Raw genomic sequence first — 56850 nt, 5'->3', positions numbered from 1 at the left:
CGGCGGGACCAGGTCTTGATGACGTTCTTGGTGCCCTTTTCGTTTTCCCTGGCTACCTTCACAAAGAGGTGCTGGTCAACGAAAGGACCTTTTTTCAGGCTGCGTGGCATGTGTCCAGGCTCCTATCGCTTGTTCTTGCCAGTACGACGGCGACGCACAATAAGCTTGTCGCTCTCTTTGTTGGGGCGGCGCGTGCGGCCTTCCCGCTTACCGTTCGGGTTGACGGGGTTACGTCCACCGGACGTCTTACCCTCACCACCACCGTGCGGGTGGTCAACCGGGTTCATGGCGACACCACGGACGGTCGGGCGGACGCCCTTCCAGCGCATGCGGCCGGCCTTGCCCCAGTTGATGTTCGACTGCTCGGCGTTGCCCACCTCGCCGACGGTTGCGCGGCAGCGCACGTCAACGTTGCGGATTTCGCCGGAAGGCAGACGCAGCTGGGCGAAGCGGCCTTCCTTGGCAACAAGCTGGATGGATGCACCGGCGGAGCGGCCCATCTTGGCGCCGCCACCCGGACGCAGTTCAACTGCGTGGATAACGGTACCCACGGGGATGTTGCGCAGGGGCAGGTTGTTGCCAGGCTTGATGTCAGCGTTGGCACCTGCCTCTACGAAGTCACCCTGGGACAGCTTGTTCGGGGCGATGATGTAACGCTTGGTGCCATCAACGTAGTGCAGGAGGGCGATGCGAGCCGTGCGGTTCGGATCGTACTCGATTTCGGCAACGCGGGCGTCAACGCCGTCCTTGTCGTGGCGACGGAAGTCGATCAGACGGTACTGGCGCTTGTGTCCGCCACCCTTGTGACGGGTGGTGATCTTACCGGTGTTGTTACGGCCGCCCTTTTTGGGCAGCGGACGTACCAACGACTTTTCCGGCGTCGACCGCGTGATTTCGGTGAAGTCCGCTACGCTCGAGCCACGACGGCCCGGGGTAGTCGGCTTGTATTTACGGATTCCCATAATTTATTTCCTCGTTAAAGTGGTCTCCGCTACGAGAGCGGACCGCCGAAGATGTCGATGGTGCCTTCTTTGAGGGTGACAATCGCACGCTTGGTGTTCTTGCGGGTACCCCATCCGAATTTGGTGCGCTTGCGCTTACCGGCACGGTTGATGGTGTTGATCGATTCGACCTTGACGGAGAAGATCTTCTCCACGGCCAGCTTGATCTCGGTCTTGTTCGACCGGGGGTCCACCAGGAAGGTGTACTTGCCCTCGTCGATCAGGCCGTAGCTCTTTTCCGACACGACGGGTGCAAGCACGACGTCGCGGGGATCCTTGATGGTGGCTGCGCTCACTTGGCATCCTCCTCGTTCTTAGCTGCCTTGGCGGCAACGAATGCTTCGTAGGCAGCCTTGGTGAAGACAACGTCATCAGACACGAGAACGTCGTAGGTGTTCAGCTGGTCTGCGTACAGAACGTGAACACCGGCGAGGTTACGCACGGACAGTGCAGCAACATCGTTGGCGCGCTCGATGACGACCAGCAGGTTCTTGCGGTCGGAAACACCGCGGAGCGTTGCCAGTGCGTTCTTGGCCGAAGGCTTGTCGCCTGCAACCAGTTCAGCGACAACGTGGATGCGTCCGTTGCGGGCCCGGTCAGAGAGTGCGCCGCGCAGTGCAGCAGCAATCATCTTCTTGGGGGTGCGCTGGCTGTAGTCACGCGGGGTGGGACCGTGGACAACGCCACCGCCGGTCATGTGAGGAGCACGGATGGAACCCTGACGGGCGCGGCCGGTGCCCTTCTGCTTGAACGGCTTGCGTCCTGCACCGGAAACTTCAGCGCGGGTCTTGGTCTTGTGGGTACCCTGGCGAGCAGCAGCGAGCTGGGCAACGACAACCTGGTGCAGCAGCGGCACGTTGGTCTGGACGTCGAAGATCTCTGCAGGCAGGTCAACCTGGACAGTGTTAGCCATTGAACTAGGCTCCCTTCACGGCGGTGCGTACGAGTACGACCTGGCCGCGGGCGCCGGGGACGGCGCCCTTGATCAGGAGCAGCGACTTCTCGACGTCAACCGCGTGGACCGTGAGGTTCAGCGTGGTGTGACGAACGGCGCCCATGCGGCCGGCCATTTTCATGCCCTTGAAGACGCGGCTCGGGGTGGATGCGCCACCGATTGAACCGGGCTTACGGTGGTTCTTGTGGGCACCGTGGGAAGCTCCAACGCCGTGGAAGCCGTGACGCTTCATAACACCGGCGAAGCCCTTACCCTTGGTGGTGCCGATGACGTCGATCTTCTGGCCGGCTTCGAAGACCTCTACGGAGAGCTCCTGGCCCAGCTCGTACTCAGCAGCATCTGCGGTACGGAGTTCGACGACGTGGCGGCGAGGCGTGACGCCTGCCTTCTCAAAGTGACCAGCCAGCGGCTTGGTGACCTTGCGGGGATCGATCTGGCCGTAGCCGATCTGAACGGCGACGTAGCCATCAGCTTCTGCGTTGCGCAGCTGGGTGATGACGTTCGAGTCTGCCTGGACCACAGTGACGGGGATGAGCTTGTTGTTCTCGTCCCAGACCTGGGTCATGCCGAGCTTCGTGCCCAGCAGGCCCTTTACGTTACGGGTTGCGGTCATAGTTTCTCAGCACCTCCCTACAGCTTGATTTCGATGTTCACGTCAGCCGGCAGGTCGAGACGCATGAGCGAGTCAACAGCCTTCGGCGTGGGATCGATGATGTCGATAAGACGCTTGTGCGTGCGCATTTCAAAGTGCTCGCGGCTGTCCTTGTACTTGTGCGGAGAGCGGATGACGCAGTACACGTTCTTCTCCGTCGGCAGCGGCACGGGGCCAACTACCGTTGCGCCTGCGCGCGTGACCGTCTCAACGATCTTCCGTGCTGAAACGTCAATGACCTCGTGGTCGTATGACTTCAGCCGGATGCGGATTTTTTGTCCCGCCATGTCGCCTGACTCTCTTTCAGTCTGTGCTTCCCCTGGTTGGGGCTGCCCTGTTCACTTACTCGTTGTATGGCTGCCGAAGCAATTGAGGTCGTAACCACCATCCGCCGCACAAACTGAATCCGGATGAATCCGGGTTCCTCACCTTGCCGGCGTAACCGACCCCCGCGGTCGGGCGTGTCGCGCTCAGCACGCATACAAATCCGCAGTTCCATTGGGGTGGGTTATGTTTGGTCTTCCACTTGGACCCTGACATCCGGCATTATCCGGATCGGGACACGAAGAAGCGCTTGAACAACTCATCTAGTATGCCGGAAAACCCCGGCAGATGCGAATCGCCCCTTTTCAGGCCGCCGCAGCGGGGTCATTGCCCTCTGTTCCTTCCGAATGGATGATAAGGAGATGACGCTGGAAAGCACTGAATCGGTGACGGAACTGGCCAACCGCATGCCGCCGTCGTTCACCCTGGGCGTCGCGGCAGCGGCGTTCCAGATTGAAGGCGCCCTCAGTGAGGGGGGCCGCGGACCGTCCGGCTGGGATGCGTTCGCCGAGAAACCCGGGGCCATCGTGGATGGCCATTCTCCCGCGGTGGCGTGCGACCACTACAACAGGCTGCCCGAGGATGTGGCCCTGCTGCAGGAGCTCGGCGTGGATTCCTACCGCTTCTCGCTGTCCTGGCCGAGGATCCAGCCGGACGGCCGGGGAAGCTTCAACCAGGAGGGCCTGGACTTCTACGACCGGCTGATCGACCAGCTGCTGGCCGCCGGCATTTCCCCCATGGCCACGCTGTACCACTGGGACACTCCCCTGCCCCTGGAACACAAGGGCGGCTGGATGAACCGCGAAACCGCTGAACGCTTTGGCGACTATGCCGCGGCGGCGGCCGAACGCTTCGGAGACCGTGTGGCCCAGTGGGTCACGCTCAACGAGCCGGTCTCGGTAACCCTGAACGGCTATGCCCTGGGTGTCCACGCCCCCGGCCACGCGCTGATGTTCGACGCCCTTCCCTCCATCCACCACCAGCTCCTCGCCCACGGGCTCGGCGCCCAGGCGCTGCGGGCGGCGGGCGTCACCGGCACGGTGGGAGTCACCAACCTCCATGCGCCCATCCGGCCCGCGTCCCGGAAGATCGGTGACCGGCTCGTGGCGCATCTCTATGACCTGCTGATGAACCGGATCTACGCCGACCCTGTCCTGCTGGGCCGCTATCCCACCCTGCCCGTGTACGCCCGGCCGTGGCTGCGTTCCATCGGCCGGATCTCCGACGCGGACCTGCGCACAATCCACCAGCCACTGGATTTCTACGGCCTCAACTACTATTTCCCGGTCAAGGTGGCGATCGGCCGCGGCGTGGCTCCCATTCCGGCGGACATGCATAAGGCCGTGGCCCGGCTGCCCTTCCATGAGGTGGGCTACCCGGAGTTCGACAGCACGGGGTTCGGCTGGCCGGTGGCTCCCGAACACCTGGGCATCCTGCTCAAGGAGCTCAAGGACCGCTATGGGGACGCCCTCCCGCCGGTGTACATCACCGAAGGCGGCGCGAGCTTCCCCGAACCGGACCAGGTATCCGGCACGCTCCAGGATGACGAGCGGGTGCAGTACCTGGCCACCCACCTGCGCGCTGCCCTGGACGCCACGTCCCCGGGCGGAATCGCCTCCGGCGTGGACCTGCGCGGCTACTACGTGTGGACCCTGATGGACAACTTCGAATGGGCCGCCGGCTATTCGCAGCGGTTCGGCCTGGTGCACGTGGACTTTGAAACCCAGGAACGCACTCCCAAGCAGTCCTACTACTGGTACCAGGCCCTCAGCCGGGCGCGCAAAGCCAAGGCGGGCCAGTAGTCCGCCCGGGAATTCTGCTGAAGCGGGCTACTGGTTCTTGTTGGCCCGGTTGATGCGCTTGGCGCGCTCAATCTCGTGACGGAAATGCCTCTTGGCCCAGAACACTCCGGCCACCACCGCAACCGCGATAATCAGGAAAATAAGCCATCCCATGATGAACTCCTCTCAATGCTGCAACAGTATCAGGGGAGGTTCCGGGCCGGCCTGTCCTTGCTGCCGGCTGCTGCGGTTTCCGTGCTGCGGTTGAGCCGCCACACGGCAAACGCAATGAGTCCGACGGCGATCAGCGCCAGCAGCGCGAACGTGTACTCCCGCATTGCCCACAGGATGCAGGCAGCCACGCCGCCTGCGCCCCAGCGCACGAAGAGCCGGTCACCCAGTGCGAGGCCGGCCACCAGCATCACGGCCAACAGGACCAGGAGCCAGAGCTGCTGGCCCCCTGTGCCCCCGAAAACCACGCCGGCACCGGACAGCGTGAGCAGGATGCCCGAAGCTCCGGCGATGGTACGGCCCACGGCCTCATGTCCGGACCGATAACGCAGGGCGGCAAGTATCGCGCCCAGTACCACGTACCACTGGGCCACCCAGAACGGGTGGGGCAGGTCCCATGTGTCCAGCTCAAAGATGGCAGCCCGCTGTACCGCCGCCACGACAGCGAGGACACCCAGTTCCGCAACCATCCGGCGCAGCGTGGGTGGCGCTTCGAGGAGTGCGACGGCGGCAGTGCAGGCAAGTGCGGCAGCGCCAACCCATGCCGTCGCGTCCGACTGCAGCCCGGCCGCTGCGGTGGCGCCGAGCCCCAGGAGGGTGGCTCCGGCCAGTGCCCACCGCCGTACCGGATCCTGCACCAGCCCGCCGGCACGGACCCGCCGAACAGCATAGAGCCCAACGGCCGCCACACCTGGCCCGGTCAGCCACGGAAGATAGCGGCCCCACTCCCCCTCGTAGGCCCCGGCCACTACGGCGGCGAGCATCAAGGCGCTCACCAACACACCCAGTGCTGCGGGCGGATAGAGGGCCGGGGTCCGCTCGACGTGTGAGGCGGTGAAAAGCACTGCCGCAAGGGCAAGGACGGCCGCCCCGGCAACCCAGTCGGCCGCCCTCGGCGCAACAACCAATGCGGCGAGGGTGAAGGACAGGGCGGCAACCAGCCATAGCCAGCGCTCAATGCCGGGGAGCTCGATATTCCGACGCCTCCACAGCGCACCGATTGCTGCCGCCGAAAGTCCCGGCAGCAGCAGGGCGATGGCCGTTCCCGTGTAGGTGAACAGGGCCACCTCGCCGAAGGATACGAACGGGCTCAGCGTGAACACGGCAAACAGGAGCGCCCAGACGCCGAAGTACAGCGCCCCGCGGGCTGCGAACAGGCGCCGGGCCACGGCAGCCGATGCCAGCAGCAGAGCGAGTTCAAGGAGCACCACCCAGCGGCCGCCGTCGTCATTGCCGTTCCGGCTGTACTGCAAGGCATAAATGAGCGGAAGAACTGCTTGGCTGCCCAGCGTGATCCACACAGCCGCCTGCTGGAAGGGGACGGTCTGCAGGCGGAAGCGCATCACCCAGCGCACGGCATGCTGCGCCACAAGGACCCCGGCGAAGGTCACTGACACCGCTGCGGGGGACGCCGTAACGTCGTAGCTGAAGACCACGGCCAGGGCGGCTGTGAGCACCCTTGCTGCCACGAAGTACCAGCCCTTACGCACCGGCTGAGGGGCGGCGGCCACCATCACAGCGGCAAAAAGAGCGAAGATGGCCAGCAGCAACTCCACGAGCGTCAGGTTGCCCGCGGACAGGAACATCAGGACAACGAACGACGCCGGAGCGAACCAGGGTGCGCCCGCTTCCCGCCGCAACACATAGCCCGCACCTGCCGCGAAAACGGCGGCAACGGCCGGGACCATGAGGTTCTGCCAGCTTCCTTCACCCAGCGGGGCGAGGAAGGCGCATGCTGCCACCTGCAAAAGGATGACACAGCCGGCGTCGATGACCGCGCCCCGCGGCGCCCGGTGCAGCAGGTAGGCTGCCAGGACCAGTGCCACCTGGAGCCCTAGCACCAACCCCAGGACGGCAGCCGGTTGAACGTCCTCACCGCCCAGGACAGGAGCACCTGCAGTCCGGGTGAGCTGCTCAAAGGCTGTGATGGCCAGGAGTGTTCCCGTTGCGCGGCCCATCCACCAGTAGCTCCAGCGGTGCAGGCGCGCAGGAAGGCGCAGCCCGGTTCCGGTGAGGTAAGCCAGAAACAGCAACAAGGCCGTGTTTCCGGCGCCCAGCGACACCCACTGGAATGCGAATCCCACCATCACTGCCACGGTCACCGGCGGCACCCCTTCACCCACGCTGGCGCGCCAGCCACCGTCCTCCGCAGGGCGCGGGACCAGCAGCAGGCCAACGGCACAGGCTGCCGCCACCTGCAGCAGGATGGAACCCCAGGTCAGCCAGCTGACCGGTCCACCCTCAACAGACGCCAGAACAGCAACCGCTGCCACGCCCAGGCCGGAGCAGCCAATGAGTGTGGCCTGCGGCGCCAGCACCGAACGTCCGGCGCGCTGAAGTGCCGCAGAGAGGACTTGCTGCCCGGCCGCCGCGGCTACGAGGCTGAACCACACGGCCTGGTCCTGCGCCCGCCCCTCCGTAAACGCTGCCACCACCGAGGGCACCGCCAGTGTAACCGCCACCCTGGCATTGAACATCATCAAACGCCGCAGCCCGCTGCCCGTGCGGAGTCCCCGGACCAGCCAAATTACCGACGCCAGGACCAGCATCACGGCGAAAGCCCACTCCCCCAAGGTCGGGAGTACCACCCCTGCAAGCACCAAAGCCGTGAACGGGAGAAACTGCGCACCCGCTCCCAACCTGGCACCCACCACGAAGCTGGTCAGCAGCAGAAGGTACAGAGGGAGCCATAGCGGGAGCGGCCCATCGCTTCCCGTCTCGGCGGCCAACGCGGCCTCAAGAACAACGCTTCCAGCGAAGGCTGCCGTCACCACAAACTGGGCCCAAAACGTCGCCAGGGCGTCAAAGTGCCAGGGGCAGCGCTTCAGCAAGGCGCCGCCGTCGGACGTCTTTGTCCGCCTGCCCAGGCGGAAGGCCTGGCCGGGCACACGAGGGAACCACGCGTCCAGCCGTTCCCCGCTGTAGGCAACGGCAATGGACTGGAGCGCGAGCAATCCAGCTGCGGTAAACAGGGCGTCTGCCCCGTGCCCGGTCAGCTCCCAGGCGGCAATGGCGCCGGCCACCGTGAGGGTAGCCCTCGCAGCATAGAAATGGCGCACCCGGTACTGTGCAGCCGGCACAGCCGCGACAACACCGAAGTACGCACCGCACAGCGCCATGACCAGTGCGTACTCCACCCGCGTCAGGAGCAGCGGGAAGAAGGTCACCACCACGGCCACCGTTGGAACCACAACCGGATGCAGGGTGGCCAGCGGCCTCGCGAACAAGGGCGGAAGCCAGCCCGGCTTCACCAGGGACAGCACCGTAAGGATCACGGCCACGCCAATGAGCGCAACGAAGTACCAGACCAGGGCCGCCCCCAGCACTGCAATTCCCGACCATGCCGTGGAGATGACGAAGGTCAGGGAGAGGTACGCCAGGACCCGGCTCTCGAGCCGACGGGCGGCCACGATGTAGGCAACGGTTCCGATGACGGACGTGGTCAGCCAGGCAGCAGGCCCGTTGTGCCAGGCGAAGTTGTACAGCGCCAGGCCGATCACGGGAACCAGCGCGAGTCCGGTGCCGGTGAAGGCCACGGCAGCAGGCTTCAGCCGGGGCACCTTGCTTTGGAGGACGAACCCGGAGGCATAGAACAAGGAGGCAACAGCGAAGACCCCTGCGAAGCGGAGCGTCGGCGGGAGGCCGGTCCCTACAAACAACGCGGCAGCCGCCACGAGAAGCAGGCTGGCCACGTACAGGGTGACGTTGATGTTTTGCCGGTCGCGGCGCTCACGGCGTGCCTGCCGTTCCGCCGGAGTTTCGGACGGGCGGGCCGGTTTCTGAGGGGCCGGCTGTTGAATGAGTGGCCGGGGTTTCGGCAGCGGCTGCCCCTGGACAACCCGGGGCGACACGGACCCGGGCATAGTTGGCGGAACGGTTTGCGGCACGGCAGCCGCCTGCGGGACAGCCGCTCTTTGCGGCTGGTCCTGGGCGACTTTTGCCATAGCATCCAGCCAGCCCTGCAGGTGGCCGGCCCGGTACCCGGCTTCGTATGATTCGTCCCTCATGCCAGGGCCCTTTCAGGAAGCAGCAGCGTGCAGCTGCTATTAATCCAATGAGTGGATTAATACTAGCAAAAGAAAACCCCGCTGCACACAGCAGCGGGGTTTTCCGGGGACTACGCGGGATTACATCCCGGACATCCGTTGATCAGCAAGGACTACTTGATGATCTTGGTAACGCGTCCTGAACCAACGGTGCGGCCGCCTTCGCGGATTGCGAAGCCGAGGCCCTCTTCCATAGCGATGGGCTGGATGAGCGCAACGGTCATCTCAGTGTTGTCGCCAGGCATAACCATTTCCGTGCCCTCGGGCAGGGTGATAACGCCGGTTACGTCCGTGGTGCGGAAGTAGAACTGCGGGCGGTAGTTGGAGTAGAACGGGTTGTGACGTCCGCCTTCGTCCTTGGACAGGATGTAGACGTTGGCCTCGAAGTCGGTGTGCGGGGTGATGGAACCCGGCTTGACGACAACCTGGCCACGCTCGACATCGTCGCGCTTCAGGCCACGGAGCAGCAGGCCACAGTTCTCGCCGGCCCAGGCTTCGTCGAGCTGCTTGTGGAACATCTCGATACCGGTAACCGTGGTCTTCTGGACCGGGCGGATGCCGACGATCTCGACCTCGGAGTTGATGGCGAGGGTTCCACGCTCGGCGCGGCCCGTAACAACGGTGCCACGGCCGGTGATGGTGAAGACGTCTTCAATCGGCATCAGGAACGGCTTGTCGCGGTCACGTACGGGGTCCGGAACGGACTCGTCGACAGCTGCCATCAGGTCCTCAACGGACTTGACCCACTCGGGGTCGCCTTCCAGGGCCTTCAGGCCGGAAACGCGAACAACCGGAGCCTCATCGCCATCGAAGCCCTGCGAGCTGAGGAGCTCACGAACTTCCATTTCGACGAGGTCGAGGAGCTCTTCGTCGTCAACCATGTCGGACTTGTTCAGCGCGACCAGCAGGTAGGGAACACCAACCTGGCGGGCGAGCAGAACGTGCTCGCGGGTCTGAGCCATGGGGCCATCGGTAGCAGCAACCACGAGGATTGCGCCGTCCATCTGGGCAGCACCGGTGATCATGTTCTTGATGTAGTCAGCGTGACCGGGAGCGTCTACGTGTGCGTAGTGGCGCTTCTCGGTCTGGTACTCAACGTGGGAGATGTTGATGGTAATGCCGCGCTGACGCTCTTCGGGTGCAGAGTCGATCGACGCGAAGTCACGCTTCTCGTTGAGAGTCGGGTACTTGTCGTACAGCACCTTGGAAATGGCGGCCGTCAACGTCGTCTTACCGTGGTCAACGTGACCAATGGTGCCGATGTTAACGTGCGGCTTAGTCCGCTCGAACTTTGCCTTTGCCACAGGTTCCTCCTAGAACGTTTTCAAATGACATACCCTTCAGCCGCGCTTGTCGCGGCGGAAACTCAGGTAAGTCTACTTGGGGGGCTTTGGATTGGTGAAATTGCAGATTCAGGAACTAATACTAGTCCCTCGAGCCTGTTCGTGCAGATGGCCGGAAACCGCCTTGACCGTACCCGGCCACCTGCACCGGCTGTGCTTTCCGTTGCCGGCAAGCGCACCCGAGTTTGTTCGCTTCGAACGTCCGAAGGACTATTCGCCGCGGGTCTTCTGGATGATCTCGTCGGCAACTGCCTTCGGGACCTCGGCGTAGCTGTTGAACGTCATGGAGTACACAGCGCGGCCCTGGGTCTTGGAGCGCAGGTCACCGATGTAGCCGAACATGCCGGACAGCGGGACGTGTGCGCGGATGACCTTGACGCCCTGTGCATCTTCCATGGACTGCATCTGGCCACGGCGGGAGTTGAGGTCACCGATAACTTCACCCATGTATTCCTCAGGGGTGCGGACCTCGACATCCATCAGCGGTTCGAGCAGAACGGGGTTCGCCTTGCGTGCAGCTTCCTTGAAAGCCATACGGCCGGCGATCTTGAACGCCATTTCCGAGGAGTCAACATCGTGGTACGCGCCGTCAACCAGCGTGGCCTTGATGCCCACAACCGGGTAACCGGCCAGGACGCCGTCGTTCAGTGCATCCTGGATACCAGCGTCAACAGACGGGATGTACTCGCGGGGAACGCGGCCACCGGTGACCTTGTTCTCGAACTCGTACAGCTCGCCCTCGGCAGTGTCCAGCGGTTCGATCGCGATCTGGATCTTTGCGAACTGACCCGAACCACCGGTCTGCTTCTTGTGCGTGTAGTCGTGGCGTTCCACGGCACGCTTGATGGTTTCGCGGTAGGCAACCTGCGGCTTACCAACGTTGGCTTCGACCTTGAATTCGCGGCGCATGCGGTCCACCAGGATGTCCAGGTGGAGCTCGCCCATGCCGGCGATGATGGTCTGGCCGGTGTCTTCGTTGAGGGACACCTGGAAGGTGGGGTCCTCAGCGGAGAGCTTCTGGATAGCCGTGGAGAGCTTCTCCTGGTCACCCTTGGTGTTCGGCTCGATGGCAACCGAGATCACGGGCTCCGGGAAGCTCATGGACTCGAGGACGATCTGGTTGGCGGAGTCGCACAGGGTGTCACCCGTGGTGGTGTCCTTCAGACCGATGGCTGCGTAGATGTGGCCGGCGGTAGCGCCCTCAACGGGCATTTCCTTGTTGGCGTGCATCTGGAACAGCTTGCCGATGCGCTCCTTCTTGCCCTTGGTGGAGTTGACCACCTGGGCGCCTGCTTCCACGTGACCGGAGTACACGCGGATGAAGGTGAGCTGGCCGAAGAAGGGGTGGGCCGCAATCTTGAATGCGAGGGCCGAGAACGGCTCTTCAGCGGAAGGCTTGCGGGTCAGTTCCTTCTCTTCGTCGCGGGGGTCGTGGCCGACCATCGGCGGGACGTCGAGCGGGTTCGGCAGGTAGTCCACCACGGCGTCGAGCATGGGCTGAACGCCACGGTTCTTGAATGCAGAACCGCAGAAGATCGGGTAGAGCTCGGAGTTGATGGTCATCTTGCGGATGCCGGCCTTGAGCTCGTCGATCGAGATCTCTTCGCCCTCAAGGTACTTCTCCATGAGTTCTTCCGAGGACTCGGCAACGGTCTCAACGAGAGCTGCGCGGTACTCTTCAGCCTTTTCCTGGAGGTCAGCCGGGATCTCGCGGATCTCGTACTTGGCACCCATGGTCACGTCACCCTTGGCATCGCCAGGCCAGACGAGTGCGCGCATGTAGAGCAGGTCCACGACGCCGATGAAGTCGTTCTCGGCACCGATGGGCAGCTGCATAACCAGCGGCTTGGCACCGAGGCGGCTGATGATGGTGTCTACCGTGAAGTAGAAGTCAGCACCCAGCTTGTCCATCTTGTTGACGAAGCAGATACGCGGAACGTTGTACTTGTCAGCCTGGCGCCATACGGTCTCGGACTGCGGCTCAACGCCTTCCTTGCCATCGAAGACGGCAACGGCGCCGTCGAGGACGCGCAGGGAGCGCTCAACCTCAACGGTGAAGTCAACGTGGCCGGGGGTGTCGATGATGTTGATCTGGTTGTTTTCCCAGAAGCAGGTCACGGCGGCAGACGTGATGGTGATGCCGCGTTCCTTTTCCTGTTCCATCCAGTCAGTGGTCGAAGCGCCGTCGTGCGTTTCGCCGATCTTGTGGTTCACACCCGTGTAGAACAGGATGCGCTCGGTTGTGGTGGTCTTGCCGGCATCAATGTGGGCCATGATGCCGATGTTGCGGACCTTACTAAGGTCGGTAAGCACGTCCTGTGCCACGGGGTCTCCTTTTGGGATGGACTACACGTTCGCCGCCGGCTCGGTTGAGCCGGCGGCGTCCGGGGAGTATTACCAGCGGTAGTGTGCGAAGGCCTTGTTGGACTCGGCCATCTTGTGGGTGTCTTCGCGACGCTTCACAGCGGCACCGAGACCGTTGGAGGCATCCAGGATTTCGTTCTGGAGGCGCTCGGTCATCGTCTTCTCGCGGCGGGCCTTGGAGTAGCCAACCAGCCAGCGCAGGGCGAGTGCGGTGGAGCGGCCCGGCTTCACTTCAACCGGAACCTGGTAGGTGGCGCCACCGACGCGGCGGGAGCGGACCTCGAGGGAAGGCTTGACGTTGTCCATGGCCTTCTTGAGGGCTGCAACGGGGTCGCCGCCGGACTTTGCACGGGCACCTTCGAGGGCGCCGTAAACGATGCGCTCTGCGGTGGACTTCTTGCCGTCAACAAGAACCTTGTTGATGAGCTGGGTCACCAGCGGGGAGCCGTAAACGGGATCTAGTACGAGCGGCCGCTTGGGGGCCGGACCCTTGCGAGGCATATTACTTCTTCTCCATCTTTGCGCCGTAGCGGCTGCGTGCCTGCTTACGGTTCTTGACACCCTGGGTATCGAGGGCGCCACGGACGATCTTGTAGCGGACACCCGGGAGGTCCTTCACACGACCACCGCGAACGAGCACAATGGAGTGCTCCTGCAGGTTGTGGCCAACACCGGGGATGTAGGCGGTTACTTCAACGCCGCCGTTGAGGCGCACACGTGCCACCTTACGCAGAGCCGAGTTCGGCTTCTTCGGGGTGGTGGTGTAGACGCGGGTGCAAACACCGCGGCGCATGGGGCTGCCCTTAAGCGCGGGAGCCTTGGTCTTTGAGACCTTAGGCGTGCGGCCCTTGCGGACCAGCTGGTTAATCGTAGGCACTCTCGTGTTCTCCGTTTTATCCGGAGCGGCCGCTTCCGGCCACTCTCTTGTTGCGTTGCCCCGCCGCCCGGGCCTCGAAGAAGATCTCCAGGGCGGTGAAGGCGAAGCCTTAATAGTCGGATCGCACACCGGGACACGACTGGCGTCTTCAACAGTCCCTAGGCATGCAAAAATGTGGCATACGTTGCACAAGAACCCTGCAAACCGGAAACGTCGCTCTGGTTCAGCCTTTCAGCTGGAACCGGCGCACTCATCCACTGCCACAATAACAATTGGTAACAAGTCTAGCATGGACGGTCTCCATGCCTTAATCGGCGGCCACTCCCCCGGCTGCACGACGTTAAACAGCAACGCGGGGTCACTACGGGCCCAATCCGGGGTGCGGATTGGGCCGTAAGTGACCCCGCGTTGCTTTAGGGGCTAGCGGAAGTCGTTGCCCAGGTCGTAGTCATCCAGGGGGATGGCGTGGAACTCGGGAGCTCCGTCACCGCCCAGGGTGTCGTACGAGAAGTCGCTGAATGCGCTGGGGCCGGTGAACAGGTTGGCCTTTGCTTCTTCAGTGGGCTCCACGGTGACCTCGGTGTAGCGCGGGAGGCCCGTGCCGGCCGGGATCAGCTTACCGATGATCACGTTCTCCTTGAGGCCCAGCAGCGGGTCGCTCTTGCCTTCCATGGCCGCCTGCGTCAGGACGCGGGTGGTCTCCTGGAAGGAAGCTGCGGACAGCCAGGACTCGGTGGCCAGCGACGCCTTGGTGATACCCATGAGCTCAGGACGTCCGGAAGCCGGAGTCTTGCCCTCGGACACAACGCGGCGGTTGGCGTCCTCGAAGCGGCTGCGCTCGGCGAGTTCGCCGGGGAGCAGGTCCGATTCGCCGGACTCAATGACCGTGACGCGGCGCAGCATCTGGCGGACGATAACCTCGACGTGCTTGTCGTGGATACCGATGCCCTGGCTGCGGTACACGCCCTGGACCTCGTCCACCAGGAACTTCTGTGCCGCACGGGGACCCATGATGCGCAGAACCTGCTTGGGATCCACCGGACCGTTGATCAGCTTCTGGCCGACGGTGACATGGTCGCCGTCTTCGATCAGCAGGCGTGAACGGCGAAGGACCGGGTAGGCGATCTCTTCGGTTCCGTCATCCGGGGTGATGACCAGGCGCATCTGGCGCTCGGACTCTTCGATGGTGATGCGGCCGGCTGCTTCTGCAATCGGTGCAACACCCTTCGGAGTACGGGCTTCGAAGAGCTCCTGGATACGGGGCAGACCCTGGGTGATGTCGTCGCCACCGCTGGCGGAGACTGCACCACCGGTGTGGAACGTACGCATGGTCAGCTGGGTACCGGGCTCACCGATGGACTGTGCGGCGATGATGCCCACGGCCTCGCCGATGTCCACGGTCTTGCCGGTGGCCAGTGAACGGCCGTAGCACAGGGCGCAGGTACCGACGCTGGACTCACAGGTGAGTACGGAGCGGACCTTGACCTCGGTGATGCCGGCCTTGAAGAGCTCGTCGATGACGACGTCTCCGCAGTCGGTGCCGGCGGCTGCGAGGACGTTGCCCTCGGAGTCCACGACGTCGACAGCCAGCGTACGTGCGTAGGCGCTGTTCTCGACGTTCTCGTCCAGTACCAGCTCGCCGTTGGAATCGGCGACGGCGATGGGCGTGACCAGGCCACGCTCAGTGCCGCAGTCCTCTTCGCGGACGATGACATCCTGCGAGACGTCCACCAGACGACGGGTCAGGTAACCCGAGTTGGCGGTACGCAGCGCGGTGTCAGCCAGACCCTTACGGGCACCGTGCGTCGCGATGAAGTATTCCAGCACCGACAGGCCCTCACGGTAGGAGGACTTGATGGGACGCGGGATGATTTCACCCTTCGGGTTGGCCACCAGGCCACGGATACCCGCGATCTGGCGGACCTGCATCCAGTTACCACGTGCACCGGAGGACACCATGCGGTTGATGGTGTTCATCGGGGACAGGCTGTCACGCATGACCTGGGCGATCTCGTTGGTTGCCTTGTTCCAGATCTCGATCAGTTCCTGGCGGCGCTCGTCGTCGTCGATCAGGCCCTTGTCGTACTGGCCCTGGATCTTGGCGGCGCGCTCCTCGTAACCGGCGAGGATCTGCGGCTTTGCGGCCGGCACCTCGATGTCGGAGATAGCGACGGTGACGCCTGAACGGGTGGCCCAGTAGAAACCGGCATCCTTCAGGTTGTCCAGCGTTGCCGCGGTGACGACCTTGGGGTAGCGCTCGGCGAGGTCGTTGACGATGCGGGACAGTTCGCCCTTGTCGGCAACAGCCTCAACCCAGGGGTAGTCCTCGGGCAGGGTCTCGTTGAAGAGGACCTGGCCCAGGGAGGTCTGGACGAGAGCGGGCTGACCCGGCTCCCAGCCTTCGGGAGCTTCCCAGCCGGCGTACGGAACAAAGCCTTCGAGGCGGATCTTGACCTGCGAGTTCAGGTGCAGCTCGCGGGCGTCGAACGCCATGATGGCTTCCGAAACCGAACCGAAGATGCGGCCTTCACCGGCTGAACCGACACGCTTGGTGGTCAGGTGGTAGAGGCCGATGATCATATCCTGCGAAGGCAGGGTGACCGGGCGTCCGTCGGAGGGCTTCAGGATGTTGTTCGAGGACAGCATCAGGATGCGGGCCTCAGCCTGCGCCTCGGGGCTCAGCGGCAGGTGGACTGCCATCTGGTCGCCGTCGAAGTCGGCGTTGAAGGCGCCACAAACCAGCGGGTGCAGCTGGATTGCCTTGCCTTCAACAAGCTGCGGCTCGAACGCCTGGATGCCCAGGCGGTGCAGGGTAGGTGCACGGTTGAGCAGCACCGGGTGTTCGGTGATGATCTCTTCGAGCACGTCCCAGACCTGGGGACGGTAACGCTCCACCATGCGCTTGGCCGACTTGATGTTCTGGGCGTGGTTGAGGTCAACGAGGCGCTTCATCACGAACGGCTTGAAGAGCTCCAGGGCCATCTGCTTGGGCAGGCCGCACTGGTGCAGCTTCAGCTGCGGGCCGACGACGATGACCGAACGGCCGGAGTAGTCGACGCGCTTGCCAAGGAGGTTCTGGCGGAAACGGCCCTGCTTGCCCTTGAGCATGTCGCTCAGGGACTTCAGCGGACGGTTGCCCGGTCCGGTGACCGGACGGCCGCGGCGGCCGTTGTCGAAGAGGCTGTCAACAGCTTCCTGAAGCATGCGCTTCTCGTTGTTGACGATGATCTCCGGAGCACCCAGGTCAAGCAGTCGCTTGAGGCGGTTGTTGCGGTTGATCACGCGGCGGTACAGGTCGTTGAGGTCGGAGGTCGCGAAGCGGCCACCGTCCAGCTGGACCATGGGGCGCAGTTCCGGCGGGATCACCGGGACGGCGTCGAGGACCATGCCAAGCGGGCTGTTGTTGGTGGTCAGGAACGCGTTGACCACCTTCAGGCGCTTGAGTGCACGGGTCTTGCGCTGGCCCTTGCCGTTGGCAATGACGTCGCGCAGCAGATCGGACTCTGCCTGCATGTCGAAGTTCTCAAGGCGCTTCTTGATGGCTTCGGCACCCATGGAGCCTTCGAAGTACATGCCGTAGCGGTCGCGCAGCTCGCGGTACAGGCCTTCGTCACCTTCGAGGTCGGCGACCTTCAGGTTCTTGAAGCGGTCCCAGACCTGCTCGAGGCGCTCGATGTCGGCGTCGGCGCGCTTGCGCACGTTGGCCATCTGGCGGTCGGCGGAGTCGCGTGCCTTCTTCTTGTCGGCAGCCTTGGCGCCTTCGCCCTCCAGGCGTGCAATTTCGCCTTCGAGGTCGCGGGCGATGGCAGCGATGTCGGAGTCGCGGTTGTCGATGAGCTGCTTCTTCTCGATGTCGTGCTCAACCTGCAGGTTGGGCAGTTCCTCGTGGCGGGCAGCCTCGTCGACGCTGGTGATCATGTAGGCAGCGAAGTAGATGACCTTTTCGAGGTCCTTCGGTGCCAGGTCAAGGAGGTAGCCCAGGCGGGAGGGAACACCCTTGAAGTACCAGATGTGCGTGACCGGTGCGGCCAGCTCGATGTGGCCCATGCGTTCGCGGCGGACCTTGGCGCGGGTGACTTCAACGCCACAGCGCTCACAGATGATGCCCTTGAAGCGCACGCGCTTGTACTTGCCGCAGTAGCATTCCCAGTCCCGGGACGGGCCGAAGATCTTCTCGCAGAAGAGTCCGTCCTTCTCGGGCTTGAGCGTGCGGTAGTTGATGGTTTCCGGCTTCTTAACCTCGCCGTACGACCAGCCGCGGATGTCTTCCGCGGTGGCGAGGCCGATCTGCATGAGGCCGAAGGAGGATTCGCTGGACATATGGTCCCTGTTCTCTCTTGTTCTCTAAATTCTGAAGTCTTGGGTTACGGGAAGAGGGAGGTGGGGTACGACGGCGGGTGGGCACCCGCCGTCGTACGCCCGCCTGCTAGACCTCTTCTACGGAACTGGGCTCTGCACGAGACAGATCGATGCCCAGTTCTTCCGCAGCCGTGAAGACTGCGTCATCAGAGTCACGCATTTCAATTGTGGTTCCGTCCGTGGAAAGTACTTCCACGTTCAGGCACAGCGACTGCATTTCCTTGATCAAGACCTTGAAGGACTCAGGAACGCCCGGCTCGGGGATGTTCTCGCCCTTGACGATTGCTTCGTAGACCTTCACACGACCGTGGATGTCATCGGACTTGATCGTGAGGAGTTCCTGGAGCGTGTAGGCGGCGCCGTAAGCTTCGAGCGCCCACACTTCCATTTCACCGAAGCGCTGGCCACCGAACTGTGCCTTACCACCCAGCGGCTGCTGCGTGATCATGGAGTACGGGCCGGTGGAGCGGGCGTGGATCTTGTCGTCCACCAGGTGGTGGAGCTTCAGGATGTACATGTAGCCGACCGAGATCGGATCCGGGAACGGCTCGCCGGAGCGGCCGTCGAACAGGCGGGTCTTGCCTGAGGAGTTGATCAGGCGCTCACCGTCGCGGGTCACGTTGGTGGAGTCCAGCAGGCCCGTGATTTCCTCTTCGCGGGCACCGTCGAACACCGGCGTGGCAACAGTGGTCTGGCCACTCTCGCGCGGCAGGTTCGGCAGCTGCTTGACCCACTCGGGCTCGCCTTCGATCTTCCAACCGGTCTTGGCAACCCAGCCGAGGTGCGTCTCGAGCACCTGGCCGACGTTCATACGGCCCGGGACACCCAGCGGGTTCAGGACGATATCAACGGGGGTGCCGTCGGCAAGGAAGGGCATGTCCTCAACGGGGAGGATCTTGGAGATAACACCCTTGTTGCCGTGGCGGCCGGCGAGCTTGTCGCCGTCGGTGATCTTGCGCTTGGCAGCCACGTAGACGCGGACCAGCTGGTTGACGCCCGGGGGCAGCTCGTCGTCGTTGTCGCGGTCGAAGACGCGCACGCCGATGACGGTGCCGGACTCGCCGTGGGGCACCTTCAGAGAGGTGTCGCGCACTTCGCGGGACTTCTCACCGAAGATCGCGCGCAGCAGGCGCTCTTCCGGGGTCAGTTCGGTTTCACCCTTCGGGGTGACCTTTCCGACCAGGATGTCGCCTGCTTCAACCTCGGCACCGATGTGGATGATGCCGCGCTCGTCCAGGCCGGCCAGGACTTCCTCCGACACGTTGGGGATGTCACGGGTGATTTCCTCGGCACCAAGCTTGGTGTCGCGGGCATCGATCTCGTGCTCCTCGATGTGGATGGAGGAAAGGACGTCCTCGGCAACGATGCGCTGCGAGAGGATGATGGCGTCCTCGAAGTTGTGGCCTTCCCATGACATGAATGCCACGAGCAGGTTCTTGCCGAGTGCGAGTTCACCCTGGTCCGTTGCCGGGCCGTCGGCGATGATGCCGCCGACTTCCAGGCGCTGGCCTTCGTTCACCAGGACGCGGTGGTTGTAGCAGTTGCCCTGGTTGGAGCGGGCGAACTTGTTGATGCGGTAGTTGGTCTCGGTGCCGTCGTCGTTGAGCATGATGACGAGCTCGGCGGAAACCTCGGTGACCACACCGGCCTTCTTGGCGATGACAACGTCACCGGCGTCGACGGCTGCGGCGCGCTCCATGCCGGTGCCCACGAAGGGGGCCTCGGAACGGACCAGCGGCACGGCCTGGCGCTGCATGTTGGCACCCATGAGTGCGCGGTTGGCGTCGTCGTGCTCGAGGAACGGGATCAGGGCGGTAGCCACGGACACCATCTGGCGCGGGGAAACGTCCATGAACTCGACGTCCTCGGCGGGAACGAGCACAGGCTCGCCTCCACCACCACGGGCACGGACCAGGACGGTCTCTTCGGCAAACTTCTTGTTCTCGTCCAGCGGCGCGTTGGCCTGGGCGATGAGCACCTCAGCCTCGTCGTCGGCCGTCAGGTACTGGACGTCGTCGGACACGACGCCGTTCTTGACCAGGCGGTACGGGGTCTCGATGAAACCGAACGGGTTGATGCGTCCGTAGGATGCCAGCGAACCGATCAGGCCAATGTTCGGGCCTTCAGGGGTTTCGATGGGGCACATGCGTCCGTAGTGGGACGGGTGCACGTCACGGACTTCCATGCCGGCGCGGTCACGGGACAGACCACCGGGGCCAAGGGCCGACAGGCGGCGCTTGTGGGTCAGACCCGAGAGCGGGTTGTTCTGGTCCATGAACTGCGACAGCTGGGAGGTTCCGAAGAACTCCTTGATGGCTGCAACCACGGGGCGGATGTTGATCAGGGTCTGCGGCGTAATGGCCTCGACGTCCTGGGTGGTCATACGCTCGCGGACAACGCGCTCCATGCGGGACAGGCCGGTGCGGACCTGGTTCTCGATGAGCTCGCCGACGGCGCGGATGCGGCGGTTGCCGAAGTGGTCGATGTCGTCGATTTCGACGCGCAGGTCCACTTCCTGGCCATCGCGGGTGCCCTTGATGGTCTTCTCGCCGGCGTGCAGCGCGACGAGGAACTTGATCATGGCGACGATGTCTTCAACGTGCAGGACAGAGGCTTCCTTGTCGCCAAGGGAGCGGTCGATGCCCAGCTTGCGGTTGATCTTGTAACGGCCAACCTTGGCCAGATCGTAGCGCTTGGAGTTGAAGTACAGGTTGTCCAGCAGGGACTGGGCAGCCTCGACGGTGGGCGGCTCGCCCGGGCGCAGCTTCCGGTAGATGTCCAGCAACGCGTCTTCGCGGGTCTCGGTGGCGTCCTTCTCCAGGGTGGCTCGCATGGAGTCGTACTGGCCGAACTCTTCGAGGATCTGGCCTTCGGTCCAGCCGAGGGCCTTCAGCAGAACGGTAACGGACTGCTTGCGCTTGCGGTCAAGGCGGACGCCGACCTGGTCGCGCTTGTCGATCTCGAGCTCGAACCATGCACCGCGGGACGGGATGATCTTTGCGGTGAAGATGTCCTTGTCGCTGGTCTTGTCAGCGGCGCGCTCGAAGTAGGCGCCCGGCGAACGGACCAGCTGGGAGACGACGACACGCTCGGTGCCGTTGACCACGAAGGTGCCCTTCTCGGTCATCAGCGGGAAGTCGCCCATGAACACGGTCTGCTGCTTGATTTCGCCCGTGTTGTTGTTCATGAACTCGGCCTTGACGTACAGCGGAGCGGAGTACGTAGCGTCCCGGTCCTTGCACTCGGCCATGGTGTACTTGGGGTCAGCGAACTCCGGATCGGAGAAGCTCAGGGACATGGTGCCCTGGAAGTCCTCGATCGGGGAGATCTCTTCGAAGATGTCCGACAGGCCGGACGTGGTGGCGACGCTGAGATCGTTTTCTTCGACAGCCTTTGCGACGCGTGCCTGCCAGCGCTCGTTGCCGACCAGCCAGTCAAAGCTGTCCGTCTGCAGGGCAAGCAGATTCGGAACGTCAAGAGGTTCGTGAATCTTTGCGAATGAGAGCCGGCGAGTGGCACCATCAGTGCTGTCGGCGGTGTTAGCGGTTTCGTTATTAGAGGTGCTCGAGGCGACCAAGAGGGATCCTTCCACAGACCTTCAGGCGTTTTCAGATCTCCCCCGCTGTGCACCCTGCAGAATGACTCCGCAGTGCTACCATCCGGTTCCGCTATATGACCCGGGGCCGGTGCTGACTATGCTGTGACGTTGTTGACGGCACGTTGATTGTCAGCTGCCAGGCAAAGCCCACCGCTATATGAAGGCTGAAGGTAAACAGGGAAGACGCAAATATCTACGATACGGCAAAATAACCTACGTGTCTACCCCACATCCGGCCGGATTGCAAGCACCACTTTCCTTGCCGGTTAGAGCCGCAGGGTGACTCCCGCGGCGGTGCAGGTTCCGGAGTTGGCGAAGACGGCGTCACGGACCAGGTCCTTGGACGCCTGGTCCACAGGCTCGCCGGTTTCCACTTCGCTCGAGTAGTCCAGGGCGAGGACGCCGATGGACGCGAACAGGCCCGACAGGTTCCCGGAGACGGTGTCCTCGGCATCCGCAGCGTCCCGGTAAACGTCCTCGAAGGCGTTGGCGTCGTTCCCGGCCGCCTGCAGGTCTGCGTAGAGCGATTTGAACAACTCACATGCCGCCTTGGCGCCGCTCGCTTGGGCCCCGGCTGCTGCGTCGGACGTGCCCGACGACGGCACCTGGGGGGCTGCCGAAGTGGTCGTTCCAGGGGCGGAAGATGAAGTGCTGCCGCCCGGCGCAGGCGCGGCTGTGGAGCATGCCGCCAGTCCGGCAAGACTTGCCACCGCCGCCGCGGCGAGGATCCTCTTCACGATACTGCTTCCCGTTCGCTGTTTTCGGAGCGCGTTCCGCTGCGCAGTTGCCTCCGCCGCCCACCCTACGCACGCCGCCGCCGTCGTGCATCCCGCTGCGATGGGGACCTCTCCCCCTTGCAGGAAGCCCGCGCACGGAATGCACATCGCGGTTCCGGCGTTTGAATAGATAGGTGACGAGGGTCACGATAGCCTTTAGTGGCGCACAACGGATCAGAGCGGAAGAGATAACCATGGGCAACTCCCCTGACAACAGTGACGTTGTCATCCTCGCGGCAGCACGCACTCCGCAGGGAAAAATCAACGGGCAGCTGGCAAGCTTTACGGCGGTGGACCTCGGCGCCCACGCGATGAAGGCCGCCCTGGATGCCAGCGGCGTGGACGTCGGCGACGTGGAGGCGGTGATCATGGGCCAGGTCCTGCAGGCGGGCGCGGGCCAGAACCCTGCCCGGCAAAGCTCCATTGGCGCCGGAATCGGATGGAACGTCCCGGCCGTGACCGTCAACAAGGTGTGCCTCTCGGGTCTGACTGCGGTCATCGACGCGGCCCGGATGATCCGCGGCGGTGAGGCCTCGGTGGTGGTGGCCGGCGGGCAGGAGTCGATGACCAGGGCGCCGCACCTGCTGCCCGGGTCCCGGCAGGGCTGGACGTATGGATCTATCCAGGCGCTGGACGCCGCGGCCCATGACGGTTTGACGGACGCGTTCGACGGCCAGTCGATGGGCCTCTCCACGGAAACCCGCAACCTCACCCTGGGGATTGACCGCACGTCGCAGGACTACGTTGCCGCCCAGTCGCACCAGCGCGCTGCCCTCGCGGCCAAGAATGGAACGTTCGACGACGAGATCGTCCCCATCAGCGTGAAGCAGCGCAAGGGCGACCCCCTTATCGTGGCAACGGACGAGGGCATCCGGCCCAACGCCTCCGTTGAGTCGCTGGCCGGCCTGCGGGCAGCCTTCGTCACGGACGGCACCATCACGGCGGGCAACTCCTCGCCCCTGTCCGACGGCGCCGCCGCCCTGGTGCTGGCATCCCGCGGTTACGCGGAGGCACACGGCCTGGAGTACCTGGCCGTGGTGGGCAAGCCCGGACAGGTTGCAGGTCCGGACAACTCACTGCACTCCCAGCCCTCGGCCGCCATTTTCAAGGCCCTCGACCGGGCAGGCTGGACCCCCTCGGACCTCGACTTCATCGAGATCAACGAAGCGTTCGGCTCCGTTGCCGTGCAGTCGCTGAAGGACCTGGAGTACCCGCTGGAAAAGTGCAATATCCATGGCGGGGCCATCGCCCTGGGCCATCCGATCGGCGCCTCCGGGGCACGCCTGGCAGTTCATGCAGCGCATGAACTCAAGCGCCGTGGGTCGGGCAAGGCCGCAGTGTCCCTGTGCGGGGGCGGCGGGCAGGGCGAAGCGCTCCTGCTGTACCGCGACTGATGGCGGGCGTACCCGCAAACGGAACGAACGGCGTCGGACGGGAGCGGTTCCTGGCCGACGCCGCGGCCCGCGGCCTGCAGGTGGAGGTAGTGGAACGCCCTGCCGCAAAGAGCCTTGAGGAGGCGGCCGGGATCCTGGGCATCAGCCCCGGGGACATCGTCAAGTCCCTGGTGGTCAAGCACAAGGACGGCTCGTTCCTGTTCGCCCTCATCCCGGGCGACCGCCAGATCTCGTGGCCGAAGCTGCGGACCCTCGTGGGCGTGAACAAACTGTCACTGCCACCGGCTGACGTGGCGCTCGAGGCCACCGGATACGAACGCGGCACTATCACACCGCTGGGCAGCACCAAACCCTGGCCGGTCTACGCGGACGCCACCATTACCGGCCGACGTATCTCGATGGGCGCGGGAGCCCACGGCTACAGCGCCTTCGTTGACGCCGACGCCCTGACCACAGCACTGGAAGCTGTGGTTGCCGACATCTCCGAGCCCTCCTAGACGCCCCGGGGAAGGCCGGCCCAACTGGGTAGCGCTAAGTGTCGTTTTCAACCGTCATAACGGCAGTTGGCGCTACCCAGTTGGGTTAAAGCAGAAAACCCCGCCCACCGGAGTGGACGGGGTTTTCCAGGAAAACGCTGTTACTTGAGGGTAACGGTAGCGCCGGCAGCCTCGAGCTGCTCCTTGGCCTTCTCGGCAGCTTCCTTGTTGGCGCCTTCGAGAACAGCCTTGGGTGCGCTGTCAACCAGGTCCTTGGCTTCCTTGAGGCCGAGGGAGGTGATGGCGCGAACTTCCTTGATCACTGCGATCTTCTTGTCGCCGGCAGATTCGAGGACGACGTCGAAGTCGGTCTTCTCTTCGGCCTCTTCAGCAGCTGCGCCACCGGCGGGGCCGGCAACTGCAACAGCAGCAGCGGTAACTTCGAAGGTCTCTTCGAAGAGCTTGACGAACTCGGAGAGCTCGATGATGGTCAGTTCCTTGAAAGCTTCAATGAGCTCTTCGTTGCTGAGCTTCGCCATGGTAGGCGTCCTTCCTGTTGTGGTGTTCGGCGGCACGGGGCCGGGCCTTACACCGGAGTCTTGTGGGGTAAAGAGAAATTAGTTCTCTTCGGCTGCGGGAGCTTCGGCCGGGGCTTCAGCTTCGGCAGCGGGAGCTTCTTCAGCGGCGGGTGCTTCGGCAGCTGCCGGTGCACCGTTCTCTTCTTCAAGCTTGAGGCGCAGTGCGTCAATGATGCGTGCAGCTGCGGCGGCGGGTGCCTTGAGGACCCCTGCAACCTTGGCGAGCTGCAGCTCGCGGGACTCGAGTGCTGCCAGTTCGGCAACTTCGCTGGCGTTCAGTGCCTTGCCCTCGAAGTAACCGGTCTTGATAACCAGCTGCTTGTTGGTCTTGGCAAAATCCGTCAGGCTCTTGGCAGCGGCAACTGCGTCACCCTTGATGAACGCGATTGCAGTGGGGCCGGCAAGCTGGCCGTCGAATGCTTCGACGCCGGCTTCCTTGGCTGCAATGGCGGTCAGGGTGTTCTTGACGACCGCGAACTTGGTGTCCTGGCCGAGAGAAACACGCAGCTGCTTGAGCTGTGCAACGGTGAGCCCGCGGTATTCGGTCAGGACAGCGGCGTTCGATTCCTTGAAATCGTTAGTGATCTCAGCTACTGCTGAAACCTTGGTAGGCGTTGCCATAACCCTCCTTCCGGGGATAGTGCCGGTATTCGACGGTCCCCGCTCAGGTGAGCTAAAACTAAAAACGCCCCGCGCAGATGCACGGGGCTTGGCTCAACACGGTAATCCGTGGAGCGTTGCTTCGTTCACCTGCGCCGGCCGCCCTATGTCAGGGTCCTTCGTCCGGAAAGCCACTGGATCTTCCGCGCACAACTGCAGAGTTGAGCTATGTTCAGGAGAGTGGATTTCCAACAACCGACGGTCTTTGGTCATCCCAGTCTACGGGAGGACGCACTGCACCACCAAATCGGGGCTCAGCTGGTCCTGGTGTGCAGCTGCGGAAGCTCCTTTTGCCAGATCCCGGTCACACCGGCTGTGTGGAATCCCAGCTGCTGGTTGACGGTGAGCAGGTAGCGGTTTTCCGGGGCGTTCCACGTGTAGATCACGCGGGCATCCGGGAACTGTTCGGTCAGCCGCTCCATGTTGGCCACCTTGATCAGCAGCCCCAGTTTGTTGCCCCGGTGCTCCTGCAGCACAATCGTGTCGTCCTGGAAGACAACGTCGGCGCGGTGCGCCAGGACCGTGATGGTGGTCAGTCCCACGAGCGAACCTGTGGCGAGGTGCTCGACGGCGGTGACCACCGTCCGCCTGCCCTGCGCAATGGCTACTTCCTCGGCCTCGCGGAGGATGCCGCCGTCGAACACCATGTCCTGTTCCACCGGCACGTCGAGGGACGGGTCCACGTCCGCCCCTGCCTGGTTTTCCAGGGTGGCGACGGCTTCCAGCCATTGGTCCGGGCAGCGGTCCGTCCAGTGGTGGAGCCGGTACCGGCCGTTGTTGGCCTCGTCCGCCTCGGCCTGGAGGTCCGCCACGAGCTTGGTGTCCAGCGGCAGGGAGCAGGAGCTGAACTGCTCAATGTGCTGGAGCGTGTACCCGGTCTTTTGCGCGAACTCGACTTCGCGGCTCTCCAGCGGGACGAAGCCCTGCCCCGATCCCGGCACGAGCTGCGCCTGTTCGAACTCGTGGAGGGAAGCGCCGGGGTGGTTCGTGTCCACCAGGATCATGGTGCGCCCTTCAGCGCGGGCGAGGTGTTCTGCAGCTTCGAGCAGGCGCCGGCCAACACCCTGGCGCTGATACTCAGGAAGGATGTCGAGGGTGAATTCGGCGAGGTCCAGGTGGTCCGTAAGGGGCAGTGCGATGTCCACGGTGCCCACGATTTCGCCGTCCACTTTGGCAACGAGGATCAGCTGCCTCTCGTAGGGGTCCTCAAACTCGAGGAGCTTTTCAAGCGGGCCGTAGGCGAGGTCGTCACTCCCCCACGTCTGCATCCTCACCTTGCGGCCCACCTCGACGGCGGCGAGGAAGTCCGTTGCGTCCGGCGCGTCCACTGAGTCGGGAATCCATAGCTGCTCGATCTTCACGTCTTTTGCCATTGGGGGCATCATCCCAGCCGTTTCTGCCACTCACCTTCAAGGCCTGCGGGCTTGAATCCAAGCGCGATATTTATCGCCAGCATATGCTGGTTTTCGCTGGCGTTCCACGTCAGGACCGCGCGCGCCGAGGGCCATCTGGCCTGGGCACGGCGCAGGTTGGCGATCTTGATCAGCAGGCCGAGCCGGTGGCCGCGGTGTTCCCCCGACACCAAGGTGTCCTGCTGCGCGATGGACGCCGGAACCCCCGGCCGCCAGTTCAGGACCGTGTAGGCAACCAGTTCCCCCGTGCTGCGGTACAGGGCTGCAGCCACCGCCGACTGCACGCCGCTGCGGGCAAACGTGCGCTCTTCCTCCCGGACGCGGGCTGCATCCCAATCTTCGCGCTCCCAGTCGAGTCCTGCGGTGGGGACATCCACGCTCATCCGCGCCTTCAGATCCGCGTACGTGTGGACCAGATCCTCGGGGCAGCGGTCGTCCCAGCCGGTGACGGCGTAATCCACGGCCAAGGCGGAGGCCTCGGCTTCGAGCCCGGCCAACAGGTCCGCAGGGACGGGCAGGGCCAGCCGGCTTGACCGCTCCACCTGCTCCAACTGATACCCGGCGGCGGAGGCAAAAGCGGTGGCCAGGTCATTCAGCGGCAGTTCCCCGGCGCCGGACCTGGCCGGAACCATATCGGAGCCAGCCCGTACCAGCTCCAACGGCACCTCGTGATACGCATCCAGTGACGTGCGCCCCCGTTCCACCGCCCTGCCCTCCGCATAGTCCAGAAGAGCCCTGCCAAGGCCCTGCCGCCGGTATGCGGGGTCAACCAGGACATCGATTCCGGCAGTGGACGTGTTCTCCCGCAGGGGAAGGGTCACCGAGCACAGTCCCGCGGGCATCCCGCCAACGCGGGCCAGGTACAAGTGCCGCTCCTCGTACTCGTTGCCCCGCCAGAACTCCAGAGCCTCCTGCAGGGTGGGACACCGGTCCAGGTTTCCCCAGAGCGACAGTTCGTGTGCCACCCGCATGGAATGGCATATAGCGAAGTCGGAGGAAGGCGCGACGGCGGCCGGCTGGGTGTCATTGCCGGGCTCCGGGATCTGCACAGCGGCGATGTCCAGCACGGCGGACGCAGGAGGACCTTCTGGGGCGGGGGGCTCCGGTTCGGCCATTGCCCCAGCTTAGGCAGAAGGGGAAGACAAGTTAAGCAAAAACCGCCCGGCGCAGGCGCCGGGCGGTTTTTGTAATTCCGGACGGATCCGGAAGAGGAACTTCGAGGACTTACGCCTCGGTCAGAACCTTGGTGACGTTGGGATCAACGGAGATGCCGGGACCAAAGGTGGTGGCAACCGTGGCCTTCTGGATGTAGCGGCCCTTGGAAGCGGAAGGCTTCAGGCGAAGCACCTCTTCCAGTGCTGCGGCGTAGTTCTCGGCCAGCTTGACGGCGTCGAACGAAACCTTGCCGATGATGAAGTGCAGGTTGGAGTGCTTGTCGACGCGGAAGTCGATCTTTCCACCCTTGATGTCGTTGACGGCCTTGGTGACGTCGGGGGTCACGGTGCCCGTCTTCGGGTTCGGCATCAGGTTACGGGGACCCAGGACCTTACCGAGGCGGCCAACCTTGCCCATGAGGTCAGGGGTGGCAACGGCGGCGTCGAAGTCGGTCCAGCCGCCGGCGATCTTTTCGATCAGGTCATCGGAACCAACGAAGTCGGCGCCGGCAGCGATTGCTGCTTCAGCCCTGTCACCCGTGGCGAAAACCAGGACGCGGGCAGTCTTACCGGTGCCGTGGGGCAGGTTGACCGTGCCGCGGACCATCTGGTCAGCCTTACGGGGATCGACGCCGAGGCGGAATGCAACCTCAACGGTGGCGTCGAACTTGGACGGGTTGGTGTCCTTGGCGAGCGTTACTGCCTCGAACGGCGCGTAGAACTTCTCCGCGTCGATCTTGGCGGCTGCTGCCTCATATGCTTTGCTGCGCTTTGCCATGCTGCTTATTTCTCCTTGTGCAGTTGTGGTCTGCGGACCGCGCTGGGCCCTGCCACAGTCGGTGGTCCGGTTCGTTATCCGGCCCGGATGCCCGACATTTCAATGTTTCGATGGCGCCGGTTTCCCGGCGGTGCCGCCCGTCGTCGTCAATTGCCCGACGCCCGGAAGGCTGCGGGGGTTACTAGCCCTCGACCGTGATGCCCATGGAGCGGGCGGTGCCGGCGATGATCTTCGCTGCGCCTTCGAGGCTGGTGGCGTTGAGGTCTTCCATCTTGGTGGAGGCGATCTCGTTGACCTGGGCCTGGGTCAGCTTGGCAACCTTGACGGTGTGCGGGGTAGCCGAACCCTTGGCAACGCCTGCAGCCTTCTTGATGAGCTCTGCAGCCGGCGGGGTCTTGGTGATGAACGTGAAGGAACGGTCCTCGTAGACCGTGATTTCCACGGGGATGACGTTTCCGCGCTGGGCTTCCGTCGCAGCGTTGTACGCCTTGCAGAATTCCATGATGTTGACACCGTGCTGGCCAAGCGCAGGACCGATCGGCGGAGCCGGGTTAGCGGCACCTGCCTGGATCTGCAGCTTGATGAGGCCGGTGACCTTCTTCTTGGGAGCCAATGTAGGGTCCTTCTCTCAATAACGTCCTGGGACACAGGAGCGTGCCTCAGGTTTTTGGCCGCCATGGCGAGGCGGCCGGCCGTTCCGGTGCTGCTAAGCGGGCAGCGCCGGGACGAATTCTTGGGAAATCAGATCTTGGTGACCTGGTTGAACGCCAGGGTGACCGGCGTTTCGCGCTCGAAGATGGAAACCAGGACCACGAGGGTCTGGGATTCAACCTTGATCTCGGAGATGGTGGCGGGAAGGGTCTCGAAGGGACCTTCCTTGACGATGACGGACTCGCCAACTTCGAAGTCCACGTCCACGGGGGCCTGGTTCTGCTTGTTGACCGGCTTGCCCTTCTCGGCCTGCTCTTCTTCGAAGACTGGAGCCAGCATGGAGAAGACCTCGTCCAGGCGCAGCGGCACGGGGTTGTGGGCGTTGCCCACGAAGCCAGTGACGCCGGGGGTGTGGCGGACAGCACCCCAGGAAGCGTCGGTCAGGTCCATGCGGACCAGGACGTAGCCGGGAATGCGGACGCGGTTGATGACCTTGCGCTGGGCGTTCTTGATCTCAACGACCTCTTCCATGGGCACCTGGATTTCGAAGATGTAATCTTCCATGTCCAGGGTCTGGATGCGGGTTTCCAGGTTGGCCTTCACGCGGTTCTCGTAGCCGGCGTAGGAGTGGATGACGTACCAGTCACCCTCCTGGCGGCGCAGCTTGGCCTTGAATTCCTCAGCTGGGTCCGCGGCCGCGGTGGCGGCTGCAGCGGCGAGGGCGTCCGTGGACTCGCCGGAAGCGGCGTCCCCTTCCGCCTCGGCAGCGTCGTCGAAGTCGGCGTCGTCAGAGTCGGCGTCGTCGGATTCGGGCGCGGAGGACTCAACCTCAGACTCGTCACCGGCTTCTGCCGTGATGTCCGCGGACTCTTCCAGCTCAGTCTCGGTTACCTCGAGCTCCTGCTCAGACACTTGGTCTCCTGCTTCCTCATTGCCTAACATGCCTATTTAAATGGCGCAATTCCGCACGCCACTGTTCCCTCCGGTTTTCCCGGATGGAACACGCAGCCTGCGGACCCTGCAGCCTTAGCTGTCCGTGGAGCCGGTCCCGCCGAAGATCCAGCTGACAGCGGTTCCAAAACCGATGTCCAGCAGGCTGACGATGACCATCATGATGGCCACGAACACCAGCACCACGAGCGTGTAATTGATCAGTTCCTTGCGGGTTGGTGCAACAACCTTCTTCAGTTCGCCGATGATCTGGCGGATAAAGAGTGCAATGCGGGCGAAGAAGTTTGCCTTGGCGTCCTTCTTAGCTGGCCGGCCCTTGGAGCTGCTGGCAGCTGTTTCGGTCACCTGGTCCTCGCTCATCTTTGCAATGTTGGATTACCCGGCCCTGATCAGAACCATGGTTGCTGCGCTTGCCCCGGATTTTCGCCCGGGGCAGCTTGCGCAGGGCAGACAGGACTCGAACCTGCAACCTGCGGTTTTGGAGACCGCTGCGCTACCAATTGCGCCACTACCCTATGGAGTGAATGTCACTCTCCGACGACGAACAGCCAGCTTGCACTGGGGCGCACGTCATCATCCGTGTTTTCAACACCGGTGAACCAGTCTACGCAAGAACTGCGCGTTCGTAAAACGAGACTGTTCCGGCCCTTCCGCGAGCCTGTTTGAGCCGCCCTGCAAGGCAGTCACATTTCAAAACCGGCAACCCGGAGGGTCCGGTGAACAGCATAGAGTAGAACTCGTCGAATCCCACATTCCAGCCTCCTGGCTGCAAGCGAAGAACGGACCTGCCATGTCTGCCGCCCGCGTTTCCCAACGCATATCCGCTATTGCCGAATCCGCCACCCTTGCCGTTGACGCCAAGGCGAAGGCGCTGAAGGCAGCTGGCCGGCCGGTTATTGGGTTCGGGGCGGGCGAGCCCGACTTCCCCACCCCGGACTACATCGTGCAGGCAGCCATCGGCGCCGCCACCCAGCCGAAGTACCACCGTTACTCCCCCGCCGGCGGGCTCCCCGAGCTGAAGAAGGCCATCGCGGAGAAGACGCTGCGGGACTCGGGCTACGCCGTCGACCCTTCCCAGGTGCTGGTCACCAACGGCGGCAAGCAGGCCGTCTACAACACCTTCGCCACCCTGGTGGACCCGGGCGACGAAGTCATCGTCCCCACCCCTTTCTGGACCACGTACCCGGAGGCCATCCGGCTCGCCGGCGGCGTGCCCGTCGAGGTGTTCGCCGGCCCGGAGCAGGACTACCTGGTGACCGTGGAGCAGCTTGAAGCAGCCGTCACGGACCGGACCAAGATCCTGCTCTTCGTCTCGCCGTCGAACCCCACCGGCTCTGTCTACTCCCCCGAGCAGGTGGCGGAAATCGGCAAGTGGGCGGCGGCAAAGGGCCTCTGGGTGGTCACGGACGAGATCTACGAGCACCTGACGTACGACGGTGTTCCCTTCACCTCGATCGCCACCGCCGCCCCTGAGCTGGGCGACAAGGTGGTCATCCTCAACGGCGTCGCCAAGACGTACGCGATGACCGGCTGGCGCGTGGGCTGGATGATCGGCCCGGCCGACGTCATCAAGGCCGCCACCAACCTGCAGTCTCACGCCACGTCCAACGTGTCCAACATCCCGCAGATCGCGGCCCTCGCCGCCGTGTCCGGGCCGCTGACCGCCGTCGACGAAATGAAGGTGGCCTTCGACCGCCGCCGCAAGGCCATCGTTGCCGGCCTGAACGCCATCGAAGGCGTGGAATGCCCGACGCCGAAGGGCGCCTTCTACGTCTACGCGGACGTCCGGGGGCTCCTGGGCAAGGAATTCCCGACGGCGGCTGGTACGGCCAACCCTCAGACGTCGGCCGAGCTTGCGGCGCTGATCCTGGACGAGGTTGAGGTGGCAGTTGTTCCCGGCGAGGCGTTCGGCCCGTCCGGTTACCTGCGCCTGTCCTACGCACTGGGTGACGAGGACCTCGCCACCGGCGTGCAGCGCCTGCAGGACTTCCTGGGCAAGGCCCAGTAGGACGCTCTCTCACCTTTCGCAGGTAAAACCCAAACGCTCTATCCCTCTCCTCAGGAGAGTGATAGAGCGTTTTGGTTTAAGGCGCCAAAGGTGATGGAGCGTTTGGGTTTAAGGCGCAGGAGGTGATGGGGCGTTTGGGTTTTATGCGCAGGAGGTGAGAGAGCGTCCTAGAGGAGGCGGCGTTCGGCGGCCCACTTGGTGAGTTCGTGCCGGCTGGAGAGCTGCAGCTTCCGCAGCACGGCGGAGACGTGGGTCTCCACGGTCTTGATGCTGATGAACAGTTCCTTGGCCACTTCCTTGTAGCTGTAGCCGCGGGCGATGAGGCGCATGACCTCCAGTTCCCGGGCCGAGAGCTTGTCCAGTTCGTCGTCCGCGATGTCCGCCGGTGCGGTGCCGAAGGCGTCCAGGACAAACCCGGCGAGCCGGGGCGAGAAGACGGCGTCCCCGCCGGCCACCCGGAACACGGCGTCGGTGATCTCGGCGCCGGAAATGGTCTTGGTGACGTAGCCGCGGGCACCGGCACGGATGACGGCCACAACATCCTCGGCAGCGTCGGAAACGCTGAGGGCAAGGAACCGCGTGGACCCCAGCAGTGGGGCGGATCCCGCGATGACCTCCCGGCCCCCGCCGCCCAGGCCGCCCGGAAGGTGCACATCCAGCAGCACGACGTCGGGGCGCTGCTCGGCGATGACGGCGATGGCCTGCTCCACGGTGGCGGCCTCACCCACCACCTGGATGCTGGCGTCCAGGTCAGCCTTCAGCCCGGATCGGAAAATGGCATGGTCGTCCACAATGACCACGCGGACGGAGTTTGCCGGGCGGCTTACTGCCGCCCCCTGGTTCGCGTTCATGATTTCCCTTCCACGTTGTCCGTCCCCGCCGCCTGCAGCCGCAATCGGACTTCGGTCCCGCTCCCGGTGTTGAGAATGGTGGCCGTGCCGCCGTGCCGTTTCATCCTGCCGATGATCGATTCCCGCACGCCCAGCCGGTCCTCGGGCACATCCGAAAGCTCAAAGCCGGGGCCCCTGTCCTTGATGAAGATTTCCGTCTGCGCGTCCGATGCCTCGAGGTAGACGGAGACGGTTCCACCGCCATGCCGCGATGCGTTGAGCATCGCTTCGCGGCTGGCCTGGACCAGTGCCTCGTGCGCTTCGGTCATGGCGGCATCGCCCACGCTGACCACTTCCACCGCGTTGCCCAGGAGGTCCTCCACCTCTGCGGCCACTGCCTTGATCCTGTCCGAGAGCTGCCCGGCTTCCCGGCCGGGATCCTGGAACAGCCAGCCGCGCAGCTCACGCTCCTGCGCCCGCGCCAGCCGGACGACGTCGTGCTCGTTGCCGGCGCGCCGCTGGATCAGGGCCAGCGTCTGCAGGACGGAATCGTGGAGGTGGGCGGCGATCTCAGCCCGTTCCGTTTCCCGGATCCGGCCGGCGCGCTCGGACTCCAGGTCCCGCCAGAATTTCAGTGCCCACGGAAGGAGGACCAGGACCACGCCGCCCAGGACAGCCACCGAGGCCAACAGGGCAAGCCAGGTCTGCTCCCATGATCCCGATCCGGACACCATCACCAGCACGCCGGCCACCACCAGCGCCAGGCCGGCCGCCAGGCGCGCCCAGCCGCCTGCCTGGTCTGCCTTGGTTTTGTCTACAAGGCCGGCACGGCGGGTTTCATCGAGCTGCATCCAGGCGATGGAGGCGCCGCCCAGGACGGCGGCTGCCGGGATGAGGGTTCCGAGGGGAACGTCCACGCCCAGGAGCTGGGCGATCATGATTCCCGCCACCAGCAGGAGTCCGCTGCCCAGCAGGATCTCTTTGCCGTACCTCATGCTGCGGACCCGGAACCAGGGCGGGGCCGGAGCCTCGGCGGACGCGGCTGGGCCGCCACCGGGTGCGCCGGCGTCCAGCGGCGGTGTTCCTAAGACCGGAGGGGCGCCTGCTGTGCCCGGGAAACCGGCAGTGGCGGCGCCCTTTGTGGGCAGGCCCACGTACCCGCCTGCGGGTGCAGGCGGCTGGGGTCCGGAAGGCGGCGGCTGGCTTACGGCAGGAGCAATGGGCGACGCCGGGCGGCGGGCGCTGCGCCGCGCTGCCTCATCTGCGGTGGGAACCATGATCCACAGCCAGGCATAGAAGACCAGGCCGGCACCACCGGCGAGGGTTGCGAGGGCCATGCCAACCCTGACGTTTTTTACCGGCCAACCCAAATGCACCGCCAGGCCCGAGCACACGCCGGCTATCACGCGGTCGCTGCTGCGGGCCAACGGGGGCCTTGCGGGGACGGTTGTCATGGTTCAATCCAAGCACGGATCAGGGTTCCCCGGACCGCAATCCGGTGCCAACCGGGGGTAACTCAGGGATAGCTCAGGGTGTCCCCCAGTAGAGCCCGCGCAGGCCTAACGGGAGGATTTAGGTATGAACTCGCAGACCCCCTCCCCCGACGACGACCAACCCACCGAGCCCCTGCCCAGGCCGGGCAGCCAGCGGCCCACCGAGCCCCTGCCGTCCTCCGCACCAACACCTCCGGACCCGTCCGCTTCATCCGAGGCGACCCCGGACGACACCGCTCCGAACAACACCAGCCAGGACAGCGCCGGCCAGAGCTACCCCGGCCCCCGCTACGGCGTCCCCGCCGCTGCCCCTTCAACGGACTTCTTCACCTGGGTCCGGGGCCACGGAATCCACCGCGGCAGCGACCGCTGGGTGGGCGGCGTTTCCAGCGGTATCGCCAACCGGCTGGGCGTCGATCCGCTCATCATCCGCGGCGTCTTTATTGTCCTCACGCTCTTCGCGGGCGTCGGCGTCCTGGCCTACGGGCTTGCCTGGGCCTTCCTTCCCGAACCGGACGGACGAATCCATGTGCAGGAAGCCGGAGCCGGCCGCTGGTCCACCGGCATGACCGGTTCGCTGATCGCCACGATCCTGGGACTCACGGGCCTGGGCGGCGGATTCTGGGGCTGGAGCCACAACGGCTTCGGCGGATTCCTCTGGACCGTGTTCTGGGTGGGCGGCGCCATTTACCTGGTCTACTACCTCTCCCAGCGCAACAAGGGCGCCCGGCCCGCCATGGCAGGACAGCAGCGGGGCGGCGCGTACGGCGGCACGTACGGCAGCACGTACGATGCGGGCTATCCCGGAACAGCCTCCACGTCATCCTTTGCCGCGACCGGCACAAGCTACGGCACCAATCCAGCCTCGGGTTCCATGCCGTCCTACGGCGGCGGATACGGCGGCAGCTCCTTCGGTGACGGCACCGTCGGAGGCGGCGGCAGCAGCGGTTCCTATCCCGGCGGTCCCACCGGCGGAGCCCCTTATGGCGGTACCACCCCGCCTCGGCCACCAAAGCCCCGGCCCGCAGGTCCCGGCACTCCGGCCGTTGCCATCGCAGCGGGGGCAGCCCTTCTGGTAGGCGGCGGACTCAAGGCCCTTGACGCCGGCAACGTGATCAACCTGGGCGACTCCGCGAATGCCATCGTCTGGGCCAGCGCCGCCGCCGTCCTTGGCCTGGGGATCCTCATCGCCGGAATGCGTGGCCGGAGCGCAGGAATCCTCAGCCTGTTCGCAGTGATTGCCCTCATCGCCGGCGGCGTGTACAACGTGGTGGGCAACGGTGACCGGGTGCGGTTCCAGCAGGTGAACTGGAGCCCGGCCAGCATCGCTGAGGCCCGCGACGGCTTCGACGTCACCGCCGGCCGGGGAACGGTGGACCTCACCAACCTGGCCGTCAACGCTCCGCTGCCGTCCGACGTCGTCATTCCCCTGGACATCACGGCGAGCAACGTCACAGTGGTCATCCCGGACAACGTGCCGGTCGATATCAAGGCGGACATGACCATGGGAAACCTCAACGAGGTCAACGGGCAGCGGGGCGGCACCACCACCCGCGAAAGCAGCTACAACACCGACGAGCCCGGCAGCCGCCTGGTGGTCCAGATCGACGGCACCTTCAGCAACGTCACCATTCAGGAAGGCAACTGAAATGAGCAACAACAATCCGGCTCCGGAGCCGCATGCAGCGGGCACCTACTCTGCGGACATCCCGACGGCGGCCACGGACCCTGCCGGCCCGGCACCTGCGAGGGTGGGAACGGTGGTGTGGGGACTGATCGTCCTGGCGCTCGCCGCGCTCATCATCGTGGCCCAGCTGGGATTCGTGACCTTGAACGGCACCTATGTCCTGATCGGCCTCATGATCGGAGCGGGCGCCGCCCTGGTGGTGGGCGGCGTGCTCTCCGCCCGCAAACGTGACAACGAACCTACAACAGGGAAGTCTTAGGCCATGGACAAGTTTTTCAGCATCGTCAGGGGCTTCGGCCTGAAACGCGGCCCGCAGCGCTGGCTCGGCGGGGTCCTCGGCGGCATCGCTGCCAAGCTGAACGTGGATGTGGCCTACGTCCGCATCGCTTTCCTCCTGTTCTGCCTCCTCCCCGGCCCGGCCGTCATCTTCTACCTCCTGGCATGGGTGGTCCTTCCGGACCAGCGGAACGTCATCCCGCTCCAGGAATTCCTGGACCGGCGGTCACTGAACCGTCCCTGACGTCGTCACCCCAGCGGCCCCGCCCCTCCCGGGCGGGGCCGCTGGTTTGTGTGCAGCGGGTCTTCAACAAACTCGATGTGGACGACAGGACAAGGGCAGTGGTGGTCGCCATGGAACGCGGCCTTTTGTAACCGGTTTGTGTCGTACCCCACACATCGCACTACACTTCTAGGTGAGCTCAGCGTGGCGCTCTGCCAGTAAACCCTCTCCCAGGATTTGAGCCGAAACATGAAAATTGGAATCCTCACCAGCGGTGGCGACTGCCCCGGACTGAACGCGGTCATCCGCGGCGCCGTACTCAAGGGCATCGCCATCCACGGCCACGAGTTCGTCGGATTCCTCGACGGCTGGCGCGGCGTGGTGGAGGGCGACATCATCGACATCCCCCGCACCATGGTCCGCGGCATCGCCAAACAGGGCGGCACCATCCTTGGCACCTCCCGCACCAACCCCTTCGACAACGGCGGCGGCCCCGAGGTCATCAAAGCCCACATGGAACGCCTGGGCATCGACGCGATCATCGCCATCGGCGGTGAAGGAACCCTCGCCGCCGCCAAACGCCTCACCGACGCCGGACTGAAAATCGTCGGCGTCCCCAAGACCGTGGACAACGACCTCGACGCCACCGACTACACCTTCGGCTTCGACACCGCCGTCCAGATCGCCACCGAAGCCATCGACCGGCTCCGCACCACCGGCGAATCCCACCACCGCTGCATGATCGCCGAAGTCATGGGCCGGCACGTAGGCTGGATCGCCCTGCACGCCGGCATGGCCGCCGGCGCCCACGCCATCCTCATCCCGGAGCAAAAGGTCAGCATCGACCAAATCACCGAATGGGTAAATGAAGCCCACGCCCGCGGCCGCGCACCCCTGGTGGTCGTCGCCGAAGGGTTCGTGCCCGAGCACATGGAAACCCCGCACTCCGAACGCGGCCTGGACACCTTCGGCCGGCCCCGCCTGGGCGGCATCGCCGACCAGCTCGCCCCCGAACTGGAAGCCCGCACCGGCATCGAAACCCGCGCCACCATCCTGGGCCACATCCAGCGCGGCGGCGTACCATCCGCCTTCGACCGCGTCCTGGCCACCCGGCTCGGCATGGCCGCCATCGACTCCGTGGTGGAAGGCTTCTGGGGCACCATGGTGGCCCTGAAGGGAACGGACATCGAACACGTCGGCTTCCAGGAAGCCCTGGGCCAGCTCAAGACCGTCCCGCAGAAGCGCTACGACGAAGCCGCCGTCCTGTTCGGCTAAGGTGTCCTGTTCGGTTGGGGTTCCTGCCCGTCCTAGGCTGGGAACATGACACTTGACCCCGGTTCTGCTGCCATCATCCAGCTCGCATGGGCGCGCCGCCTGGGGCTTGCGGATGACGCTTTCAGCACTGCGCTGGCCTCCGGAGAACGCATTGTGCGGGCGGACGAGTCGGCGCGGACCGTGGAGTTCGTGCGGCTGTTTGGCAGTTCAGCGCTCATCGGGCCGCAGTGGGTCATCGACGCGGCGGACCGCATCCCGGATGAGGAGATGGCGCAGCATGTCACGCTTCTGACCCTCACCCGGTCCCATGGCGGGCACGGCCTGGGGGCTGCTGCCCTCTTCTTTGCCGACGACCTGCCCCTGCAGCAGCCGTCCGAGGAGATGACCGTTTCGCACGGCAACCCCGAGGCCATTGAGCTGGAGGGCCGGTGCCCGCCGGACGACGTCAACGAGGTGGGCCTCTCAGACTTGGAGAACCGCTACACCATCGTCCACGAGGTGGACGGACGGCGGGTTCCCCTTGCCTGCGGCGCGTACTCCGAGTGGGAAGGACTGCTGGCGCACCTTGGCGTCCTGGTGGACCCGGAGTGGCGGCGGCAGGGGCTGGGGTCCCTGGCTGCATCCATTGCAGCCCACGAGGCGCTTGCCGCAGGGCTGACCCTGCAGTGGCGCACGGACGTGAGCAACACAGGCTCCCTGGCTTTGGCCCGGAAGCTGGGCCTGTCAGCCGGCGGAATCCAGACCAGCGTCCACCTTGGCTGACGCCGGCGCACCGGCACCCCAGCCCTGGACCGGCTGGGGTTTGGCGAAGAACAGCGCCACCGCCGCGCCCACCAGGACCACCGCGGCGGGCAGCAGGATGGACTGGCTCATCGCCGTCGAGAATCCGCTGTGCAGGGCCTCGGGCAGTGTCCCGCCCAATGCCATGCCCTCACCGGCAGGTCCGCCAGGTCCTCCCGCGGGAAGCTCGGCCGCCAGCCGTGCCTGGATCAGCACGGCGATGGCCGCGCTGCCCAGCACCGCACCGAACTGCCGGGTGGTGTTGTAGACGCCGGAGCCTGCACCGGCCTGGCGTGGCGGAAGGTTGCGGGTGGCTGTGGTGCTCAGCGGAGCCCAGATCCCGGCGTTGGCGAAGCCCAGGACGGCGCTGGGCAGCAGGAACAGCAGGATGGGCGTCCCGGGCTGCATCAGCAGGGCGTTCCAGGACAAGGCCACTGCCATGAGGACAAGGCCTCCGGCCGCGAGGTACTTGGGGTTGACCCGGTCCACGATCTTTCCCACCACCGGCGCCAGGCCTCCCGAGATGAGGGCCATGGGCACCATCAGGAGGGCAGACTGCGTGGGAGTCAGGCCCCGGACCATCTGGTAGTAGAAAATCAGCGGCAGGCCGAACGAAGTCACGGTGAAGCCCACCATGGTGATCCCGAGGTTGGCGAGGGAGAAGTTCCGGTCCCGGAACAGCCCCAGCGGCAGCAGGGGTTCGCCCTTGTTGAACCGCTGCCACACCACAAAGCCCGTCAGCACCACCAGGCCCGCGATGATGAGGCCCCAGACGCTGACCGGCCCGGCGATGATGCCCCAGTTGTAGGTCTCGCCTTCCTGGATGCCGAACACCAGCAGGAACAGCCCGACGGCGCTGAGCACCACGCCGGGGATATCGAACCTGTGCGGGTGGGTGCTCAGGGTGGGAACGTTGCGAAGCGCCAGGAGGAAGCCGACGATGCCGATGGGCACGTTAATGAAGAAGATCCACTCCCAGCCCAGCCCGTCCACCAGGACGCCGCCCAGAATGGGCCCGACGAGCGTCGCCATGCCGGCGGTGGCACCCCAGATGGACATCGCCGCGCCGCGCCGGTCCGGCGGGAAGATCCGCGTGATGACAGCCATGGTCTGCGGTGTCATGATGGCCGCGCCGAGGCCCTGCAGGACGCGGGCGGCGATGAGGGTCTCCACGTTTCCGGCAAGACCACACCACAGCGATGCCAGGGTGAACACCACCAGGCCCAGGAGGTAGAGCTTCTTGGGCCCGAACCGGTCGCCGAGCCTGCCGGTGATCAGCAGCGGAACCGCGTACGCCAGCAGGTATGCGCTGGTCACCCAGATCACCGAGTTGATGTCCGCGCCCAGGCCCTCCATGATCACCGGATTTGCGACGGACACGATGGTGCTGTCGATCAGGATCATGAAGAACCCGATCACCAGTGACCACAGGGCCGGCCAGGGCTTTGCTACGTTTTCCACTCGGTCATCCTTCAAAAGTCGTCGGCTGCCGGGCGGACCCGGGAAAGGCTAGCCCAGGAGGTCGAGGATCTCCTGGCGGGCGAACATCTGTGCCGCCGCCCGTGCGGACGGCGACCCGGCGTCAGGATCAGCACCGGCATCGAGCAGCACCCGGGCCACGTCCGTGTAGCCCTTGAACGCGGCTCCGGCAAGGGGCGTCTGCCCCCGGTCGTTGGCCGTATCGGCTTCGGCGCCATGCTGCAGGATCAGCTGCACCGTGTCCACGTGGCCGTGGTAGGCGGCGAGCATCAGGAGGGAATCCCCCGCGGCGTTGGTCATGTTGGCCGGGGCCCCCGCTTCGAGATAGGCGCGGAGCAGCTCCGTGTTGCCTTCCCTGGCCCCCTGGAAGAGCGTGTGCGCGAGGGCGACGGCGTCGTCGTCGGGCCCTGCCGTTGGTGCGGCGTTGTCAGTCATCAGCGTGGCCCCCTGAGGAATCCGGTCTGGCGCCCCACCACCTGGCCGGCGTCGGGGGCGACGATGAGTTCTTGGCTGGCGGTGTACGGCTCGTCCCCGTCCAGGACCGTCAGTATCTCATCCGAAGCGACGGAACGCTTTATGACCGCCAGGGCCACCGGGCCCATTTCGTAGTGCTGGGCCACGGATGTGACGGCGCCCACCTTGCGGTCGCCCACCAGGACCGCGCTTCCGGCGGCGGGCATGGTGTGCTGCGATCCGTCCAGCTGCAGGAAGACGAGGCGCCGCGGCGGGTGCCCCAGGTTGTGGACGCGGGCGATGGTTTCCTGCCCCTTGTAGCAGCCCTTGGCCAGGTGCACTGCCGTGCGGAGCAGGTCCAGCTCGTGCGGAATGGTCTTGTCGTCCGTTTCCGCGCCGATGCGGGGACGCCAGGCCGCGACGCGGAGCGCCTCGGCGGCCAGGACGCCGGCAAGCGGCCGCCCGGCAACCGTCTCTTCCAGGGCGGACGAGGGAACGAGGTATTCGAACCAGGGCCGCTCCAGGCCGGGGTGGCGTTCCTCGGAGACGGTGGCGTAGGAAAAGCCACCGGCGCTGACATGCGGCCACGGGTCCTGCCAGGCCAGCAGGCCGGACCATTCGGGAACGGCCTTGGTGCTGCCCACCACGGCCCAGTCGTTCGAAACGTCAGCCACCTCCACCCGCAGCATGAACTTCATCCTGTTGAGGAACTCCGCCAGCGGCGCTGCTTCGGCGGCCTCGACGATCAGCCAGGTGGTCCCGCCGTCGTCCACCACCCGGGCGTCGAAGTCGATGCGGCCCTGCACGCTCAGGAGCAGCAGTTCGCTGGACTCCCCCGGCGCCAGGTTGGTGACCTGCTGGGAGGACAGGGTATTTAGCCAGCTCAGCCGGTCCGGGCCGCTGACGGTGACCACGCCGCGGTGGGAAAGGTCGACGACGGCGGTTCCGGCTGCGAGTGCCCGTTGCTCGCGCAGGGGCTCGCCGTAGTGGGAGGCGACGCCGGCGTCCGCGCCGGCGGCCTCAACGGCACCAGGGCGCGACAACAGAGGGCTGGGGATAGTCATACTTGGGGCAACGTCCTTCAGTCAGTGGGTATTCCGGCTTTGGCAATGGCGGGGTTTCGACAGGCTCAACCACCGGCAGCAGTTATCGGTATTCCGGGTTTTCGAAATCGAACCGGGTTCCGGCGGCCCATTCGTTGGGCAGGTTGCCGTAGGCCGGCAGCCCGCCGGCGTCCTTGAGTATGCGGGCCAGGTGCAGGAGGTTCCAGGTCATGAAGGTGGCGTTGCGGTTGGTGAAGTCGCTTTCGGGCCCCCCGGACCCCTCGTCCAGGTAGCTGGGGCCGGGGCCCACCGGCCCGATCCAGCCGGCGTCGGCCTGCGGCGGGATGCTGAAGCCGATGTGCTGCAGGCTGTAGAGCACGTTCATGGAGCAGTGCTTGATGCCGTCCTCGTTGCCGGTGATCAGGCAGCCGCCCACTTTAGGGTAGAACGCCCACTGGCCCTTGCTGTTGAGTTCGCCGGAGTGGGCGTAGAGGCGTTCGATGAGTTTTTTGGTCTGCGAGGAATTGTCGCCGAGCCAGATGGCTCCAGCCACCACCACGATGTCCGCTTCCTGGACGGCCGGGTAGAGCTGTGGCCATTCATCGGTCTGCCAGCCGTACTGGGTCATGTCCGGGTACACGCCGCTGGCGATGTCGTGGTCCACTGTGCGAATCACCCGGGTTGTGACGCCCTGCTTTTCCATGATCAGGCGGCTGATGTTGATCAGGCCGTCCGTGTTGGAGGTCTGCGGGGATCTTTTCAGGGTGCCGTTGAAAAAGACAGCCTTGAGGTCGCTGTAGTCCTTGGGGCTTTGTGCTGCGTCTTTTTCCACGGTGCCGCGCCTTCCGGGTCAGGTAACTCTTTTCAGGAAGGCTGAGGCATGCGCTTCCAGGCCCTTGCCTCCTTCTCCCCCTGTCGCGACATCCCAGCGCCACAACAGGTTCCCGTCCACCAGGCCGAAGATGCGGGTAGCCGCGCTGTAGTCCTTGGAGTGGCTGCCGCGCATCACCATGTCGGTGGTGAGCTGGATCTGCGGACCCTTGATCTGGCCGTAGTACAGCTCAGTGATACCTCCGGGGTGGGCGATGGACACCGAGATGTCGAAGCCGCCTTCGCTGTTGCGCAGGGCTTCGACCTCGTCGGCGCTCTTCAGCACCGGCACGATGTCCGCAGGCACCAGGCCCGGGCCACCGTCGGCATCCAACTGTTTGCGCTCCAGTGCCCAGAAACCGGTCTCGACGGTGAGCGGCCGCAGGCGCGTGCCGTCGTCGTCCGTCAACCAGCTCTCGGCACGGTACTGGAGGTACGGCAGGCCGTTGTGCGTAAACGAGACGTGCTGCAGGAAATGCTCAGAGTCCTCGTCTCCGCTGCCGAGCCGGCCGCGGCCCTCCCACTCACCAATGAGCCAGGAAAGCGGAACAAGTTCCGGGGTCAGGTCTGTAGGGATCTCAATGGGCACAGCTATTTACCTCGGGATTACAGGTAGCTGGAGAGCGGTCTACTTCTGGCCTTTGAAGAGGCGGTACACCACGAAGCCTGCGAACCAGGCCATGGACAGGCTCGCGATGCCGAGCAGGACAAGGAAGAAGATTTCAAATGCAAGTACGGACATGATGCCATCCTAACCGTTAGTAGATGAGTAGTTTGTCTATGAAGTAAGCAAGGGAACCCACGGCTGAAACAGGCGCCAGGCCCATGGCAAGGGCCGCGGGAATGTTAAGGGGAGCACCCCGGAGGGTGACCAGGCGGCGGAAGCTGGCCAGCACAGCGCCCACCACCACGCCGAAAATGGCGGCAGGGAGGACGGCGATGTCCGAAAGCACCAGCCCGGCCAGCGGTCCTGCCAGCCCGGCCAGGACGATGCCCAAAGGTGCCACTACGCTGTCCGGCCACCGGATCAGCCCCGCGAGCAGGGCCACCGCTGCGCTGATGGCCGCCACCAGGAGCATCTCCCGGATACCGTCAAGGCGCGCTCCGGCTATCCATCCCGCTCCCAGGCAGGACAGCAGGACCCCCACGCAGCAGCCGAGGGTTGATTCGAGCCGCTGCGCCTGCCCGGTTCCGCGGATCAGCTGCACAACAAAAACCGCCATCATTCCCAGCGCCAGGAACCCCGGCGTCCAGTCCAGGTACCCCGGAGCCGGAGCCAGAGCTGCGGCGAGCGCCGAGCCAGCGCCCGGCAGGGCAATGACGGCGGCTAGCGTTTTTTTGGCGGGGATGCGGAGGAAGTGCGGCCAGCCGATGCCGACGGCGGCGGCGATCAGGACGGCGACGGCCACCAGGGCCTCGCGGGAGGTGTAGACCCCGGCGATGATCGCTGCGAGTCCGGCTATTCCCACCAGCCCGATGGTCCAGGAGCCGAGCGAACGCGCGGGCGCCTGCAGATCTGCCGTCATTCGGAGCCCGGCCTGTGCTTAGTCTCTGCACTCACTGCGCTGCAATCCCATCCTGGCGTAGACCGAGGGCGGAGTCCGCCCCTTCGTGGCAGGGCATGCCGCCCTGCCCCAATCCTGCCCTATATGAACGGGATATGTCGCAAAACGTACCGTTGCGGGGCGGGAATCTCTGGCTCAGAAGGGGGTGCCGGGTATACTCAAGGTTCAGCTAAACTCCCTGCGGGGATGGCGGGCCGGCAGTTGTTTTTGCCGGCCTCACGTCCACGGTGGGAGCCAGTACCGGCCGGTGAGAATCCGGTTTTAGTCGCCCAACGATGCGCGGACGGCCCTTGGAGGAACAATGTCGCACATCCTGTTATTGACGAACAGCACCGGCTCTTCGGTTGACATCCTGCCTGCCTTGGAACTGCTGAACCACCGGGTGCACATCCTCCCCGCCGAGCCCACGGCCCTGCTCGAGACGGATCCCTGCGACATCGTGCTGCTGGACGCCCGGAAAGACCTCGTGGGGGCGCGTTCCCTCACCCAGCTCCTCAAAGCCACAGGGCTGAGCGCCCCGCTGGTGCTGATCCTCACGGAGGGCGGCATGGCCGCCGTCTCCTCCGCCTGGGCAGTGGATGACATCGTGCTGGATTCAGCCGGCCCCGCCGAAGTGGAAGCCCGCATCCGGCTCTCTGTCGCCCGGGCGGTGCCCGAACAGGAAGACACCCCCAGCGAAATCCGTGCCGCCGGCGTGGTCATCGATGAGGCAAGCTACACCGCCCGCGTCAACGGAGCCCCGCTGAACCTGACCTTCAAGGAGTTTGAACTACTGAAGTACCTGGCCCAGCACCCCGGCCGCGTTTTCACCCGCCAGCAGCTGCTCACCGAGGTGTGGGGCTACGACTACTACGGTGGCACGCGCACGGTGGACGTCCATGTCCGGCGCCTTCGCGCCAAGCTGGGCGTGGACCACGAGAACCTGATCAGCACTGTCCGCAACGTGGGCTACCGGCTGACGCTGGTGCGGCAGCAGGAAGACGAGCTCACCGAAGCCTGAGCCCCGCGGCGCCAACCCGTATAGCCTTGCCTCATGACTTCAGCGCACCCTGAGAAGTGGCCCGTCCATGTTGTCCGAGGCGGGGTTGACCAGCAGCTCCTGAAAGACTGCCGCGACCTGCTGGCTGCGGCCGAAGAGTCCGACGGGAATCCGTCCATCTCGGAGCAGACCCTGGTCACGATGCGCGCCGGAGATTCAGCCGAGCACGCGCTGCTGACCCTGGCGCTGTACGCCCCCGATGAGGACTCCGACCCCTCCACCGGGCAGGACCTGGCCGGCTTCGCCGCGGTGGTCGACGAACAGGACGGCAGCGGAATCCTGGAGATTGCCGTACACCCCTCCTACCGCAACCAGGGCGTCGCGGACCGCCTGGTGGGCGTGTTGAAGGAAACGCGGGGCTTTGACGGGCTGAAAGCCTGGTCCCACGGAAACCACGAGGCCGCCGCAGACCTTGCCGCCCGCTACGGCTACGCGCCCGTGCGCGAACTGTGGAAGATGCGCATGACGACCGCGGGCGCCGATCTTCCCGACGCCGGTTTTCCGGAGGGTGTTTCCGTCCGGGCTTTTGTGCCGGGGCAGGATGAGGACGCCTGGCTGGCAGTGAACCGCGCGGCATTTTCGCACCACCCGGAGCAGGGCAACCTGACCCGGGCGGATTTGGAAGCCCGCATGGCCGAGGAATGGTTCGACCCGGCCGGCTTCCTCCTCGCTGAGGACCGTGATGGGCGGCTGCTGGGCTTCCACTGGACCAAGGTGCACCCGCGGCACGGTTCGCACCCCGCCATTGGCGAGGTTTACGTGGTGGGTGTGGCGCCGGAGGCCCAGGGCATGGGTCTTGGCAAAGCCCTCACGATTGCGGGCATCAAACACCTCCAGGATCTGGGGCTGCACGCGGTCATGCTGTACACCGATGCAGAGAACGCCCCGGCCGTTTCCCTGTACCGCCGGCTGGGGTTCACCCGGTGGGACATGGACGTGATGTACGGGCCGGTGGCAGCGGTTAGTCCAATCGGCTGACACACGGGCCGGGAGGCCCGAAATCGAGGGCTTGCGCGAACTGAATGCTTGTAAGGTTGAAACAGAACCCCGCGGGCCGGAAGCGCCAGCATCAAGCGCCAGGTAAAGGAGATGCCATGAACCCGGAACCTTCCGGAACAGCTACGTCCCAGGATGTGGCTGTACCAGTGCGCGCCCGCTTCGGTTCCTCGGAGGTGCCGGCGTCCCGCGCCACCCAGGACCGCATCGACATTCCGGAGTTCGCGCCGAACCTTCAACCCGAAGGCGACATCCGGCCGGACCGCTTCCTGGACCGTGAACTGAGCTGGCTCAGCTTCAATTCCCGGGTCCTGGAACTTGCCGAAGACCCCACCCTGCACCTCTTGGAACGTGTCAGTTTCCTCTCCATCTTTGCCTCCAACCTGGACGAGTTTTTTATGGTCCGGGTGGCCGGCCTGAAGCGCCGCATCGCCACGGGCCTTGCCGTTCCCTCACCCGCCGGCCTGAGTCCGGTTGAGGTGCTGGAAAGGATCAGCGAGGAAGCCCACCGGCTCCAGCAGCGGCATGCGCAGGTGTACGCGGAGCAGATCCGCCCGGCCCTGGCCTATGAGCACATCCACCTCATGCACTGGGATGAGCTGGACGACGCCGCCAAGCAGCAGCTCAGCGTGATGTTCGCCGAGAAGGTGTTCCCCATCCTCACGCCGCTGGCGGTGGACCCGGCCCACCCCTTCCCTTACATCTCGGGCCTCTCACTGAACCTGGCCGTCGTGGTCCGGAACCCCATCAGCGACAAAGAACTCTTTGCACGCGTCAAGGTACCGGACCAGCTGCCGCGCCTGATCTCCATTGACGGTCCCCGCGCCGGCGCGGTCGCAGGCCGCGTTGCCCGCTTCATCGCGCTTGAGGAAGTCATTGCCGTCCATCTGGACAAGCTGTTCCCGGGCATGGAGGTCCTGGAGCACCACACCTTCCGTGTCACCCGGAACGAGGATGTGGAGGTGGAAGAGGACGACGCCGAAAACCTCCTGCAGGCGCTCGAGAAGGAACTCCTGCGCCGCCGCTTCGGCCCGCCCGTGCGGCTCGAGGTCACCAACGACATCAACCCCAATATCCGTGCACTCCTGATCCGCGAGCTGGGCGTGGAGGAATCCGAGGTGTACTCGGTGCCCGCGCCGCTGGACCTCCGGGGCCTGTCCGTCATCGCCGGCATCGACCGGGCGGACCTGCACTACCCCAAGCATGTTCCGCACACGTCCCGGTACCTTAACGAGTCCGAGACGTCGAAGGCTGCGAACGTCTTCGCCGCCATGCGCCGCCGCGACATCCTTCTGCACCACCCTTACGACTCGTTCTCCACCTCTGTCCAGGCGTTTCTTGAGCAGGCCGCCGCGGACCCCAAGGTGCAGGCCATCAAGCAGACCCTGTACCGCACCTCGGGCGACTCGCCCATCGTTGACGCCCTGATTGATGCAGCCGAGGCCGGCAAGCAGGTCCTCGCGCTGGTGGAAATCAAGGCGCGGTTCGATGAGCAGGCGAACATCTCCTGGGCCCGCAAGCTTGAGCAGGCCGGCGTGCATGTGGTCTACGGCATCGTGGGCCTCAAGACGCACTGCAAGCTGTCCCTGGTGGTCCGCCAGGAAGTGGACGGACTGCGCCGGTACTGCCACATCGGAACCGGCAACTACCACCCCCGCACGGCCCGGTACTACGAGGACCTGGGCCTCCTGACCGCCAACGAGCAGGTGGGCGAGGACCTGTCCAAGCTGTTCAACCAGCTCTCCGGCTATGCCCCGAAGTCCACGTTCAAGAGGCTGCTCGTTGCGCCGCGTTCGGTGCGGTCCGGGCTGATTGACCGGATCGAGACGGAGATCCGCAATGCCCGTGCCGGGGTGCCCGGGCGGGTGCAGATCAAGGTGAACTCCATGGTGGATGAGGCCATCATCGATTCGCTGTACCGTGCCTCGCAGGCGGGTGTGAAGGTGGACGTGGTGGTGCGCGGCATCTGCTCGCTGCGCCCCGGCGTTCCCGGCCTCAGCGAAAACATCACGGTCCGTTCCATCCTGGGCAGGTTCCTGGAGCACTCCCGGGTGTTCGCCTTCGCCAACGGCGGTGACCCAGTGGTGTACATCGGCTCCGCGGACATGATGCACCGCAACCTGGACCGCCGGGTGGAGGCCCTGGTCCAGCTGGCGAGCGCCGACGACATCGCCTATGTCCTTGACCTGCTTAAGCGCTACATGGCTCCCGAAACCGCCAGCTGGCACCTGGACAACGAGGGAGCATGGAGCCGGCACCACCTGGCGGAAGACGGCAAGCCGCTTGAGGACGTCCAGTCGTGGCTGCTGGCGTCCCGGCCCCGGCAGCGCAGCCTGAGCCGGCGTTAAGGGCAGCTGTTTTGTCGAGCGATGCACTCGTAGCAGACCAGACAGACCATCCGGGGGAACCAGTAGCAGTTACTGCTGCCGGCGCCCTGCCATGGCGGGTCAGCAAGGACAAGCTTGAAGTCCTGCTGATCCACCGCCCCCGCTATGACGACTGGTCATGGCCCAAGGGCAAGATTGACGACGGCGAGACCGTCCCCGAATGCGCCGTCCGGGAAGTCCGGGAAGAGATTGGCCTGGACGCGCCCCTGGGGATTCCCCTGCCGCCCATCCACTACCACGTGGCGTCCGGCCTGAAGGTGGTCTACTACTGGGCGGTCAAGGTCAACGGAGCCACGCTTGTTCCCGACGGCAAGGAGGTGGACAGCGTGATGTGGTGCGCCCCGGAGAAGGCGGCCACGCTGCTGTCCAACCCCTCCGACGTCGTACCCCTGCAGTACCTGCGCGAAGCCCACGAACGCGGCGAGCTGAACACCTGGCCGCTCGTGGTGGTCCGCCACGCCAAAGCCAAACCGCGCTCGTCCTGGACCAAGGCCGAAGGCGAGCGGCCGCTCGCAGCAACCGGAACACGGCAGGCGCAGGCAGTCGGCCGGCTGCTGCAGGCGTGGAAGCCGCCGCGCGTGGTGACCAGCCCCTGGCTGCGGTGCGTGGCCACGGTGGCACCCTACGCAAAGGCCGCCGGGGCAAAGGTCAAGATGGCGGAGGCACTGACGGAACACCGCCATGAGCGCAGCCCGAAAAAGACCGCGGCCGTCATCGAGTCGCTGTTCGACAAGCAGCGGGCGGTGGCCGTCTGCACGCACCGCCCGGCACTTCCCACGGTGTTCGCGCAGCTTGCGAAGCACATGCCCGGAGCCCTGAGCAGCCTCCTGCCGTCCGAGGAGCCGTACCTTTCGCCCGGTGAACTGGTGGTGTGCCATGTGGCGTCCGGCGGGAAGAACCGGATCGTGGCCGTCGAGCAGTTCAGGCCGTTCGACGACTAGCACCTCCAAGCCTGCTTGACCCGTCCAGCTTTGTATCAAATACTCGATACAAAGTTGCACGAATCTGGGGGATGATGTGCCGGGCAGCGACGCCATTGCCGTTCTTACCGACGTTCCACCGATGGCGGTCCTGTGGCCGTTCCTGCTGGCAGCGGGGATCTACGTGCTGCTTCGCTGGGTCATCCGGGCCCCGGGCGGCGGAGCCACGCCCGTATCGGCTGCGCAGCACGCCTCTTGGGTGGGCTTTATCGGCTGGCTGGCGAGCTCGCTGCAGCCCGCTGCCAATGCCGGCATCCTGCCGGTTCCCTCGCCAGATTCCACGGCCGGCACGGTGGATATCCTTCCAGCTCTGGCTTGGCCGGTGCTGGGCTGCCTGGCCGTCCACGCCATCGGCCAACTGAGCTATCCCGGCCCACGGCTCCCCCGCCGCCGGGCAACCCTGGACGTGCGGAGGGTGCGTGACTTCCTGCCCCGGCCCCTTGCCTGGACGGTCCTCGCAATTTTCATTGCCGCCGCTGGGCAGATCGCCTGGACTGCCACCCTCCCCGGCTTCGCACCGGTCCCCTATGAATACAGCCCCGCCCCGGACAACCAGTACGTCACCTATGGCCCAGACGGCCGCATCCCCGGTGTCGAACTGGCCGCCTACCTGGGCGGCGCGCTGATCATCCTGGCCGCGGGAACCCTGCTGGTCCTTGCGCTGATCACGCACCGCCGGCAGCTTGAGCCGCTGACGCCTGAGGACAATGGCCTCCTGCGGACCATCGCCATGAACCGCCTGCTGCGCACAGTGGCCACCATCGCCTCCGGACTCGGGGCCATCGCGGGCAACCACGCCGCGCGCCCGGACCCCTTCGACGGTTCCGGCAGCTGGTTCAACCCGGCCGGCCTACTGAACCTAGCTGTCCTGCTGGCCATGTGGTGGTGGGCGCCGCCCAAGCTGGCCGGCGGGGTGCCGGGCCGGGTCCTGCGAGCGGACCCGCATCCGGCCACCAAACTTGCGGTGTCGATCGGCCCGGCCATGGGGCTCGCGGTGCTGGTTCCGGTGCTGGCCGCATTGCTTATTCCGGGCGCCGTCATCGACCATCCCACACTGTTCGTTGCAGTCTCCGCCGCCGTAGTCCTCGCTGTTGTTGCTGCGGGCGAGCTGCTTCTCCACCGCAACTACGGAGACCCTGGCGAGCCACGCCACTGGCCGCGGCAGCCGGTGTCGCCTGCCATGCTCAGCACGACGATTGCGGCCGCTGCCGTCCTGGTGGGCGTGACAATAATTGTCGCGGTCCGCCAGTCCGAACTCACCCTGCCGGCGTCGTGGGGCGCAACAGCCTGGACCAGCGCAGCCGTTGCCGTATTCTCCGTGCTCCCGCTTGCCATGGTCCGGCGGCGCCACAGTATCCCCGATCCGGTTCCCGGCCTGGACGCCGCCCTCCGCGCAATCACGCTGCACCGCGTGGTCCGGACGCTGGCCGCGTTCTCCACAGTGCAGGCGGGCGTGCTGCTGATGGCCACCGGACACGAGCTTCAGGCCGAGTACCCTGTGGGCCCGGGGCTGTGGGACAACGCGTGGCAGGCGGCGCCGGGCGTCGGAATCCTCCTGGCGGTCGCGGGCGCGGTGATTGCCGTGATTCCCGTCCGCGGTATCGCCGCCACGGGGGCCGCCAAGCCCGCCCCCGCACCGGAACCGGTGACGTGAGCGCCGGCATCATCATCGACCTCCGGTCCGCCACGCCGCCCTACGAGCAGATCCGGTCACAGATTAGTTCGCTCGTGGCAATCGGCGACCTGGCGCCCGGCAGCCGGCTGCCGACGGTCAGGAGCCTGGCTGCGGATCTTGGCGTTGCCGTGGGAACGGTGGCCCGGGCGTACAAGGAACTTGAGGCCGCCGGTGTTGTTGAATCACGACGGCGGGGCGGCACCATTGTTGCCGGTGTTGCCCCGGGTGCCGGGGACGCAGTCCCGGTGCCGGTCCCGAAGGAGGTGACTGCCGCCGTCGACCGTTACATCGGCGCCGGGCGGAAAGCGCAACTCAGCGACGAGGTCCTGCTGGACCTGCTTCGTGGCAGGCTCAGGCGAAGTTGAGGCGGCATTGCTGAAGCGCTCGAACTAAGCCACGTAGACTTGGGGCGTGAGCATTCCAACGCCTTATGAAGACCTCCTGCGCGATGTCCTGGCCTCAGGCACGCACAAGTCGGACCGCACGGGGACCGGAACCACCAGTGTTTTCGGACGCCAGCTGCGCTTTGACCTGACGAAAAGCTTCCCGCTGATCACCACCAAGCGGGTCCACTTCAAGTCCGTGGCGGTGGAGCTCCTGTGGTTCCTGCGCGGCGAAACCAACGTGAAGTGGATGCAGGACCAGGGCGTCACCATCTGGAATGAGTGGGCCGACGCGGACGGCGACCTGGGTCCGGTGTACGGCGTGCAGTGGCGCAGCTGGCCCACTCCGGACGGCGGCCACATCGACCAGATCGCGGAGCTGGTGGAGAACCTGAAGTCCAACCCGGACTCGCGCCGGCATATCGTGTCCGCCTGGAATGTCTCCGAACTGAACGACATGGCACTTCCGCCGTGCCACGCGTTCTTCCAGTTCTACGTCGCCGACGGCAAGCTGTCCTGCCAGCTGTACCAGCGCTCCGCGGACATGTTCCTGGGTGTGCCGTTCAACATCGCCTCCTACGCCCTGCTCACATGCATGGTGGCCCAGCAGGTGGGTCTGGAGCCCGGCGAGTTCATCTGGACCGGCGGCGATGTGCACATCTACGAGAACCACATGGACCAGGTCCTCAAGCAGCTGGAGCGGGAGCCGTACGATTACCCTCAGCTGAAGATCAACCGCAAGCCAGCCTCGATCTTTGACTACACCCTGGAAGACTTCGAAGTGGTGGGCTACCAGCACCACCCCACGATTAAGGCGCCGATCGCAGTATGAGCACCGAAAACTTCACGGATCCGCAGTCCTTCACCGAAGAGCTGGCCGCCTCGGTCACCGGCGTTGGGCTGGTGTGGGCCCAGACCCCCGACGGCGTCATCGGCAAGGACGGGGACATGCCCTGGCACCTTCCGGAGGACCTCAAACACTTCACTCGGCTGACCACCGGGCACCCGGTCATCATGGGCCGCAAGACCTGGCTGTCCTTCCCGGAGAAGTACCGCCCCCTGCCCGGGCGCACCAACATCGTGATCACCCGGCAGAAAAGCTGGGCCGACACACCTGAGGCGGAGGGCGCCGTCGTGGTTCCTTCCCTCGATGACGCGCTGCTGGAGTCCCAGTTCGTCGACGGCGGCGACACGGTCTGGATCCTGGGCGGCGGGGAGATTTTCCGCCAGTCCACCGATCTCGCCAACGTCGCGGTGGTCACCACCATCGATGTGGAGGCCGACGGCGACACGTTCGCCCCCGAGCTTGGCACCAGTTGGGAGGCTTCGGCCTCCGTCCCGCCGGACGGCTGGCTGACCGCCGCCAACGGCACCCGCTACCGATTCACCAAATGGTCAAGGACCGAGGGCTAGGAACGTGCTGAAGAAACCTGAAACGCTCTTTGTCCTGGGGTACATGCTGCTCCCGCTGCTGGCGCTCCTGTCCGCGATCGTTGGGCTCACCATGATCCTGGGCGGCAACAAAATCGCCGGCGCGATCGTGCTGGTGGTGGTGACGCAGGTGTTCGCCTTCGGCGCCTTCTTCGCGCTGCGCGCCCGGAAAGCGGCTGTACTGGAGGAGTCCAAGCGGGGCTGACCCGTCGGCGCTGCAGGCCGCATGGGGAGCTCACCCCATCGCGGCTTATCTGATGCTGTCCTAGGCTGGGTGCTGCCGCGCAACGGGACGGCGGTTCGAAATATTGGGGGGATGCCGGGTGGCAGGAACTTTGTGGGGCGCCGACGTCGAGCAACTGCGCCATCTGGCGCGGGAACTGGGACGGACGTCGGATTCGCTGCTCCAGCAATCAACATCGCTGGGCAGCGCCATCAACAACAATTCGTCCTGGAAGGGCCAGGATGCCGTCAGGTTCCGGTCAGAGTGGAACGGCACGCACCGTACGCTCCTCCAGCAAACGGCATTGGCGCTGAAGCAGGAGTCCGCGAAGCTGCTGGAACACGCCAATCAGCAGGAGAATGCGAGCAACAGCGGCGGTTCACCAGCCGGAATGTCGGGTGGCGGTGGAACCGGCGCGGGAAACTCGGGGCCCGCGGGTCCTTGGGGTCCGGAGTGGCTTTCCAACGGTGATTCGCCCTTCCGCCGGGGCTGGGATGCGTACAACGGTGTGCTGGGCCTAAAAACCGTTCCACTAGGTGTCCGCGACATCACGAACTTCGTAAGTGTCTATGGAGACGAGGTTGCGGACGCTCCCGGCAAGATCTGGCAGAGAGCACTTTGGGATACGGCTGAACGACAAGACGCCCTGCGGGGCTTCTTCTCAGGCACGCCGGATCTTCTGAGCGCAAAATTCGGCGATTTCGCTCAAATGACCCGTGGTATGGACGGGGCCGAAATTGGAAAATACGCCAAGTTTGGACTCAATTCCGCCGGCCATGCGCTGGGTGTGGTGAGCGTCGGACTTGATGGGCTGGACACCGTCAATGCCATCCAAGCAGGTGAAACCGGCGATGCAATTCGTTCGGGAACGAAGGCAGTATTAGGTGCTCTATCCTTCGCACCTCCACCCATTGGCGTCTCATGCATGGTGATCAGCGGGGCCTGGGCGGCAGTAGAGCTGATCCCCGGTGCCGAGGATGCCATCGACGATACTTTCGACGGTCTCGGCAACTTCTTCGAGGACGGCGCCAAGAACGTCAGCGATGGCGTGAAAAACTTCTTCGGCTGGTAGAGATGGCCGTGTTGAGAGGAAAGCAACAATGACGGAAATACGGAATGCCGAAGATTACTCGTTGGGGTTCGGCATCGCAGACATGGCCTACGTTCTACAACTCCAGGACACACCAGCTTCGCTAACCAGCACAGAGCAGTTCCGGCTTCTCGATGAATCCAAAGACGCTGGACTCGTTCGGGCCGGGCTGTCCTCCCTGATTGCCCGAGGGCTCGCCGAGGTGGGGCAGGATTCCGTCGTCACCTTTGATCCCCGTGTGGACGCTGTCGCCTACACGGTGGCCAATGCCGTGCGGTGGACTCAGTTGGATCTCCTTCGATCCAGCGAACTGGGTGACAGCGTACTGCATGTGGAGTCCGACAGAACCAGGTTGCTCTTTCAGCCGCGGACCATGCTGACGTGGTTTGCAGTGCCTCAGGATTCCACTGTGTCGGCGGAACGGGCTGAGGTGTTTCTGATCAGCGAGCACCTTCGGGACCACCCGAACGGCGGGGTCCGTATCAGGACTGCAGGCCCGGGCGGAACCGCCGAACTCCTCGTTCGACGGGATAAGGACAACTGGGTATGCGCCTCGGTTGCAGGGGGCGTTGTTGGCGACCAGACATCCGTTGAGGATGAAGCGGGCTTAATTAACGTTCTCGGTGCAGTGCGCGCCTCCTCTGCTGGATGGGATGGCAATGGAAAGTAAGACGGCAGGACGAATAAGAAGCGATCGCAAGTATTTCTTCGCCCAAGATACGGACCGCAGAATTTTCGCGTACACGGAAGCAGAATGGGGCGCTGGCGGCGCCCAGCCTTTCGGCAATTACACCGCACGCAGCATCGCCAGCATGTCGTTGCTGGTCGCCGTGTTAACGGTCCCGGCTCTCCTGGGTCCGGTTTTGCTGATCATAAGCGTCGCTGGCCTACACCTCGGTGCCATGCTGTTTTCGTTGGTATTCACCGTCCTGTGCACCGGCGGTTGGCTTCTCACCATCCGGTCCCTCCAGGGAGAACTGCGTGCACGTCGGCTTCGCAGGGAACGCGGCTTGCCCCGTCCCTCTGTAGTTGTCACCGACGACCAGGCGCGTGAATGGTTTACTGCCCACCCCGGTTCCGTCGCGGTCACCCGAGATAACTTCCCTGAAAGTACATACCCCTTTCCAGGGGAACCCACCTAAGCCTCGTCTGCTCCATCATCTTCACTGGCGGCTGGTTCTGGGTGTTGTACAGCCGACCAACCGCCTTGCTCTCGCCGCGGCGAGGTGCAGGTCTTAACGGTGCTGAACCGCATTCAATCGATTCGACAGGACTCGCGTGCAGAACGGCATTCCAGGCAGCAATGCGGGTAGCGGCCCCAACTCGGACGGCCAAGTCCGTGCCTACCACGAACAGGCGCTGGCACGCGGGGAAAAGAGGGTCCTGTTCCGGACCGTGGAGGGCAGACTTCACAGCTACGCCAAAGATGAACTCGGAGTGGTTACTGCCAGTTCCCACGCCCAAGTGCGGTCCGCCGTCGGCTTCCTTGTGATGGCGGTTTTCTTCGCCGCCGTCGCGGTCTTTTCCATCCTGCTGGTGGCGGGACCCACCAGTACGGGCCAGGATCCGCTGTGGAGCGCCCTGTTCCTGACCGCGGCCGGGGTGAGTGGCACCCTTTACGCTATTCGGATGGCGAAGGTGGCCTCGGCGGCCAAGCGCCTCCGGGCCGAGCGGGGAGTCCCGGAACCAACAGCCAAGCAATTCGACTGGTAAGGGGACAGCCTGCTGATGGTTTTCAATCGGGAAGCTGAGCGGCGAAACGACGACGTGTATGCCGAACACAAGCAGGCTCTCGCCCGGGGCGAGAAGCGCGTCCTCCGAAGGACGGCAACGGGTGAACTGCACAGCTATCCTGCGGACGAAATCGGTTTCTCCCCCGGCCGCGGCCAAGTACAGGTCAGGTCCTGGTGGGGTATGGGAATCTTAACTGCCGTCCTGGGGGTTCTGGCCCTTCTTTCCCTGGTGATACTGCTGATGCCGACCGGAAGCGGTGGCCAGCCTTTCTGGGGCGCCTTGTTCCTCACCGCGCTCGGAGGATTCGGGGCGTGGTACACCTTCAGCATGGCCCGTGACGAGTACCGGGCCAAGAAGCTGCGGAAAGAGCGGAAGGCGCCCGAACCAGGCGCAGGACACGTCTCACGGTGACCCGCTGGCCGGGCATTGGTAGGCAGTCGGTGCGTGCCGCCGTCGTCTGTTCCGTTCAGGAGTGACGTAACCGACTGCGCCCAGCCGGTTCCAAAGTCTAAACTGGACGGATGACTACAGCAGCTACCCCTTCCGTCGGCCTGGTCGGATGGCGCGGC

General features: G+C 64.8%; 54 protein-coding genes and 1 tRNA gene (2 of these 55 only partly in view). 23 read left to right on the top strand and 32 right to left on the bottom strand.

Annotated features, from left to right (window positions below; translation table 11 throughout):
* The 6 genes in view from rpsS to rpsJ are tightly spaced (at most 29 nt apart) and all read right to left on the bottom strand, a layout consistent with a single transcriptional unit that may run on beyond the window.
* Nucleotides 1-110 carry the start of a 30S ribosomal protein S19 gene (gene rpsS, locus B5520_RS08720; RefSeq protein ID WP_003803803.1) on the bottom strand. It extends 172 nt beyond the left edge of the window, so 110 of the gene's 282 nt are visible here — the first part of the coding sequence; it begins with the start codon at nt 108-110; its stop codon lies off the left edge, out of view.
* Between the two features lie 12 nt (nt 111-122).
* The gene (rplB, locus tag B5520_RS08715; protein WP_066293289.1) at nt 123-962 is read right to left on the bottom strand and encodes a 50S ribosomal protein L2; all 840 of its coding nucleotides are present in this window, start codon (nt 960-962) and stop codon (nt 123-125) included.
* Nucleotides 963-991: 29 nt separating this feature from the next.
* On the bottom strand, nt 992-1297 hold the full coding sequence (rplW, locus tag B5520_RS08710; protein WP_009358306.1) for a 50S ribosomal protein L23: 306 nt from the start codon (nt 1295-1297) through the stop codon (nt 992-994).
* Nucleotides 1294-1914: a 50S ribosomal protein L4 gene (gene rplD / locus B5520_RS08705; RefSeq protein WP_079596672.1), complete on the bottom strand. Its 621-nt coding sequence runs from the start codon at nt 1912-1914 to the stop codon at nt 1294-1296. Before rplD ends, rplW begins: the two co-directional genes overlap by 4 nt.
* A 4-nt stretch (nt 1915-1918) precedes the next feature.
* Nucleotides 1919-2569, bottom strand: coding sequence for a 50S ribosomal protein L3 (gene rplC, locus B5520_RS08700; RefSeq protein WP_013601833.1), 651 nt, complete (start codon nt 2567-2569; stop codon nt 1919-1921).
* Between the two features lie 17 nt (nt 2570-2586).
* Nucleotides 2587-2895, bottom strand: a complete 309-nt coding sequence (gene rpsJ / locus B5520_RS08695; protein ID WP_003803825.1) for a 30S ribosomal protein S10 — start codon at nt 2893-2895, stop codon at nt 2587-2589.
* Between the two features lie 399 nt (nt 2896-3294).
* Here rpsJ and B5520_RS08690 point away from each other — a divergent pair, with 399 nt between their 5' ends.
* Entirely contained in the window at nt 3295-4734 is a 1440-nt protein-coding gene (locus B5520_RS08690; RefSeq protein ID WP_079596671.1) for a GH1 family beta-glucosidase, read from the top strand.
* Between the two features lie 27 nt (nt 4735-4761).
* On the opposite strand, the gene B5520_RS23170 is transcribed toward B5520_RS08690, so the two are convergent.
* From B5520_RS23170 to B5520_RS08650, 9 genes are all read right to left on the bottom strand, one after another.
* Nucleotides 4762-4887 carry a protein BatD gene (locus tag B5520_RS23170; RefSeq protein ID WP_139386233.1) on the bottom strand — a complete coding sequence of 42 codons (126 nt, stop codon included), beginning with the start codon at nt 4885-4887 and terminating at the stop codon, nt 4762-4764.
* Nucleotides 4888-4916: 29 nt separating this feature from the next.
* Complete coding sequence (locus B5520_RS08685) at nt 4917-8951, bottom strand: hypothetical protein (protein WP_079596670.1); 4035 nt, start codon at nt 8949-8951, stop codon at nt 4917-4919.
* A 152-nt stretch (nt 8952-9103) separates the two neighbouring features.
* Nucleotides 9104-10294 (bottom strand): elongation factor Tu, encoded by a 1191-nt coding sequence (tuf, locus tag B5520_RS08680; protein ID WP_050054308.1) that lies wholly within the window; start codon nt 10292-10294, stop codon nt 9104-9106.
* A 249-nt stretch (nt 10295-10543) separates the two neighbouring features.
* Nucleotides 10544-12658 carry an elongation factor G gene (gene fusA / locus B5520_RS08675; RefSeq protein ID WP_079596669.1) on the bottom strand — a complete coding sequence of 705 codons (2115 nt, stop codon included), beginning with the start codon at nt 12656-12658 and terminating at the stop codon, nt 10544-10546.
* Nucleotides 12659-12727: 69 nt separating this feature from the next.
* Nucleotides 12728-13198, bottom strand: a complete 471-nt coding sequence (rpsG, locus tag B5520_RS08670) for a 30S ribosomal protein S7 (RefSeq protein WP_026531948.1) — start codon at nt 13196-13198, stop codon at nt 12728-12730.
* 1 nt (nt 13199) lies between these two features.
* Nucleotides 13200-13574, bottom strand: coding sequence for a 30S ribosomal protein S12 (gene rpsL / locus B5520_RS08665; RefSeq protein ID WP_009358312.1), 375 nt, complete (start codon nt 13572-13574; stop codon nt 13200-13202).
* Nucleotides 13575-13994: 420 nt separating this feature from the next.
* Complete coding sequence (locus B5520_RS08660) at nt 13995-17894, bottom strand: DNA-directed RNA polymerase subunit beta' (protein WP_079596668.1); 3900 nt, start codon at nt 17892-17894, stop codon at nt 13995-13997.
* A gap of 106 nt (nt 17895-18000) precedes the next feature.
* A complete protein-coding gene (gene rpoB / locus B5520_RS08655; protein ID WP_079596667.1) occupies nt 18001-21510 on the bottom strand; it encodes a DNA-directed RNA polymerase subunit beta in 3510 nt (1169 codons plus the stop codon).
* 287 nt (nt 21511-21797) lie between these two features.
* Entirely contained in the window at nt 21798-22268 is a 471-nt protein-coding gene (locus B5520_RS08650) for a hypothetical protein (protein WP_079596666.1), read from the bottom strand.
* 233 nt (nt 22269-22501) lie between these two features.
* On the opposite strand from B5520_RS08650, the gene B5520_RS08645 reads away from it, so the two are divergent.
* Nucleotides 22502-23701, top strand: a complete 1200-nt coding sequence (locus tag B5520_RS08645; RefSeq protein ID WP_079596665.1) for an acetyl-CoA C-acetyltransferase — start codon at nt 22502-22504, stop codon at nt 23699-23701.
* Complete coding sequence (locus B5520_RS08640) at nt 23701-24198, top strand: aminoacyl-tRNA deacylase (RefSeq protein ID WP_079596664.1); 498 nt, start codon at nt 23701-23703, stop codon at nt 24196-24198. Before B5520_RS08645 ends, B5520_RS08640 begins: the two co-directional genes overlap by 1 nt.
* A gap of 140 nt (nt 24199-24338) precedes the next feature.
* Here B5520_RS08640 and rplL read toward each other — a convergent pair whose 3' ends face one another.
* From rplL to B5520_RS08595, 9 genes are all read right to left on the bottom strand, one after another.
* Nucleotides 24339-24716, bottom strand: a complete 378-nt coding sequence (gene rplL, locus B5520_RS08635; RefSeq protein ID WP_079596663.1) for a 50S ribosomal protein L7/L12 — start codon at nt 24714-24716, stop codon at nt 24339-24341.
* A 78-nt stretch (nt 24717-24794) separates the two neighbouring features.
* Nucleotides 24795-25376, bottom strand: a complete 582-nt coding sequence (gene rplJ / locus B5520_RS08630) for a 50S ribosomal protein L10 (protein WP_079596662.1) — start codon at nt 25374-25376, stop codon at nt 24795-24797.
* Between the two features lie 293 nt (nt 25377-25669).
* Entirely contained in the window at nt 25670-26788 is a 1119-nt protein-coding gene (locus B5520_RS08625) for a GNAT family N-acetyltransferase (protein WP_079596661.1), read from the bottom strand.
* Nucleotides 26789-26796: 8 nt separating this feature from the next.
* Nucleotides 26797-27942 carry a GNAT family N-acetyltransferase gene (locus B5520_RS08620; RefSeq protein ID WP_079596660.1) on the bottom strand — a complete coding sequence of 382 codons (1146 nt, stop codon included), beginning with the start codon at nt 27940-27942 and terminating at the stop codon, nt 26797-26799.
* Between the two features lie 109 nt (nt 27943-28051).
* A complete protein-coding gene (gene rplA / locus B5520_RS08615; protein ID WP_079596659.1) occupies nt 28052-28759 on the bottom strand; it encodes a 50S ribosomal protein L1 in 708 nt (235 codons plus the stop codon).
* A gap of 181 nt (nt 28760-28940) precedes the next feature.
* Nucleotides 28941-29372, bottom strand: a complete 432-nt coding sequence (gene rplK, locus B5520_RS08610) for a 50S ribosomal protein L11 (protein ID WP_003803853.1) — start codon at nt 29370-29372, stop codon at nt 28941-28943.
* 128 nt (nt 29373-29500) lie between these two features.
* Nucleotides 29501-30322 (bottom strand): transcription termination/antitermination protein NusG, encoded by an 822-nt coding sequence (nusG, locus tag B5520_RS08605; protein ID WP_079596658.1) that lies wholly within the window; start codon nt 30320-30322, stop codon nt 29501-29503.
* 114 nt (nt 30323-30436) lie between these two features.
* Nucleotides 30437-30721 carry a preprotein translocase subunit SecE gene (secE, locus tag B5520_RS08600; RefSeq protein WP_079596657.1) on the bottom strand — a complete coding sequence of 95 codons (285 nt, stop codon included), beginning with the start codon at nt 30719-30721 and terminating at the stop codon, nt 30437-30439.
* 82 nt (nt 30722-30803) lie between these two features.
* Nucleotides 30804-30876: transfer RNA gene (locus B5520_RS08595), tRNA-Trp, on the bottom strand.
* Between the two features lie 275 nt (nt 30877-31151).
* Here B5520_RS08595 and B5520_RS08590 point away from each other — a divergent pair.
* The gene (locus B5520_RS08590) at nt 31152-32369 is read left to right on the top strand and encodes a pyridoxal phosphate-dependent aminotransferase (RefSeq protein WP_079596656.1); all 1218 of its coding nucleotides are present in this window, start codon (nt 31152-31154) and stop codon (nt 32367-32369) included.
* A 167-nt stretch (nt 32370-32536) separates the two neighbouring features.
* On the opposite strand, the gene B5520_RS08585 is transcribed toward B5520_RS08590, so the two are convergent.
* Nucleotides 32537-33220, bottom strand: a complete 684-nt coding sequence (locus B5520_RS08585; RefSeq protein WP_079596655.1) for a LuxR C-terminal-related transcriptional regulator — start codon at nt 33218-33220, stop codon at nt 32537-32539.
* Nucleotides 33217-34653 (bottom strand): ATP-binding protein, encoded by a 1437-nt coding sequence (locus tag B5520_RS08580; RefSeq protein ID WP_079596654.1) that lies wholly within the window; start codon nt 34651-34653, stop codon nt 33217-33219. The genes B5520_RS08585 and B5520_RS08580 overlap by 4 nt, the downstream gene beginning before the upstream one ends.
* 124 nt (nt 34654-34777) lie before the next feature.
* On the opposite strand from B5520_RS08580, the gene B5520_RS08575 reads away from it, so the two are divergent.
* From B5520_RS08575 to B5520_RS08555, 5 genes are all read left to right on the top strand, one after another.
* The gene (locus tag B5520_RS08575; protein WP_079596653.1) at nt 34778-36340 is read left to right on the top strand and encodes a PspC domain-containing protein; all 1563 of its coding nucleotides are present in this window, start codon (nt 34778-34780) and stop codon (nt 36338-36340) included.
* A gap of 1 nt (nt 36341) precedes the next feature.
* Nucleotides 36342-36638, top strand: coding sequence for a hypothetical protein (locus B5520_RS08570; protein WP_079596652.1), 297 nt, complete (start codon nt 36342-36344; stop codon nt 36636-36638).
* 3 nt (nt 36639-36641) lie between these two features.
* Nucleotides 36642-36899 carry a PspC domain-containing protein gene (locus tag B5520_RS08565; RefSeq protein WP_079596651.1) on the top strand — a complete coding sequence of 86 codons (258 nt, stop codon included), beginning with the start codon at nt 36642-36644 and terminating at the stop codon, nt 36897-36899.
* Nucleotides 36900-37127: 228 nt separating this feature from the next.
* Entirely contained in the window at nt 37128-38153 is a 1026-nt protein-coding gene (locus B5520_RS08560) for an ATP-dependent 6-phosphofructokinase (RefSeq protein WP_079596650.1), read from the top strand.
* A gap of 45 nt (nt 38154-38198) precedes the next feature.
* Entirely contained in the window at nt 38199-38915 is a 717-nt protein-coding gene (locus B5520_RS08555; protein WP_079596649.1) for a GNAT family N-acetyltransferase, read from the top strand.
* Here B5520_RS08555 and B5520_RS08550 read toward each other — a convergent pair.
* The 6 genes from B5520_RS08550 to B5520_RS08525 form a co-directional block, all read right to left on the bottom strand.
* On the bottom strand, nt 38877-40394 hold the full coding sequence (locus tag B5520_RS08550; RefSeq protein ID WP_079596648.1) for a DHA2 family efflux MFS transporter permease subunit: 1518 nt from the start codon (nt 40392-40394) through the stop codon (nt 38877-38879). The two genes, B5520_RS08555 and B5520_RS08550, sit on opposite strands and share 39 nt — an antisense overlap.
* Nucleotides 40395-40442: 48 nt before the next feature.
* Nucleotides 40443-40847, bottom strand: coding sequence for an ankyrin repeat domain-containing protein (locus B5520_RS08545; protein WP_079596647.1), 405 nt, complete (start codon nt 40845-40847; stop codon nt 40443-40445).
* Nucleotides 40847-41929 carry a CAF17-like 4Fe-4S cluster assembly/insertion protein YgfZ gene (locus tag B5520_RS08540; protein WP_176156822.1) on the bottom strand — a complete coding sequence of 361 codons (1083 nt, stop codon included), beginning with the start codon at nt 41927-41929 and terminating at the stop codon, nt 40847-40849. The genes B5520_RS08545 and B5520_RS08540 overlap by 1 nt, the downstream gene beginning before the upstream one ends.
* 82 nt (nt 41930-42011) lie before the next feature.
* On the bottom strand, nt 42012-42740 hold the full coding sequence (locus B5520_RS08535; protein ID WP_079596645.1) for a flavodoxin family protein: 729 nt from the start codon (nt 42738-42740) through the stop codon (nt 42012-42014).
* An 18-nt stretch (nt 42741-42758) separates the two neighbouring features.
* Nucleotides 42759-43367: an FABP family protein gene (locus tag B5520_RS08530; protein ID WP_079596644.1), complete on the bottom strand. Its 609-nt coding sequence runs from the start codon at nt 43365-43367 to the stop codon at nt 42759-42761.
* Between the two features lie 169 nt (nt 43368-43536).
* Complete coding sequence (locus B5520_RS08525) at nt 43537-44304, bottom strand: permease (RefSeq protein ID WP_079596643.1); 768 nt, start codon at nt 44302-44304, stop codon at nt 43537-43539.
* Nucleotides 44305-44644: 340 nt separating this feature from the next.
* On the opposite strand from B5520_RS08525, the gene B5520_RS08520 reads away from it, so the two are divergent.
* The 14 genes from B5520_RS08520 to asd form a co-directional block, all read left to right on the top strand.
* Nucleotides 44645-45343 carry a winged helix-turn-helix transcriptional regulator gene (locus tag B5520_RS08520; protein WP_079596642.1) on the top strand — a complete coding sequence of 233 codons (699 nt, stop codon included), beginning with the start codon at nt 44645-44647 and terminating at the stop codon, nt 45341-45343.
* A gap of 33 nt (nt 45344-45376) precedes the next feature.
* Entirely contained in the window at nt 45377-46360 is a 984-nt protein-coding gene (gene mshD, locus B5520_RS08515; RefSeq protein ID WP_079596641.1) for a mycothiol synthase, read from the top strand.
* Between the two features lie 116 nt (nt 46361-46476).
* Entirely contained in the window at nt 46477-48726 is a 2250-nt protein-coding gene (locus B5520_RS08510) for an RNA degradosome polyphosphate kinase (RefSeq protein WP_079596640.1), read from the top strand.
* An 11-nt stretch (nt 48727-48737) separates the two neighbouring features.
* Nucleotides 48738-49706 (top strand): NUDIX hydrolase, encoded by a 969-nt coding sequence (locus B5520_RS08505; RefSeq protein ID WP_079596727.1) that lies wholly within the window; start codon nt 48738-48740, stop codon nt 49704-49706.
* A gap of 76 nt (nt 49707-49782) precedes the next feature.
* A complete protein-coding gene (locus B5520_RS08500) occupies nt 49783-51399 on the top strand; it encodes a hypothetical protein (protein ID WP_254865521.1) in 1617 nt (538 codons plus the stop codon).
* A complete protein-coding gene (locus tag B5520_RS08495) occupies nt 51396-51785 on the top strand; it encodes a GntR family transcriptional regulator (RefSeq protein WP_079596639.1) in 390 nt (129 codons plus the stop codon). The genes B5520_RS08500 and B5520_RS08495 overlap by 4 nt, the downstream gene beginning before the upstream one ends.
* A 46-nt stretch (nt 51786-51831) precedes the next feature.
* Nucleotides 51832-52635: a thymidylate synthase gene (locus tag B5520_RS08490; RefSeq protein ID WP_079596638.1), complete on the top strand. Its 804-nt coding sequence runs from the start codon at nt 51832-51834 to the stop codon at nt 52633-52635.
* Nucleotides 52632-53216 (top strand): dihydrofolate reductase, encoded by a 585-nt coding sequence (locus tag B5520_RS08485; protein WP_079596637.1) that lies wholly within the window; start codon nt 52632-52634, stop codon nt 53214-53216. Before B5520_RS08490 ends, B5520_RS08485 begins: the two co-directional genes overlap by 4 nt.
* A gap of 4 nt (nt 53217-53220) precedes the next feature.
* Nucleotides 53221-53439 carry an NF038396 family protein gene (locus B5520_RS08480; protein ID WP_013601869.1) on the top strand — a complete coding sequence of 73 codons (219 nt, stop codon included), beginning with the start codon at nt 53221-53223 and terminating at the stop codon, nt 53437-53439.
* A 118-nt stretch (nt 53440-53557) separates the two neighbouring features.
* The gene (locus B5520_RS08475) at nt 53558-54529 is read left to right on the top strand and encodes a WXG100 family type VII secretion target (RefSeq protein WP_139386232.1); all 972 of its coding nucleotides are present in this window, start codon (nt 53558-53560) and stop codon (nt 54527-54529) included.
* Nucleotides 54530-54557: 28 nt separating this feature from the next.
* Complete coding sequence (locus B5520_RS08470; protein WP_079596635.1) at nt 54558-55217, top strand: hypothetical protein; 660 nt, start codon at nt 54558-54560, stop codon at nt 55215-55217.
* 608 nt (nt 55218-55825) lie between these two features.
* The gene (locus tag B5520_RS08460; RefSeq protein ID WP_079596633.1) at nt 55826-56260 is read left to right on the top strand and encodes a hypothetical protein; all 435 of its coding nucleotides are present in this window, start codon (nt 55826-55828) and stop codon (nt 56258-56260) included.
* Between the two features lie 15 nt (nt 56261-56275).
* Nucleotides 56276-56692 (top strand): hypothetical protein, encoded by a 417-nt coding sequence (locus B5520_RS08455; protein WP_079596632.1) that lies wholly within the window; start codon nt 56276-56278, stop codon nt 56690-56692.
* A 110-nt stretch (nt 56693-56802) separates the two neighbouring features.
* Nucleotides 56803-56850: the 5' portion of an aspartate-semialdehyde dehydrogenase gene (asd, locus tag B5520_RS08450; RefSeq protein WP_079596631.1), read on the top strand. It continues 1083 nt past the right edge of the window; only the first 48 of its 1131 coding nucleotides appear in the window; its start codon is at nt 56803-56805; the stop codon falls past the right edge of the window.

This window comes from Arthrobacter sp. P2b, from assembly GCF_900168295.1.
Classification (GTDB): Bacteria; Actinomycetota; Actinomycetes; order Actinomycetales; family Micrococcaceae; genus Arthrobacter.
This window is presented reverse-complemented; position numbering and strand designations above follow the sequence as displayed.

What these genes read in the sequence shown, in the direction of transcription:
- rplB (WP_066293289.1), bottom strand. Translation starts at nt 962, where the DNA reads ATGGGAATCCGTAAATACAAGCCGACTACCCCGGGCCGTCGTGGCTCG.
- rplD (WP_079596672.1), bottom strand. Translation starts at nt 1,914, where the DNA reads ATGGCTAACACTGTCCAGGTTGACCTGCCTGCAGAGATCTTCGACGTC.
- rplC (WP_013601833.1), bottom strand. Translation starts at nt 2,569, where the DNA reads ATGACCGCAACCCGTAACGTAAAGGGCCTGCTGGGCACGAAGCTCGGC.
- rpsJ (WP_003803825.1), bottom strand. Translation starts at nt 2,895, where the DNA reads ATGGCGGGACAAAAAATCCGCATCCGGCTGAAGTCATACGACCACGAG.
- B5520_RS08690 (WP_079596671.1), top strand. Translation starts at nt 3,295, where the DNA reads ATGACGCTGGAAAGCACTGAATCGGTGACGGAACTGGCCAACCGCATG.
- B5520_RS23170 (WP_139386233.1), bottom strand. Translation starts at nt 4,887, where the DNA reads ATGGGATGGCTTATTTTCCTGATTATCGCGGTTGCGGTGGTGGCCGGA.
- B5520_RS08685 (WP_079596670.1), bottom strand. Translation starts at nt 8,951, where the DNA reads ATGAGGGACGAATCATACGAAGCCGGGTACCGGGCCGGCCACCTGCAG.
- rpsG (WP_026531948.1), bottom strand. Translation starts at nt 13,198, where the DNA reads ATGCCTCGCAAGGGTCCGGCCCCCAAGCGGCCGCTCGTACTAGATCCC.
- B5520_RS08660 (WP_079596668.1), bottom strand. Translation starts at nt 17,894, where the DNA reads ATGTCCAGCGAATCCTCCTTCGGCCTCATGCAGATCGGCCTCGCCACC.
- B5520_RS08645 (WP_079596665.1), top strand. Translation starts at nt 22,502, where the DNA reads ATGGGCAACTCCCCTGACAACAGTGACGTTGTCATCCTCGCGGCAGCA.
- B5520_RS08640 (WP_079596664.1), top strand. Translation starts at nt 23,701, where the DNA reads ATGGCGGGCGTACCCGCAAACGGAACGAACGGCGTCGGACGGGAGCGG.
- rplL (WP_079596663.1), bottom strand. Translation starts at nt 24,716, where the DNA reads ATGGCGAAGCTCAGCAACGAAGAGCTCATTGAAGCTTTCAAGGAACTG.
- rplJ (WP_079596662.1), bottom strand. Translation starts at nt 25,376, where the DNA reads ATGGCAACGCCTACCAAGGTTTCAGCAGTAGCTGAGATCACTAACGAT.
- B5520_RS08625 (WP_079596661.1), bottom strand. Translation starts at nt 26,788, where the DNA reads ATGGCAAAAGACGTGAAGATCGAGCAGCTATGGATTCCCGACTCAGTG.
- B5520_RS08620 (WP_079596660.1), bottom strand. Translation starts at nt 27,942, where the DNA reads ATGGCCGAACCGGAGCCCCCCGCCCCAGAAGGTCCTCCTGCGTCCGCC.
- rplA (WP_079596659.1), bottom strand. Translation starts at nt 28,759, where the DNA reads ATGGCAAAGCGCAGCAAAGCATATGAGGCAGCAGCCGCCAAGATCGAC.
- secE (WP_079596657.1), bottom strand. Translation starts at nt 30,721, where the DNA reads ATGAGCGAGGACCAGGTGACCGAAACAGCTGCCAGCAGCTCCAAGGGC.
- B5520_RS08590 (WP_079596656.1), top strand. Translation starts at nt 31,152, where the DNA reads ATGTCTGCCGCCCGCGTTTCCCAACGCATATCCGCTATTGCCGAATCC.
- B5520_RS08585 (WP_079596655.1), bottom strand. Translation starts at nt 33,220, where the DNA reads ATGAACGCGAACCAGGGGGCGGCAGTAAGCCGCCCGGCAAACTCCGTC.
- B5520_RS08580 (WP_079596654.1), bottom strand. Translation starts at nt 34,653, where the DNA reads ATGACAACCGTCCCCGCAAGGCCCCCGTTGGCCCGCAGCAGCGACCGC.
- B5520_RS08575 (WP_079596653.1), top strand. Translation starts at nt 34,778, where the DNA reads ATGAACTCGCAGACCCCCTCCCCCGACGACGACCAACCCACCGAGCCC.
- B5520_RS08570 (WP_079596652.1), top strand. Translation starts at nt 36,342, where the DNA reads ATGAGCAACAACAATCCGGCTCCGGAGCCGCATGCAGCGGGCACCTAC.
- B5520_RS08565 (WP_079596651.1), top strand. Translation starts at nt 36,642, where the DNA reads ATGGACAAGTTTTTCAGCATCGTCAGGGGCTTCGGCCTGAAACGCGGC.
- B5520_RS08560 (WP_079596650.1), top strand. Translation starts at nt 37,128, where the DNA reads ATGAAAATTGGAATCCTCACCAGCGGTGGCGACTGCCCCGGACTGAAC.
- B5520_RS08555 (WP_079596649.1), top strand. Translation starts at nt 38,199, where the DNA reads ATGACACTTGACCCCGGTTCTGCTGCCATCATCCAGCTCGCATGGGCG.
- B5520_RS08545 (WP_079596647.1), bottom strand. Translation starts at nt 40,847, where the DNA reads ATGACTGACAACGCCGCACCAACGGCAGGGCCCGACGACGACGCCGTC.
- B5520_RS08540 (WP_176156822.1), bottom strand. Translation starts at nt 41,929, where the DNA reads ATGACTATCCCCAGCCCTCTGTTGTCGCGCCCTGGTGCCGTTGAGGCC.
- B5520_RS08525 (WP_079596643.1), bottom strand. Translation starts at nt 44,304, where the DNA reads ATGACGGCAGATCTGCAGGCGCCCGCGCGTTCGCTCGGCTCCTGGACC.
- B5520_RS08520 (WP_079596642.1), top strand. Translation starts at nt 44,645, where the DNA reads ATGTCGCACATCCTGTTATTGACGAACAGCACCGGCTCTTCGGTTGAC.
- mshD (WP_079596641.1), top strand. Translation starts at nt 45,377, where the DNA reads ATGACTTCAGCGCACCCTGAGAAGTGGCCCGTCCATGTTGTCCGAGGC.
- B5520_RS08510 (WP_079596640.1), top strand. Translation starts at nt 46,477, where the DNA reads ATGAACCCGGAACCTTCCGGAACAGCTACGTCCCAGGATGTGGCTGTA.
- B5520_RS08485 (WP_079596637.1), top strand. Translation starts at nt 52,632, where the DNA reads ATGAGCACCGAAAACTTCACGGATCCGCAGTCCTTCACCGAAGAGCTG.
- B5520_RS08470 (WP_079596635.1), top strand. Translation starts at nt 54,558, where the DNA reads ATGACGGAAATACGGAATGCCGAAGATTACTCGTTGGGGTTCGGCATC.
- B5520_RS08455 (WP_079596632.1), top strand. Translation starts at nt 56,276, where the DNA reads ATGGTTTTCAATCGGGAAGCTGAGCGGCGAAACGACGACGTGTATGCC.